Source organism: Bacteroides sp. 519 (genome assembly GCF_010500955.1).
Taxonomy (GTDB): domain Bacteria; phylum Bacteroidota; class Bacteroidia; order Bacteroidales; family Bacteroidaceae; genus Bacteroides.
This window is the reverse complement of sequence record NZ_QVMJ01000033.1, coordinates 1-43,250: the sequence shown is the minus strand read 5'-3', so window position 1 is coordinate 43,250 and position 43,250 is coordinate 1. Positions and strand designations below refer to the sequence as shown.

The 43,250-nt window shown below is 41.0% G+C and carries 20 protein-coding genes; 13 read left to right on the top strand and 7 right to left on the bottom strand.

The window, feature by feature from the left end; all coding sequences use genetic code 11:
- Nucleotides 1–190: 190 nt before the first annotated feature.
- Nucleotides 191–2,464, top strand: coding sequence for a glycoside hydrolase family 3 C-terminal domain-containing protein (locus tag D0T85_RS19590; RefSeq protein ID WP_163215205.1), 2,274 nt, complete (start codon nucleotides 191–193; stop codon nucleotides 2,462–2,464).
- 2 nt (nucleotides 2,465–2,466) lie between these two features.
- Nucleotides 2,467–4,809, top strand: a complete 2,343-nt coding sequence (locus D0T85_RS19585; RefSeq protein WP_163215204.1) for a glycoside hydrolase family 3 N-terminal domain-containing protein — start codon at nucleotides 2,467–2,469, stop codon at nucleotides 4,807–4,809.
- Between the two features lie 92 nt (nucleotides 4,810–4,901).
- Here D0T85_RS19585 and D0T85_RS19580 read toward each other — a convergent pair whose 3' ends face one another.
- The 4 genes from D0T85_RS19580 to D0T85_RS19565 all read right to left on the bottom strand — a co-directional run bounded on the left by D0T85_RS19580 (nucleotide 4,902) and on the right by D0T85_RS19565 (nucleotide 13,864).
- Nucleotides 4,902–7,412: a glutaminase domain-containing protein gene (locus D0T85_RS19580; protein ID WP_163215203.1), complete on the bottom strand. Its 2,511-nt coding sequence runs from the start codon at nucleotides 7,410–7,412 to the stop codon at nucleotides 4,902–4,904.
- A 135-nt stretch (nucleotides 7,413–7,547) separates the two neighbouring features.
- Complete coding sequence (locus D0T85_RS19575; RefSeq protein ID WP_239060769.1) at nucleotides 7,548–10,028, bottom strand: glutaminase family protein; 2,481 nt, start codon at nucleotides 10,026–10,028, stop codon at nucleotides 7,548–7,550.
- Nucleotides 10,029–10,072: 44 nt separating this feature from the next.
- Complete coding sequence (locus D0T85_RS19570) at nucleotides 10,073–11,506, bottom strand: glycoside hydrolase family 76 protein (protein WP_163215201.1); 1,434 nt, start codon at nucleotides 11,504–11,506, stop codon at nucleotides 10,073–10,075.
- An 84-nt stretch (nucleotides 11,507–11,590) separates the two neighbouring features.
- The gene (locus tag D0T85_RS19565) at nucleotides 11,591–13,864 is read right to left on the bottom strand and encodes a GH92 family glycosyl hydrolase (RefSeq protein ID WP_163215200.1); all 2,274 of its coding nucleotides are present in this window, start codon (nucleotides 13,862–13,864) and stop codon (nucleotides 11,591–11,593) included.
- A gap of 354 nt (nucleotides 13,865–14,218) precedes the next feature.
- On the opposite strand from D0T85_RS19565, the gene D0T85_RS19560 reads away from it, so the two are divergent.
- Together D0T85_RS19560 and D0T85_RS19555 are read left to right on the top strand one after the other, a co-directional pair.
- Nucleotides 14,219–16,723, top strand: a complete 2,505-nt coding sequence (locus D0T85_RS19560) for a DNA-binding transcriptional activator (RefSeq protein WP_163215199.1) — start codon at nucleotides 14,219–14,221, stop codon at nucleotides 16,721–16,723.
- Nucleotides 16,724–16,915: 192 nt separating this feature from the next.
- Entirely contained in the window at nucleotides 16,916–17,716 is an 801-nt protein-coding gene (locus D0T85_RS19555; RefSeq protein ID WP_163215198.1) for an Abi family protein, read from the top strand.
- Nucleotides 17,717–17,993: 277 nt separating this feature from the next.
- On the opposite strand, the gene D0T85_RS19550 is transcribed toward D0T85_RS19555, so the two are convergent.
- Complete coding sequence (locus tag D0T85_RS19550) at nucleotides 17,994–20,099, bottom strand: BT4734/BF3469 family protein (RefSeq protein WP_163215197.1); 2,106 nt, start codon at nucleotides 20,097–20,099, stop codon at nucleotides 17,994–17,996.
- A 377-nt stretch (nucleotides 20,100–20,476) separates the two neighbouring features.
- Nucleotides 20,477–20,911: a DUF6078 family protein gene (locus tag D0T85_RS19545; protein WP_163215196.1), complete on the bottom strand. Its 435-nt coding sequence runs from the start codon at nucleotides 20,909–20,911 to the stop codon at nucleotides 20,477–20,479.
- 735 nt (nucleotides 20,912–21,646) lie between these two features.
- Between D0T85_RS19545 and D0T85_RS19540 the strand changes: the two genes are divergently transcribed.
- The 6 genes from D0T85_RS19540 (at nucleotide 21,647) to D0T85_RS19515 (ending at nucleotide 31,231) form a co-directional block, all read left to right on the top strand.
- Nucleotides 21,647–22,810 (top strand): efflux RND transporter periplasmic adaptor subunit, encoded by a 1,164-nt coding sequence (locus tag D0T85_RS19540; protein WP_163215195.1) that lies wholly within the window; start codon nucleotides 21,647–21,649, stop codon nucleotides 22,808–22,810.
- A 74-nt stretch (nucleotides 22,811–22,884) separates the two neighbouring features.
- Nucleotides 22,885–25,980: an efflux RND transporter permease subunit gene (locus tag D0T85_RS19535; protein WP_163215194.1), complete on the top strand. Its 3,096-nt coding sequence runs from the start codon at nucleotides 22,885–22,887 to the stop codon at nucleotides 25,978–25,980.
- Nucleotides 25,981–26,074: 94 nt separating this feature from the next.
- Nucleotides 26,075–27,436, top strand: a complete 1,362-nt coding sequence (locus tag D0T85_RS19530; protein ID WP_163215193.1) for an efflux transporter outer membrane subunit — start codon at nucleotides 26,075–26,077, stop codon at nucleotides 27,434–27,436.
- Nucleotides 27,437–27,825: 389 nt separating this feature from the next.
- Entirely contained in the window at nucleotides 27,826–28,587 is a 762-nt protein-coding gene (locus D0T85_RS19525; RefSeq protein WP_163215192.1) for a LytTR family DNA-binding domain-containing protein, read from the top strand.
- 110 nt (nucleotides 28,588–28,697) lie between these two features.
- Nucleotides 28,698–30,107, top strand: coding sequence for a thioredoxin family protein (locus D0T85_RS19520; protein WP_163215191.1), 1,410 nt, complete (start codon nucleotides 28,698–28,700; stop codon nucleotides 30,105–30,107).
- Nucleotides 30,108–30,115: 8 nt separating this feature from the next.
- Nucleotides 30,116–31,231 carry a sensor histidine kinase gene (locus D0T85_RS19515; protein WP_163215190.1) on the top strand — a complete coding sequence of 372 codons (1,116 nt, stop codon included), beginning with the start codon at nucleotides 30,116–30,118 and terminating at the stop codon, nucleotides 31,229–31,231.
- A 22-nt stretch (nucleotides 31,232–31,253) separates the two neighbouring features.
- On the opposite strand, the gene D0T85_RS19510 is transcribed toward D0T85_RS19515, so the two are convergent.
- Nucleotides 31,254–35,291, bottom strand: a complete 4,038-nt coding sequence (locus D0T85_RS19510) for a hybrid sensor histidine kinase/response regulator transcription factor (protein WP_163215189.1) — start codon at nucleotides 35,289–35,291, stop codon at nucleotides 31,254–31,256.
- 215 nt (nucleotides 35,292–35,506) lie between these two features.
- Between D0T85_RS19510 and D0T85_RS19505 the strand changes: the two genes are divergently transcribed.
- Genes D0T85_RS19505 through D0T85_RS19495 form a run of 3 tightly spaced genes read left to right on the top strand, consistent with a single transcriptional unit; the run spans nucleotide 35,507 to nucleotide 43,103 of the window.
- Nucleotides 35,507–38,611 carry a TonB-dependent receptor gene (locus D0T85_RS19505; RefSeq protein WP_163215188.1) on the top strand — a complete coding sequence of 1,035 codons (3,105 nt, stop codon included), beginning with the start codon at nucleotides 35,507–35,509 and terminating at the stop codon, nucleotides 38,609–38,611.
- Nucleotides 38,612–38,624: 13 nt separating this feature from the next.
- A complete protein-coding gene (locus tag D0T85_RS19500) occupies nucleotides 38,625–40,370 on the top strand; it encodes a RagB/SusD family nutrient uptake outer membrane protein (RefSeq protein WP_163215187.1) in 1,746 nt (581 codons plus the stop codon).
- Nucleotides 40,371–40,394: 24 nt separating this feature from the next.
- The gene (locus D0T85_RS19495) at nucleotides 40,395–43,103 is read left to right on the top strand and encodes a sugar-binding domain-containing protein (RefSeq protein WP_163215186.1); all 2,709 of its coding nucleotides are present in this window, start codon (nucleotides 40,395–40,397) and stop codon (nucleotides 43,101–43,103) included.
- The last annotated feature ends 147 nt before the right edge of the window (nucleotides 43,104–43,250 follow it).

The window sequence follows — 43,250 nt, the reverse complement described above, 5'->3', positions numbered from 1 at the left end:
ATTGCAAAACCAGTAATAGGTCAATATCTTGATATTATAAACAATATTTCAAAGAACGTTAAAGAGTATTAATCGCTTGCAAAGTCAAATGACTTTAGCTTAGGAGGAGGTGCCCGAAGGGCGGAGGAGGAAAATAAATCCGCATTAATCCGCATTTCAAAAATAAAAACATCAAACACCAATAACCCAAATGAAAAACAAAACCATCCTCATAACCCTAACCTCTGCCCTGTTCCTTACATCCTGTGCAGAGAAAGTCCCTCAACTCGGGAAAGCCCCTGTCGACGATATAATCGCCGCCATGACTCTCGACGAAAAAGTAAAACTACTCATTGGCACCGGTATGGCTGGTCTTACTGGTGATAGCGCAGTAGTAGGCGAAACAAAATCACTCGTTCCCGGCGCTGCCGGAACCACCTATCCCATTCCCCGCCTCGGCATCCCTACAATTGTATTAGCCGATGGTCCTGCCGGATTACGGATCTCGCCCACTCGCGAAAACGACCCCAATACCTACTATTGCACTGCTTTTCCGGTGGGTACACTACTTGCCTCCACCTGGAACACCGAACTTGTAGAACAAGTAGGCCAGGCTATGGGCAACGAAGTGCTGGAATATGGTGCAGATGTATTACTGGCACCTGCCTTGAATATTCACCGTAATCCCCTTTGCGGACGTAATTTTGAGTATTATTCCGAAGATCCTGTAATCTCCGGTAAGATTGCCGCTGCCATGACCAAAGGTGTGCAAAGCAACGGAGTAGGCGTTTCGCTGAAACATTACGCTGCCAATAATCAGGAAACCAACCGTATGGGCAACGATAGCCGTGTAACTCCACGCGCTTTGCGCGAGATTTATCTCAAAGGCTTTGAAATCGCTGTAAAGGAGGCCGACCCGTGGACAATCATGTCATCGTATAATTTAATTAATGGGGTGTACGCCTCCGAAAGCCGTGATTTGCAAACCACCATCCTACGCGATGAATGGGGGTTCAAAGGCACTGTAATGACCGACTGGTTCGGCGGCAAGAATGCCCCCGCCCAGATGCATGCTGGTAACGACTTGCTAATGCCCGGTTATCCCCAACAAATGACGGACATTGTTGAAGCTGTACAAAACGGCACACTTTCCGAGGCAGATATCAACACAAACGTAAAACGTGTACTTGAACTTGTGTTGAAGTCGCCCCGTTTTAAAGGATACAAATATTCCAATAAACCCGACCTTGATGCCCATGCCGTTGTCACCCGGCAGTCGGCCAGCGAAGGTATGGTATTGTTGAAAAACGAAAACGAAGCACTTCCGCTTTCGGCTTCTGTGAGAAAGGTTGCCGCTTATGGTATCACCTCCTACGACTTTATAGCCGGCGGTACCGGTAGTGGCGATGTAAACGAGGCATACACCGTTTCGTTAGTTCAAGGACTCGAAAATGCAGGATACGCACTCAATGCCGCCCTCAAAGTACAATATGAAGAATATATAGAAGCCGAGAACGCCAAAAACGTCCCCGATCCAAACGATAAATACGCTATGTTCATGCCCAAAGTCCGCCCTGGTGAGTTTGTACCAACAGCTACCGAACTAAATAAACAGGCACAGAGTGCAGATGTAGCCCTGATTACCATCGGAAGAACATCGGGCGAGTTTCTTGACCGCAAACTAACAGGCGATTTTGAACTAACCAATGAAGAGCAAGAGTTGATTGCAACTGTATCGAAAGCATTTCAATCTCTTGGAAAGAAAGCAATTGTAATTCTTAACATCGGTGGGGTAATTGAAACAGCTTCATGGAAAAACACACCTGATGCCATTTTGCTGGCATGGCAAGCTGGTCAGGAAGGTGGCAACACAGTAGCCGATGCATTGAGCGGCAAGGTTAATCCTTCGGGCAAGTTAACAATGACTTTCCCTGTGAAGTTTATGGATGCTGCTTCTTCGGCAAACTTTCCGGTTGACTCTGTACGCAATATTGATTACACCATCTATGAAGAAGACATTTATGTAGGTTACCGCTACTTCGATACATATAAGAAAGATGTGTCTTACCCATTCGGTTATGGGCTGTCTTATACTACATTCGAATACAGCAATGCACAATTGAAAAACGCAGCCGACGTATTTACCGTTACCATAGATGTGAAGAACACAGGCAAAATCAGTGGGAAAGAAGTTGTTCAGCTTTATGCCTCGGCCCCGGCCGGTGCTTTAGGTAAACCTATGCAGGAATTAAAAGCTTTTGCCAAAACAAAAGAATTGAAACCGGGCGAAAGCGAAACAATAACACTTACTGTTGATTATACCGATCTGGCCTCCTATGACGAAAGTAAAAGTGCATGGGTAACAGACAGTGGTACGTATAAATTGCTGGTTGCTGCTTCTTCCAGAAACGTGAAAGCAACAGTAGATGCCGTAGTAGCCGAAGCGAAAGAAGTAAAAACAAATGATGTATTAAAACTAAAATAATCATGAGGAAATATTTTTTATCCCTTGTTGCTGTCACTTTGATGACAAACATCTGTGCACAGCAAAGTAATGTTCGTCCTGCCATTCCGCAGGATAAAAAGATGGAGCAAACGATTGAATCCCTTCTCAAGAAGATGACACTGGAAGAAAAGATCGGCCAGATGACTCAGTTAACCATCGACGTTGTTGGCAAAGGAATGAACATCTTTCATACTGTTATTCCATTCGAATTCAATGAGGCCCTTCTCGACACAGTGATTCACAAGTACAAAATCGGTTCCATTCTGAATGTTCCCGGTTCAACACCGCAAACACGCCAGGAATGGACAGATATAATTACCCGTTTACAAAAAGAAGCCATTGCCGAAACCGGTATTCCGTTGATATATGGCGTCGACCAGATTCATGGTACCACTTACACTGTTGGTGGAACACTGTTTCCACAAAACGTTAATCTTGGAGCAACCTTCAATCGTGCCCTGTCTGCCGAAACTGGTCGCATATCTGCTTACGAAACCAAAGCAGGAAACATTCCCTGGACATTTGCTCCTGTGCTCGATTTAGGTCGTGATGCCCGTTGGCCTCGTATGTGGGAAACCTTTAGCGAAGATGCTTACCTTACTTCCGAACTGGGGCGCGAAATGGTGATTGGCTTTCAGGGAGGCAACGGTACAACCATCGGCAAAGATTATGTAGCCGCCTGTTTGAAACATTATATGGGCTATAGTGTACCTGCTTCCGGTAAAGACCGCACACCATCCTACATCACCGAATATGATATGCGCGAAAAACATTTCGTACCACATCTCGAAGCCATCCGCGCCGGAGCACTTTCTGTTATGGTGAACTCTGCTGTGGATAACGGCATACCTTTTCATGCAAACTACAAATACCTGACTCAGTGGCTCAAAGAAGACCTCAACTGGGATGGCGTAATTGTAACCGACTGGGCAGACATTAACAATATCTATATGCGCGACCGTGTGGCAGCTACCAAAAAAGAAGCCATTAAAATGGCCATCAACGCTGGTATTGATATGTCGATGGATCCGTATTCATGGGACTTCTGTGTACTCCTCAAACAACTTGTTGAAGAAGGCGAAGTATCCATGACCCGTATAGACGATGCTGTTAGCCGTGTATTGCGCATGAAATTCCGCCTCGGATTATTCGATAAACCGTATTGGAACATTCAAGATTATCCTGATTTCGGAAGTGAAAAACATGCGCAAGCTGCTCTTGCTGCTGCCGAAGAATCTATTACTTTATTAAAGAATGACGAAAACATCCTTCCGTTAACACAAGGCAAAAAAATACTCATCACTGGTCCAAACGCCAATTCTATGCGCTCGCTTAACGGTGGATGGTCATACACATGGCAAGGCGACCGGGCAGATGAATTTGCTGCCGACCATAATACGATTCTTGAAGCCTTCCAAAACAAAGCCGGATCACAGCATATAGTGTACGAACCGGGAGTAACTTACAAAGCCCGTGGTTCTTATTGGGAAGAAAACACTCCCGAAATTGAGAAGGCTGTTGCAGCCGCTCGCAACGTTGATGTTATTGTTGCTTGTATCGGCGAGAACTCTTATTGCGAAACTCCGGGTAATCTGGACGATCTTACTTTATCTAAAAACCAACTTGATTTAGTGAAAGCATTGGCTACAACCGGCAAACCTATTATTCTGGTATTGAATGAAGGCCGACCACGTATAATCAATGAAATTGTACCCTTGGCAAAAGCTGTTGTGCATATCTATTTACCAGGTAATCATGGTGGCGATGCATTGGCTAAAGCAGTATATGGCGATGTAAATCCAAGCGGAAAGCTTCCTTATACTTATCCTCGTCATGCAAATTCGCTTATTACTTACGACTATAAACCAAGTCAGAGTCAGGACCGTATGCAAGGTGCGTATGATTACAATGCAGTTGTATCTGTACAATGGGCATTTGGTTACGGATTAAGTTATACTACATTTACATACAGCAATCTGAAAGTAAACAAATCTTCGTTTAGTGCTAATGACGAACTTACATTCACTGTTGATGTGAAGAACACCGGTTCGGTGGCTGGTAAAGAAAGCATATTGCTGTTTACCAGTGATTTGGTAGCTTCATCAACTCCGGATGTACGCCGCTTGCGTGCTTTCGATAAAGTTGATTTGAAACCGGGAGAAAGTAAGACTGTTACATTGAAAGTAAAAGGAAGTGACCTTGCATTTGTTGGTGCCGATGGTAAATGGACACTCGAAGCCGGAGATTTTGATGTACAGGTAGGAAATCAGCTGTTGAGGTTGAATTGCCCAGTGGGGCATAAGTGGGAGAATCCTAATAAGTAACTAAAAATCACGTCATTCTGAGCATAGCGAAGAATCTTCAGGACTACCGTAGCCCTACAGATTCTTCACTCCGTTCAGAATGACGTGCTTTTTTATTTGTCCTTCAACATCTCCATTAACATCTTCATATAATACCCACCCACTACCGAACGTGCTTTAAAGTTCATCATCTTTGCAGTATGTGTATCATGCCAGTCGCTGATTGGTACCCGCGAAGTTGTTTCATTGGCATACGTGTACATAGGTGCCAGAATACGGGCAAAAGTAGCATCGTCCGGAGCCAGACATGCTGTCCATAATACCCAATCGGATTTGGTGTATGTTTCACGCGAATCTAACGGAAGGCCATATTTGTTTTGTTTGGTCAGATAGAAGTTTATCTCTGTCTCGGCTATTTTAGCTGGGAAGATTTTCATGTTAAATACCTTGTCCCACACCATATTATACTTTTGGCTCCATGTTCCGCTACGGTCAAACGCAAGTTTATAATGATCGCCATCGTTTGCCATCTTTTCCCATTCTATAGCCAGTTTACGAGCAGTTTCAATATAATGTTGGGCAGTACTTTCTTTGCCAAGCATACGTGCCATTTCTCCATATCCGGCTATGGCAACAATTGCTTTGAGAGACAGGTTGGCATTGTGCGCCAAATGTCCGGCAAAGTCATCTGTACAAAGTTGGTTATCCGGATCGAGTCCTTTCTCTATCAGGTAGTTTGCCCAGGTAGATAAGGTTTCCCAGTGTTTTGCAGCATAGTTAGCATTGCCTTCGACCAATGAAACGGCTGTAGCAAGTATTACCATGTTTCCAGCTTCTTCTACCGGCATATCTTCACCATAAAGTTGTCCGTTAGCTATAGGATAAGTACCAAGGTCGTGTGCCGGATATGGTTTGTTCCATCTTCCGCTTTCGCTGTAATAAAAGATAGAAGTCATCATACCTTTTACCAACTCCGGATTGTAAATCAGGAATAGCGGGGCCGAAGGATACGAAAGGTCTACAGTATTGATACAGCCATTGCTATGATTTTCTTTGGAAAGGAATAATATATTTCCATCATCATCGGTAATAACTTTATGGGCTGTAATGGCATGACGATACACCAAAGCACATATCTCAGCATATTCCTTACCACCGGCTTTTTCTGCATCTGCCATCAATTGCTTGTCAAACTCCCGGCAACGGTTCATCAGGGAAGAGTAAGATGCCTGGTATTTCTCGAAAGCATCGAAAATACTTACCTTGCCGTTGTGTTTCCAATAGGCAGGCCGACGCTTATAAAAATATTCGAGTGCATAAATATCATCATAGCCCAACATCAGGAATCCGTTTTTGCCATTGCTGTCAACAGTGCCCAAGTTCTCGGTGTATGCCAATGCAGGCATTTCGTTTAAACTACGGCTGATATAGTTTTGCTGCACAGGCAGTAGATTACCTTTTTCAATAAAGGCTTGCTTCATATCATAGTAGTTACCAATGCTAAGATCTTTGGTTGGTTCTGTGGGAGCAGCCAGATAAGCGTATCCCCAGTCAATGCGTACACCGTCTCCCTTACGTACTGTATAAGGCTGGTCAATAGTACCTGCTTTTACATAACTCATTCCGTTGTGAGTTACCATTTCCGATTGCGTTGGTTGCGATGTTTCGTGAACAGCCAGTTGAGGGGTTGTTTCAAAATAGATCTGTACATCGTGCTTTTTCTTATCCAGCGCACGTACATGGTACGAAATATAATTTATTGGTGTGGAAATCAAATCAATGTCTTCCATTAATAACGGCGCTGTAAACACCAGGTCAAGTTCAACCGAACCGCATACAAATGTATAATATGTTTGAGTAGGAAGAACATTTACCGACTTTTGTACAGCAGTTGTTGTAAAGTTACCGGCTTTCTTCCGCTCACGATACAACCCAAAGTCTACATAAGCGCCTCCTGTTTTGTTATGGCAGTGGACAGCTATCACATTGGTTCCTTTACGGAGTTTCTTTTTAACCTCGGCCGATAGTTCAATTGTTACATCGGTATTCCAGGTATATCCGGTATCAACCAGTTTCTCTCCATTCAAATATAGTTCAAAATTATCATCGTGCGAATAACGAAGATACAGGGTTTCTTGTGCAATGTTATCGTTTATTTCGAAAGTGCGACGTATCCAAATATCTTTGGTATCCCAAACTGTACTTATGCGAGGCATATCGCTGGTACCGAAGGCAGCTTTTCCTTTCTTCCAACTGTTGTCGTTAAAACCTAACTTCTCCCATCCGGTTTGAGGTTGCTGCATGGTGTATGAAGTTTCCCAACGCTCTTCATCAGTCATAGGAATAATGGTTTCCAGATTCAATTTGTCTTTGCCCATGAAACGGTACACTTTTCCATCTACACGGATAGCACCCAGTAATGGGTGTTCGGCAGCAGTCCAATGTTCTGTATTGCCTTCGGTTAATGTGTTGTAAGGTGACCAAATGGAAAAGTAGGTATCCGAAGTTATAATGGGTACAGAGGGGGCTCGCAAGCTGATATCCCGGCTGGTCTTGAACAAATCGGTGGCTTGTGCAGAACCAAACAGGCTTATACTTAGTAGTATTAATAATAGTTTTCTCATTTAATTGTATTTATATTTTATGCGTTTTGAAACTTTGAACCGCAGAGTTACGCAAGTTACGCGGAGTTTTAAGTTTGCCTGCGGCATCGTAATAAAAACTCTGCGTTAATCTGCGTAACTCTGCGGTTCAAAATCTTATTTACCTAACTTTTTCTCCAACATCTTAATATAATATCCACCAACTACCGAACGGGCCTGGAATCCAACATGCGTTTTGTTGTCGGTATTATACCAGTCGCTCATTGGAACGCGGTCGGTTGTTTCGTTATAGAAATTATATATTGGAGTGATAAACTTCTTGAAAGTAGCATCATCATCAACAAGTGTAGCTGTCCATATAATCCAGTCGGATTTAGTATAGTTACGGCGACTGTCAAGCGGAAGGCCATATTGATTCTGTTTTGTCAGATAGTAAGCTATTTCCTTTTGTGCCACAGATTCAGGGAATACATTGTATTTCAACAACTTGTTCCATATCAGGTTATACTTCTGGCTCCATGTGCCCGGTTTATCAAATGTAAGGCGGTAATGATCGCCATCGTTGGCCATCTTCATCCATTCCTGAGCCATTTCTTTAGCCTTATTGGTATATTTTTCTGCAACATCTTTTTTACCCAACATATCAGCAAGGTAACCATAAGAAGCAATACCCATGATTGCTTTAACCGATAGGTTTATGTTGTGAGCAAAATGCCCGGCAAAGTCGTCGGTACATAACTGATTTTCAGGGTCTAGTCCTTTTTCAACCAAATAGTCGGTCCATATAGTAAGCACATCCCAATGTTTGGCAGCATAGTCGGCATTGCCTTCCATGGCTGCTATTGCTGCGGTAAGGGCCAACATATTTCCACCTTCCTCAACAGGCATATCACCACCATAAGTTTGTCCGTTAGCCAAAGGATAGGTACCTACATCATGAGCAGGGAAAGGTTTGTTCCATTTGCCACTTTCGCTATAATAGAATATGTGATTAAGCAATCCTTTTGCTAGTTCTGTATTATAATATAAGAATAATGGAGCAGAAGGATAAGTAACATCTACTGTACCGATAGAGCCGTTACTGAAATTTTCTTTCGATAACCATAACAGATCGCCATTAGGAGCCTGTACCAGTTTGTGTGCTGAAATGGCCTGACGATAAGCAAGTGCACATAACTCGGCGTATTCTTTGCCACCGGCAGCAAGTGCTTCTTTCATTAATTCGGCATCAAAGTCGGCACATTTTTTCATTATTGCACCATATTCGTTTACGGCTGCTGTAATCTGACTGGTGATTGTTTGATTACCGTTGCGGTTCCAATATGGACGCAGGTTATCTCCGAAATATTGTATCGAGTAAATATCATCATACGCCAACATTACATATCCTGTAGAATAATCGGCACCTACTTTACCCAAGTTGTGTGCAATAGACAACGCTTCGAGGTTTTCGGTCAAGTCGCCCTTAGCACTTGGACTATAGGTGTTACCAAGGCTACCATTCTGTAGAAATTGGTTTTGCACATCCGAAGCAATGCCGATAGCAGATGTAATATTGCTTTGTTTAGGAGCAGCGAAATAAACATATCCCCAGTCTATGCGGGTATTATCGCCCGATTTGCCAAGTATCTGTTGTGTTTTAGTACCCGATTTAAGCAAATGCAAATTGTTGTCGGCCACCATTTCACTCTGTATAGGTTGGTGTATTACATCCTGTGCCCATTGAGGAGAACCTTCGATATAAACAGCAACATCGTGTGTTTTACCATCGGTAGCTTTTACCTGATAAGTAATGTAATTAACAGGACGTGTCATGAGGTCGAGGTTGTCCATTAACAAAGGTGCTGTAAAAATTACATCCAGTTGAACACCACCGGCTTCGAAAGTATAGAATGTACGTGTGGGCAACACATTTACATTGGTTTGACGTGCTGTTTGGGTAAACTTCTGTTCATTATCTTTGCGCATCCAGATACCAAAATCAAGGTAGCTTTCGCCACCACCGTCATTACAATGTGCTGCAATAATATTTTTTCCCGGACGTATGTGCTTTTTAGCTTCATCGGGAATGCGTTGCATAACATCTGCCCGTGCAGAGTTTCCGGTGTTAATAATTTGATATCCGTTGATATAGATTTCTACACCATCATCGTGCGAATATTCAATAAAGAGGTCGCGGTTCAACACATCGGCATCAATGTTTACTTCACGGCGCACCCAGATATCAGGAGTTGTCCAGCTTGTAATAGCCTTTAATCTTCCTTCCGATCCGAACGAACCTTTTCCTTCCAACCACGATGAAGCATCGTAGTTTTCGGCTGTCCAATCAACATCCGGCTTTTGTGTTGTATAACGTGCGTTCCAGTTTTCTTTTTCATAAGTAGGTACAATCATTTGCATGGGTACCTGTTCTTCACCCATAAAACGATAGTTTTCACCATCTACCCGGATTACACCAATCATTTGTTGGTTTTGTCCGGTCCAGTGATGAATAGGGGCATCATAAAGATTGTCGGTAAATGACCATCCGCTTGTATAAGGGTCAATAGTAATAAGCGGATAGGCAGGTGCACGGAGATCAACTTCTACCGAAGGTTGATAGGCCATGTTTTCGGATGTACATCCTGCAAAGAGCATACATCCTGCCATCAAAGGAAGCAGTTTTTTGAACGATTGTTTTCTCATTTTGTTGTTGAGTTTATGATTAATTTTTCCATTTCATATCTTGCCAATACAGCATAACCTGCCGCAAAGGCAAACGTAAACATACCTTCTACGCTGTTTTTAGAGTTATCTTCATTCCATCCGCCCAGTAAATCTGTAGGAAGCAAACCTTCGTAAAGATAGTTATCGTATCCATAATCCAGGTTTTTCTGAAAACTTTCAATGCAAACCGAAGCATTTTTGTATGCTGGGTAAACATCTACGTATCCACGCATAAGCACACCGTTAAACCAATTGCGAAATCCGGAAATATCGTATGTATAGTACCCGGGTACGGTTTTTCCTGGTTTGGCAAAATAAGAGAAACTGGCTTCGGTTAGTTGTTGGGCATCTTCCAGATATTTGTTTTCGCCGATTACCCGGTAAAGATCGGCAGCACCCGATAACATTGTTCCGCTATTATACGTGATAGGCGGACCAACACTATTGCGCAAATCAATGTGTTTTTTATAAGTTACTCCATTTATTTCTTCGTAAGTAATGGTGCAATCCGGATCGCAACCGCCCATCATATCATCGTACACACCATTGGGAAGCAATAAATGCGTTTTCTGCCAATTGTATATCTTCTTTGCAAATTCCAGATAGTAGTCGCTCTTTTTTACAGTGGTTGTTTTACGACTTTTGTCCGTATCAATGTAGCGGTAGGTTATTTCATCGTTTTTATCTTTGTAAAGTTCGTGCAACCATACCAATGGGCTTACCATAGGACCGTTGCTACACGAGTGTTTGGTTACATAACCAGGCCCCCACGGAATACCACCATATTCGTTTCCGTTTTCATCAGGAACACAGTCCCATCCGTCGAGTACATATTCGGTAAGATATTCGGCTTCTGTAAGGTAAGCACGGTTATTGGTAAGTTTGTAGGCTTCCAGTAACTCGCGAGCCAGCCATTGCTGGTCATCGTATACGTTTTCTATACCCTCTACTTTGGCTGTACCTTTTGCTGCACCTCTGTTTACTCCATACACTGTCCATTCTTTGGTTTGTGTAAACGATACCAGGTTAAAGGTTCCCAGATAATAGGCCGCATGGGTATGCAGTTTCTCCAGTAATTGGGTATAACGTTCAAAATGTTGGTTGTAAAGATCGGCTTGCCCATTCTCTTTAAGGGCTTTCAATCCATGCAGAATGGCATTTACGGTTTCTATGGAGCTGGTATACATCCAAATGCTACCGGTTTCTTCGGAACGGGTTTTGGTATAGGGATTATAAAACCGTGCCATCTTCATGTTTTCCTGAAAATAAGCAGGTATAGCTTTATCTGTTAGTTCTATAGCCCGCATCATATTACGCACTGCCTGTTCGGTTGGCTGAGACGATTTATTATCCGAACATCCACACAGGCTTATTGCTGTTAATAAGCAACAGAGTATAATTGTTTTCATTACATTAATAATTTAAGGGGTTTCTATCCGCATGGAGCCCCCTCTCTCTTTTTAATGAGAGAGGAGAACCATACAGAAGAGTAGCTATTTACGCACAGAGAATGAATAAGGAGCATCTTCATTCCTGGTGCCTCTTTCTTTATTTGGAATGGAAGACATTTCAAACTCAATCACTCCTCCGTTTGACAGGATTTCATGCGTAAGATAGTTTTTTGTGTAAGACGTTCCGTTTACCTTCACGCCTTTAATATACCAGTTTTCTTTGTTGTTAGCAGGAGCCTTCAGGGTTAAGGTTTTCCCGTTTTCCAACTCTACAGTCATATTTTTAAATAAAGGGGTTCCCAAAACATACTCATCGGTTCCGGGACATACCGGATAGAATCCCATGGCAGAAAACACATACCATGCAGAAGTTTGTCCGTTATCTTCATCACCACAATATCCGTCGGGGTAAGGAGTGTATAACTTATCCATAACTTCACGAATCCGGTATTGGGCTTTCCAGGGTTCGCCCGAATAATTATAGAAATATATCATGTGTTGAATTGGCTGATTACCATGTGCATAGTTACCCATATTCATGATTTGCATCTCACGTATTTCATGAATAACGCTTCCATAATAACTCTCATCGAACAAAGGAGGTACATTGAATACCGAGTCCATCATTACATTAAACTCTTTTTGGCCGCCCATCAGGTTAATTAATCCTTGTGGGTCGTGGAATACCGACCATGAATAATGCCAGCTATTGCCTTCGGTAAAGGCATCGCCCCACTTCAACGGATTAAAAGGCGACTGGAATTTACCATCTGCATTTTTACCTCTCATCAATTTATGTTCGGCATCGTACAGGTTTTTGTAGTTCATTGCCCTTTTGGCATAAATATCTATTTCTTTTTTAGGTTTGCCAAGTGCTTGTCCCAGTTTATAGATGCACCAGTCGTCGTAAGCATACTCCAATGTACGGGCTGCATTCTCATTAATATCAACATCGTAAGGCACATAACCCAATTTATTGTAATAATCGTATCCCAAACGTCCGGTTGAACTTACAGTAGGGTGTACAGCATTTGCTCCGTGTTTCACAGCCTCCCACAATGTTTCAATGTCGTATCCGCGTAGCCCTTTTAACCAAGCATCGGCTACTACCGAGGCCGAGTTATTACCAACCATACAACCACGGTGGCCAGGACTGGCCCATTCGGGCAGGAATCCGCTTTCCTTATAAGTATTAACCAATCCTTCCTGCATTTTAACATTCATAGAAGGATATACCAGATTCAAAAATGGGAACAGACAACGGAAGGTATCCCAAAATCCGGTATCGGTAAACATGTATCCGGGTAATACCTCGCCATTATAAGGGCTGTAGTGCATTACTTTTCCGGCTGCATCAATCTCGTGAAAACTACGAGGGAATAATACCGAGCGATAAAGGCAGGAATAGAATGTACGCAAATTATCTATATTGTCATCTTGCACTTTGATTTTACCTAAAACTTTATTCCATTCATTCCTGCCTTTTTGAGCAACCTCATCAAAACAATCTTTACCTAATTCACCTAAATTTCTTTCTGCTTGTTCATAACTGATAAAAGAAGATGCTATACGCGCATGAACAAGTTCTCCTTTCTTTGTGCTGAAACCAATAATACCGCCGGCATGATCGGATTTGCTTTCTAAACTGTTTTCTGTAATAATCTGGTTGGCTACAGATGCTGTGTAAGTGAACTTCTTATCGAATACAATCACAAAATAGTTCTTGAAATTCTCGGGCACTCCACCCGAGTTTCTTGTAGTATAACCTATAATCTTGTTCTCTTCGGGTATTATTTTTATGTATGAGCCTTTGTCAAACGCATCAACTACCACATACGAGTTTTTGTTTTCGGGGAAAGTAAACCGGAACATAACTGCCCGTTCGGTAGGGGTTAATTCGGTAACAACATCATGATCGGCCAAGTATACTTTATAATAGTATGGTTTAGCAATTTCTGCTTTATGCGAAAACCAGCTTGCACGCTCGTCTTGATTAAACACAGCTTTACCAGTAACAGGCATAATGCTAAACTGGCCATAGTCGTTCATCCATGGGCTGGGCTGGTGTGTTTGCTTAAAACCACGTATTTTATCGGAATTGTATGTGTACGCCCATCCATTTCCCATTTCACCGGTTTGTGGTGTCCAGAAATTCATTCCCCAGGGACGGGCAATAGCCGGATATGTGTTTCCGGTTGAAAGCGAATGTTTAGATTGTGTTCCCACCAAAGGGTTTACATAATCAACTGGTTCTTCTGTTGCATATACAGCAAAGCTGAAAATACAGCATAAACAGAAAATTAAGTTTTTTCTCATTGGTACAAAAAGTTTTAAGTTAGATTAATTGAAATGTATTTGTGGTTTCCACTGGTAAAGATGTATTAATGGAGGTTAAACAATGGGTTATTTTGGGGTTAATTCCGGGTTATAGAGCTGTAGAAAGTTATTAACCACCTTATTTTAGGTTTTGAAACGCTAAGTTACGCGGAGTTACGCGGAGTTTTTATTTCGATGCCGCAGGAAACTAAAACTCCGCGTAACTTAGCGTAACTCAGCGTTTCAAAAAATCATCAACATAAATAAGATGTTGTTAAATCATTTTTTCCTTTGAAAAACTTTCGCAATCACTTCTGTATTCGTATTTTTGCATTTCTACTTTGTTATAAACATATGAAATCACATCCAATCATAATATTTATATATCTTTTCTATATTCCTTTACAGCTTTTTTCGCAAGGGCTTAAAATACAGGGAAACGACTATTTTATAGACAACAGATCTTCCTACAATGTATTTAGTGATGCAACACCGGTGTTCAAAGAAAGATTAACACTTAGTTTTCAGGTTGCACCTATGAGCATCAGCAATGCATTTAGTATTGGATATATTCTTCGCATAAAAAATGAAGAGGCCAACACTACCTATAATATATTGTATAATGACCAGGGACACGAAACACTGTTCAGACTAAACCATGAAGGTAGAGATGTACTTATCACTGCACTTATTAATAAGGAGAAGTTATACAAAAACCAATGGATAAACATGTCTTTGGATTTCGACCTGATTACAGATTCGGTTACATTTTCTATTAATGAAGATGTTTTTACTGCCGGCGGGTTATTATTGAAAGACAAATGGAAACCACAAATCTATTTTGGACGTAGCGAACATGTTATTGATGTACCAACCTTTTGTTTACGGAATCTGAAAATCGGTGATAACCAAAAAACATATTCCTTTCCGTTGAACGAGAACGAAGGAGATGTTGTTCATGATTCGCATAAAAAAGCAATGGGGCATGTCATTAATCCTATATGGCTTATAAATAATGCTTATTACTGGAAACTTTCGGATGTGGCTTTTTCATCACAAACAGTTGCCGGATCGAATATAAATACCGATACGCAGGAAATTTATTACCTCAATAAGGATTCCATTACCTTTTACAATGTCCGTACACAGGATACATACTCGCATAAATATGTAAGCGAATGTCCGGTGCATTTAAGGTTGGGTACTAATTTTATTGACAGGAAGAATAAGCGAATATATGTATACGAAGTCTCCGATTTATTGAGTGGAGATGTTACAATGGCTTATCTGGATTTAAACACGTACGATTGGGTAACGGTATCGAAACAGTTATTACCCATTCAATTGCATCATCATAGCAGCTATTTCGATGAACAAAACCGTCGTTACATTATTTTTGGCGGATTTGGTAACTTAATGTATAACAAACATTTCTACTCATTTAATCTGGAAACCAACAACTGGGAATTATTAACCTTTAGTGGAGATAACATAACTCCCCGCTATTTTGCTTCGCTGGGTAGTGTGGAAGGAGAAAACACACTTTATCTCTTTGGTGGCATGGGTAACGAATCGGGCGATCAAAGTGTTGGCCGGGTTTATTATTATGAATTATATAAGGTAGATTTGAATAAAATGGAAATAACCCGGTTGTGGAACATTCCATGGAAAAAAGAGAATATGGTTCCTGTACGGGGAATGGTTATGACAGATACTGATTCTTTTTACACATTATGCTATCCCGAACATTTCTCCAAATCCATGTTGAAGCTATATCGTTTCTCAACCAAAGATGGTAGTTATGAAATACTGGGCGACTCAATCCCTATTGTGTCGGAGAAGATTACCACACATGCCAATCTGTATCACAATAAGAGTACAAACGAGCTATACACCATTGTTCAGGAATTCGATTATGATGATACCGGTTCTACAGCAAAGATATACAGTCTTTCTTATCCTCCGGTTACAATGGAGGGGCTTTTGTTTTACCAGAAGAATGAGAAGAAATCTTTATACTGGATATTGTTAATAGCATTAGCAATAAGTGTACCTGCTGTAATATGGCGATATACAAGAAAAAAGAAGAAAGAAAACATAGAGGAAAAAGGAACTGCTCAACCGGAAGTTATTGAGAAAACCGAGGAAGTGGTACAACAAGAACATGCCAATGCCTTATATCTGTTTGGAAACTTTTCTATTCGCGACCGAAACAACCGAGACATAACGTATATGCTCAGTTCAAAACTAAAGCAAGCTTTTTTTATTATACTTCAATATAGTTTGGAAAACGGAATCACTACCCAGGAACTAAGTGAACTGTTATGGCCAAACAAACCAGAGGATAAAGTAAAAAACTCACGAGGCGTAACACTCAATAACTTGCGTAAAATACTTGGCGAACTGGATGGTATAAAACTGGTACACGAAAAAGGTTTTTACAAGATAATTTTAACAACAGAGTGTTATTGCGATTACCTGAAATGTTTAGAAATCATTGATTCGCCCGATTATAATGCACAAGAGTTAATTAGAATTGTATCCAGAGGTAAGTTTTTGAAATCTATTGATATTCCTTTGCTTGATAAATTTAAGGAATATATAGAGCGTAAACTGGAACCGGTTCTCATTGTGGATATGGAAAAATCGTTTTCGGCAACTAACTATCATGCTACCATTGCTTTGTGCGAAGCCATATTTAACATTGATCCGTTAAATGAAGAAGCGCTTCATTATATAACTGCTTCATTTATAAAATTAAAAATGAAGGATGAGGCAAAGAAAAGATACCTCTCTTTTGCTGCTGAGTATAAGGATACGCTGGGTACGGAGTATGTCAGGTTGTTTGAGGAGTTGTGAAAGATAAATATAATGTTTACTAATTTTATTGATAAGATAGAAAGCAATATTCAAATAAAAAACAAAGCCCGTCGAAACGGGCTTTTAGTCTTATCACTTAGTTACGTGCAACCTTAAAGTTGTAGAGGCTTGACTAAGTATTACATCACAAAGGTACAAAAAAAATTGGTTTTATCAAACTTCAAAACAAGAATGAGTTTAAATTATCTTAAAATAAAAAAATACATTTCTGCTCCACGCCTGCAAGTTTACGAAATTGTAAGTGCAAATAACACAAAGCGAGCACTTAAAACTTACCAGGCAAATATCCGGTTAGCACAAGCGTATTATCCACTTCTTACAATCGTAGAAGTAGTACTTCGCAATGCAATAAACGAAGAATTATCAACTCATTTTTCCGACCCGCATTGGCTTATCACCCAACGAACAGGGTTTATGATTGACCCCTCTCTTACACATATTGACAGACGTACCGGAGCTACAAGACAGAATCATTATCTTAAAAACAGTGTTCAAAAGTCAATAAATAAGATTGGAACCGGCTTTACTCAGGGGAAAATAATAGCCAATTTAGATTTTGGGTTTTGGACTGCTTTTTTTGATAATTATCATTATCGAATTTTAGCTGGAGTACCGATACAGATATTTTCTACATTACCTACGGGTACAAATAGAGGAATGATATTCGATAAACTTACAAGGATCCGGGAATTCCGAAACCGACTATATCATAATGAGGCTATTATTTTTAATAAAGATACGGCAGGCAATCCATTCTTTAGTTTGAGACTGGCTAAAACTGTTTATAAAGACATTCAGGATATCTTTGAATGGCTAAACCTCGATTTTATCCGTTGGACTAAGCGAATAAACAATGTGGACTTCGAATTAAAACGTATGGACTACGTGTATAATTTTTATCCTTTGAGGAAGTATTATTATTTTCGTATAAAATTAGCAATAAGTCATTACAAAAACAAATATCTGAAATAAAAAAGAATGAGCACTAAAAACAACCTTCAGAAATTAGTGCTCCTTTGATTATCTGGTACAGGTGGCGGTATTATGATCTATCGTGGAATATCCACGGTTACCCCTATATTTGTGCCATCTGACACAACTATAGGGCCTATGGGGCCTATGGGGATTCATAAACTCCCTCCCAGAAGTTTAAAAAACCGATTTTGCCGTCACACCAGCACAAAAGCCACTTACATACCTGATTAACAATTAATTAAAGCGTGCTGGCAAAGTGTGCTGGCAAATATAATTACAATTTGCCAGCACGCTCTACTACATGATACATTATCCCAAACCGGCTACGTTTGGATGGGATTTCGTGCTTACGTAACATTCTCCCAAACACATGTACCTTGCTGGACGACAAGGGAATACCACAACGTTTTTTCAAACGGCTCAATATTTCGGCAGGCGATAACCACTCGCCCTCGTCCTCGTTTTCGGCAACACGGAAGTAGCTATCAAAAAGCTGCTCCTCGGGCAATACCTGTTCAAAAGCACGGTTGTATTCAGTCATAATCTGCTCTTCCAACTGGTCGAACCAGTAACGCTCGCCGTTATCAATTTCGTGCATGGCCTGCGCATAAAGCTGGTTATAGTCTATGGGGCCGGTATTGATAACATCGGTTACTTCAATGCAGATAAAACGTCGGCTACCCGAAGGATCGGTTAATAAATCCATTTGGTTGCTGGTAGCAATAAACGATGCATAACGTTGCATTTCGAGTACGGCATTGGCATAAGGTTTACGCACATTTACCACCGGCTTTTGTAAGATATGTTTCAAAAAGCCTTGCTGCGTAGGACTAATCTGGTCGAATTCATCAATGTTAATCAACGCAAACCGATTGAGGTAAAGTTCAGCATCACGCTTGCGCGAAAAATCAATACTATCCGTATAATAGTTGCGCAGTTCGGGCGGAACAAGGTTGCGGCAAAAAGTAGATTTCCGGGTACCCTGTGCCCCTACAAGTAGAGGCGAAACGTTATTGGCAAACCGTTTGTCGGCATTGCCCCGCCAGTGTGCTACCATATTGAGGAACCAACGATGAAACAGTGCAGGCCAATGCGGGTTACTGCACGGAACAGTTTGTGCCAACAAACCAATACGGTCTTGCCCATCCCAGCGAGAAAGATTGTAAAGATAATCAGTCAGCGGATTGAATACAGGAACCCGGTTGGAATATATATAACGGTTTACATCCCTATCCCAAAGTGGAATACCTTCGTGCTGGGCATCGAGGGCAATACTGTTCAGAACACGTTTATCGATAGGCAAAAAACGAAAACGGAACGAATGCCGCTCACGATATTCTACTTCGCCCACCTGGGTATTATAACGAAAATCGTAACGACGCTTCATAAATTCATCCATCTGTAAAGCCAATTGCTGTTCTTTACTCATGCTGCATTGTTTGCCAAACCCCTTGCACTCCTGATAAACAGCCCGTACTATCCGGCGGATCACTTCACCTTTCATTCGGGTGTAGTAATGAAAAATGGTACGCTTAACTGCTTCTTCTTCGGGAATGCCCGAACGGAAACAGTTTTCGGCCAGGCAGGTAACTATAGGTTGTAAATCTTGCCCAACAGGATCTGCACCATTATTTTCGGCTTCGGTTAAATCAATATATGTTTTCTGAACAGCGGCCTCAAACAACATAATACAGGCCTCCTCGGTTTCGTATCCCGGAACAGCTCGTTCCAGAGGTATTTTTTCGGTCTGCATTACCTCCCGATGGCTCTGCTCATCGGGCATAGCAACTGGTTGCGCCAAGTAAAACTGAATAGAATCCGGACGGTATAATAGTTCGGGATCGAAAGACAAACGCGAATACTGTTCCAACGTTGGCTCTTTAAGTAAGATGTCGAAAGGGATTTGTGGCTGATAACACTTCACAGCCAGCCGATAGGCATGGGCATGAAAAGTTTCTGCCGCTTCGTGGGAAGTAGGAAGCGTATTATCGGGACGAGTAAATGTAGTCCATATTTTCACTGTCCGTCCGCTAGACCCCACAAATACCAACCGTGTTTGCGGCTGCTCCCATGCCAAGCGTTTTACAAGGGCTATTTCTGCCTTGCCCGATAGTGGTCCAACTGTTAATTCAACTATTCCATTGTATGCTTTCAACTGTTTCTGGTTATTCACTTTACGGAATTCGGCAGCAGGCAGTATCCGGGGTAGTTTATTTGCTTCGGTAATCTGCATACCGGGCAATATACTTTTCAGTTGTTCGCGAAAAGCCGAAACGGGTTGTGCTTTAGTTTCTGTCTGCACTTTTAGTACAAAAGTGTCGATATCCGATGTAGTTAATGCAAAGCCAGTGTTGCTATCTCGTTGTTGAGTAATCTTCATATTGTTCGTTTAGTATTAGTTTCATAAAATTTTTCGGCAGTGAAACTGTTGGTTTCCTATATATGAAACTACTTGTTTTCTACATAGAAAACCAACAGTTTCCTATATAGGAAACTAGTAGTTTCAAACCGTGAAACCAATGGTTTCATACTGAGAAACAGGTAGTTTCCTACCGTGAAACTTTTGGTTTCCAACCATGAAAACAAAAGCTTTGTTTGTCGAAACCTATCGTGTGCTGGCAAATTGTAACTATATTTGCCAGCACACTTTGCCAGCACGCTTTAACACATTGTTAATCAACAGAATAAATCCTTTTGTGCTGGTGTGACGGCAAAAAACAGAAAAACAACTTTATGGAGGGGATAAGTTTTCAATTCTTAAAACTCATACTCTTCAGTGTATTTTTCAAATTGGGGTTCTTTATTGATGCCATGATTACGAAATAGCTGTCGGATATATTCCTGCTCTTTGGGAAGTAATCCATGTTCGAGCCGGTAGATACGATAATAGGCCGTTTTTCCAAAGTGACTGAGAAGTTGTCGCCGCATAGAGTTTCCATCTTTGAAGGGTACATCATCCAACAAATGTTTGATACCCCAGGCTAGCCGTACTTTCCGGATATTTTTGAAAAAGGGACATTGGTCTGTTTTATCCGGAATGCACTTGGGGTTGATTATACTTACGATATCATATTGCGATGTACTGTTTTGTGCTACCAAATGGCGCAGGCATTGAGAACTGCGAACACATTGCTCATTAAAACAATGGGCATAATTGCGAGGCACCGATTCGTAGTTGAGGCTGTTTTTCATAAACTTGTAATTAATGTGTATCTATTTTAAGTTGTTGTGAGTGCGAAAATTATAAAACTTCATAACGGAACATATTTTCGCAGCCGCTATTTTCGCAGCCGCGGAGTTTAAAGCAAAAGTAGTACTCTATATTTAAAGTTACAAATTTATGGCTGATATATTACCCTATTGAAATAAAACACGGAGACACAGAAACACGGAGCTTTTCCTTGTGCTGAACACGGAGGCTTCGCTTTTGTCGTACGGATGCCGAATACATCTCAGGGAATCCCAAGGGGATTCAATTTGAATAACCCCCAGTGAAGCGAAGCGACTGGGGGTAGATAAATCACTCACTCGCATGGGAACCCGATAAGGGTTCAATTGGACATTCAACACCTTCGGCGTTGATGAGATTGAGTATATTCTCCACCCCCAGTCGCTTCGCTTCACTGGGGGTTATTCAAATTTTACCCAGGGGGTAATTGCTTGTGAACTCTTTTTGTTTCAACACAGCCTCTAACTAAACCAAACGAGTATGAATAATTCAGGCTAAATCAAACAACGAGAGATTCCATTAAATTCTCATCAAACAACAAACAATTCACCCTTCTAATATGTTAAATTAAGAGGTATCCTGAATTAGAATGGAAGGAGTTATCGCTTCGCTAGGAGTTAAAGAAGTTTTAAATGCTGAAGTATCTTCTATACTTGAGTATGAATAATGCAGGTTAAAAACAAAAAGAAATAAGACAAATGAAATCAATCTTTTCTAAGGGTGTTATTAAAATTAATATTAAGAATGTCATTCTTTTCCTTGTTGTCATTGCATTGTTGGTAGTTGTTTATCATTACCTTACAAGACCTCGGAAAACAGAACCGGAATTGCCTGTAGTTGTAGTTGAACCCGCAAAGGAAGATGATGTTGAAATATATGGCGAATATGTTGGACGTATCCGTGCACAGCAGTTTGTTGAAGTTCGTGCCCGTGTAGAAGGATACCTCGAAAGCATGCTTTTTGCAGAAGGTACATATGTAAAAAAGAACCAGACTCTTTTTGTAATTAATCAAGACCTTTATCGTGCAAAGGTAGAGCGGGCAAAAGCCCAATTGAAAAAAGATCAGGCGCAAGCATTAAAGACCAAACGTGATTTGGAACGTATAAAACCTTTGTACGAACTCAATGCTGCCAGCCTTCTGGATTTGGATAACGCCACTGCTGCATCCGAAAGTGCTCTTGCTTCTGTAGCCATGAGCCAAGCCGACTTGCAACAAGCCGAACTGGAATTGGGCTATACCGTGGTTCGTTCGCCTATTGCCGGTTACATCAGCGAAAGAAATGTAGACCTTGGTACACTTGTAGGACCGGGGGCTAAATCACTATTATCTACCATAGTTAAAAGTGATACTGTATTTGTTGATTTCAGTATGACCGCCCTCGATTATCTTAAAAGCCGGGAGCGTAATGTTACTATCGGTCAACAGGATGCAACCCGTTCATGGCAACCCAATGTAACCATTACACTGGCAGATAACAGCATCTATTCTTTCCGTGGTTTTGTGGATTTTGCTGATCCGCAGGTTGACCCTGAAACGGGTACATTTTCCGTTCGTGCCGAAATGCCTAACCCCGACCGCGCATTACTCCCCGGACAATTTACCAAAGTAAAAATGTTATTGGATGTTCGCGAAAATGCGGTAGTTGTACCCAGTAAAGCTGTTATAATAGAAAAAGGAGGAGCCCACATCTACATAATGAAAAAAGACTTTACTGTAGAGAAGCGATTCATTGAGTTAGGACCTGAATTTGAAAATTCCATGGTTGTAGAAAGAGGATTAGTAGCCGGAGAAGATATTGTTGTTGAAGGCTATCATAAATTAACGCCGGGAACAAAAGTACAGTTGAGAGTTGAGAATTGAGAGTTGAGAGTTACCATGCGGTAATTTACTCTTAACTCTCAACTCTCAATTCTCAACTCTCAACTAAATTAATTATGAACGTAAACTTTTTCATAGATAGACCCGTCTTTTCGGCTGTTATATCCATTCTGATAGTAATTGTCGGAGTTATTGGATTAACCATGTTGCCGATAGACCAATACCCCCAGATTACGCCACCGGTGGTAAGGGTAAGCGCATCTTATCCGGGTGCCAGTGCCGTTACCGTTTCGCAGGCAGTAGCCACCCCTATTGAGCAACAATTGAATGGAACTCCCGGAATGATTTATATGGAGTCTAACAGCTCTAACTCCGGAGGGTTTTCGGCAACAATAACATTTGATGTATCAACAGATGTAGAACTGGCAGCCGTTGATATTCAGAACAGGGTGAAACTGGCCGAGAATCAGCTTCCGGCCGAAGTAGTGCAGAACGGTATAACCGTTGAAAAGCAAGCCCCTAGTCAGTTATTGACACTTGCACTAACATCAAACGATCCCAAGTTTGACGAAATCTACCTTAGTAACTTTGCAACCATCAATGTACTCGACGTAATTCGCCGTATACCGGGAGTGGGACGTGTTTCTAATATCGGAAGTCGTTATTATGCCATGCAAATCTGGGTACAACCGGATAAGTTGGCAAGCTTTGGTATAACCGTACAGGATTTGCAAAATGCACTCAAAGACCAGAACCGGGAATCGGCTGCCGGCGTATTGGGGCAACAACCTGTTACTGGATTAGATATAACCATTCCCATTACCACGCAAGGCCGTTTATCGACCGTTAGCCAGTTCGAAGACATTGTTATCCGGGCCGATGCCGGAGGATCTGTTATTCGTTTGAAAGACGTTGCCCGTGTTTCGCTCGAAGCATCTTCTTACAATACCGAAAGCGGTTTGAATGGAGAGAATGCTGCCATTTTGGGAATCTATATGCTTCCCGGAGCCAATGCCATTGAAGTAGCCGGAGCAGTTAAAGAAGCAATAAAAGAAATTAGTAAGAACTTTCCGGAAGGAATGAGCTATCTGATTCCTTTTGATATGACAACGTATATCTCCGAATCTATCAGTGAAGTATATAAAACCCTGTTCGAAGCATTATTTCTGGTAGTACTCGTTGTTTTCCTTTCTCTTCAAAGTTGGCGTGCCACACTGATTCCTGTGATTGCAGTTCCCATATCACTTATTGGAACGTTCGGTTTCATGTTGATATTTGGTTTCTCACTCAATCTTTTAACATTGTTGGGGCTGGTTCTTGCCATTGGTATTGTGGTAGACGATGCTATTGTGGTGGTAGAAAACGTAGAGCGAATAATGGAAGAAGAAAAACTTGATGCCTACAATGCTACCAAGAAAGCTATGAAAGGCTTAAGTAGTGCATTAATTGCAACCTCTTTGGTGCTGGCAGCTGTATTTGTTCCGGTAAGCTTTTTAGGAGGTATAACCGGGCAATTGTACCGTCAGTTTACCGTTACGATTGTGGTTTCCGTACTCATATCAACAGTAGTTGCCCTTACTTTAAGTCCGGTAATGTGCTCACTGATTCTTAAACACAACGGTAAAAAGAAGAATATTGTATTCAGGAAGATAAATATATGGCTCAACAAAGGCAATAAGAAATATGTAGGATATGTAAATAAGTCCTTATTTAATCCCCGGAGAGTTTTTACCATATTTGGGTTGATAATTGTTTTCATCTTTTTCTTAAACAAGATGATACCAACCAGCTTCTTGCCTACTGAAGATCAGGGCTATTTCCGGGTGGAATTAGAGTTGCCCGAAGGTGCCACGCTGGAAAGAACACGTATTGTTACCGAACGTGCCATTGATTATCTGATGAAGAATCCGGATATAGCTTATGTTCAAAATGTAACTGGTTCCAGTCCGCGGGTAGGAAGCAGTCAGGCCCGTAGTGATTTAACCGTTATATTGAAACCATGGGATAAGCGTAAAACCAGTAACATGGAAAAAATAATGGCAGATGTACGGGCAGAGTTCAGCAAATATCCGGAAAGCAAAGTATATCTTTCCACCCCTCCGGTAATACCGGGATTGGGTACTTCCGGCGGATTTGAATTGCAGTTGGAAGCCAGAGGAGATGCTACCTTTGATGATCTGGTGGCAGCTGCCGATACATTATTATATTATGCTTCGCAACGGAAAGAACTAGCCGGACTCTCTTCATCATTACAACCGGAAATTCCACAATTGTACTTTGATGTAGATAGAGACAGGGCCAAGCTACTGGGAGTCCCTATGGCCGATATCTTTTCAACAATGAAAGCATATACCGGTTCTGTATATGTGAATGACTTTAATATGTTTAACCGTATATATAAAGTTTATATTCAGGCCGAAGCCCCTTACCGGGAACATAAAGATAATATCAATCTCTTCTTTGTAAGAGGTTCTGGTGGATCGATGATACCGTTAACTTCTCTTGGAACGGCTGCATATACAACCGGCCCGGGAAGTATAAAACGATTTAATATGTTTACTTCTGCCGTAGTACGTGGAGAATCAGCTCAGGGATATAGTTCCGGTCAGGGAATGGAGGTTATGGAAGAGATTGCCCACAATCATTTACCCGAAAATATCGGCATTGAATGGAGTGGATTGTCCTATCAGGAAAAGAAGGCCGGCGGACAAACCGGACTGGTTCTTGCCTTGGTTTTTCTTTTTGTGTTCCTCTTTCTGGCAGCACAGTATGAAAGCTGGCTGATACCTGTTTCGGTACTTCTTTCTTTGCCCATAGCCGTGTTGGGAGCCTATCTTGGGGTATGGGTATGCGGATTGGAAAATGATATTTATTTCCAGATTGGTTTGGTTATGCTTGTTGGACTGGCTGCTAAAAACGCCATTCTGATAGTTGAATTCGCCAAAGATGAGGCCGATAAAGGCAAAGATTTGATAAAATCGGCAATACATGCTGCCCAATTGAGATTCCGACCCATATTAATGACATCTTTAGCTTTTATTCTGGGAATGTTACCTATGGTTATTGCCAGTGGACCGGGATCGGCAAGCAGACAAGCCATTGGTACCGGTGTATTCTTCGGAATGATATTCGCAACCCTATTTGGTATAATTCTGGTGCCTTTCTTCTTTGTGATGATTTATAAAACAAAGAGTAAGTTTAGAAAAAAGTAAAAACGCAGATTAACGCAGATTTACGCAGATTATTAATAAAAAAGAATCTGCGTAAATCTGCGCTAATCTGCGTTTAAAAAATAACAATAAAATTATGAAACACATATATATATTGCTGCTGTTAATAATAACTTTCGTTTCCTCCTGTAAAGTTGGTAAAAGCTACGTAAAGCCGGAAATGGATTTACCCGACAGTTTGATGTCGGCACAAACTCATTTGAGTATTGCCGATAGGGAATGGTGGGAATTATACACCGACGGTCCTTTAAGAAACCTTATTGAAAAAACATTAGTTTACAACAAAGATCTTCGTATAGCCGCTGCCAGAGTAAAGGAAATGGCTGCACAAAGAAGAATAAGTAAAGCCAATTTATTTCCTCAGGTCAATGCAAATATATCCGGCGACCGTGAGTTTGAGAATGACGGTGGAGACAACTCTACCCAAAGCAATACTTTTGAAGGAAAATTATTGCTCTCGTGGGAATTGGATTTATGGGGAAACCTACGTTGGGCTAAAGATGCAGCCATAGCAGATTTTCTGCAATCTGTTGAAGCACAACGTGCATTACGTATGACGATTGTTGCGCAGGTAGCCCAGGCTTATTATGAATTGGTTGCTTTGGATAATGAACTTGTTATTGTGCGCCAAACATTGAAAGCCCGTGAGGAAGGTGTACGAATTGCAAGGTTACGCTTTGAGGGTGGACTTACCAGCGAAACGCCTTATCAGCAGGCGTGTTTGGAAGTTGCCCGCACTGCCACGCTTGTTCCTGATTTGGAAAGACAGATATCTTTGAAAGAAAATGAAATAGCTTTTCTTGCCGGAGAGTTTCCAACACATGTAGAGCGTACGCAATTACTGCAAGAATTCAATTATACCATGATGCTACCCGTTGGTATGCCTTCCGACTTAATGGAACGCCGTCCGGACATCCGGCAATCTGAACAGGCGCTAATAGCTGCAAACGCTCAGGTAGGGGTGGCCTATACCAATATGTTTCCGCGGTTAACTTTAACGGGACATTATGGACTGGAAAGCAGTGAATTGTCTTCATTCCTCAAATCACCTTATGCTTTTATTGAAGGTGCAATTGTTGCCCCAATATTCTCGGCCGGTAAAAACAGGGCCAGATGGAAAGCACAGAAAGCAGCTTACGAACAGGCTTATTATAGGTATGAGAAAACTGTATTGAATGCTTTTCGTGAAGTGCAGGATGCAATTGTTGAATACAACAAAGTACGCGAGATGTGCGATTTACAGGCACGGTTGGAAAAGTCGGCAAAAAGCCATGAGGAACTTGTTCAGGTACAATATATAAATGGAGTTATTAACTATTTGGATGTATTGGATGCTCAACGTGTTTACTTTGATGCCCAGATTGATTTGAGTAATTCAATCCGGGATGAATTGATAACTGTTGTACAAATTTATAAGGCGTTAGGGGGAGGGTGGTGAAATCAAGAAGAAGCGAGTTTGCAAAAATGATCTAACCTGCATTATTCATGCTTTATCAATTTGGTTCAAATTAGATTGGAATTGAAATAAAACACGGAGGCACAGAAACACGGAGCTTTTCGAAAATGCCCGTAGGGCATTCATATCAATAGAATAATAATAAGTTTTAATCTTCAACCCGGTACGGGTTGCATCGTATCTACCATGCAACCCGTACCGGGTTGTGAAGAGTATTATCATTGCCTTTCTATTGATATGAATGCCCTACGGGCATTTTCGGTAAGCTCCATGTTTCTGTGACTCTGTGTTTTAATTTTAGTTCAACACAGCCTCTAACTAAACCAAACGAGTATGAATAATTCAGGCAAAAAGATTACTTTTGCAAGTAAATGAATACATTTACAGCAATACTAATTGATGATGAACAAGCTGCTCATTATGCAATGCAGGTTCTTTTAAAGAAATATAATTCACTTATAAAAATTATCGGGCAGGCATACAATGGCAAGCAGGCTGTTGAATTAATCAATAGCCTGAATCCGAATTTAATATTTCTGGATATTCAGATGCCAGATATGAATGGTTTTGAAGTACTGAAACATCTTACTTATCAACCTTATATAATTTTCTGTACGGCTTATGATCAATATGCAATCGAAGCTTTTAAACAAAACTCCATAGACTATCTGCTTAAGCCCATTGATGAAGAACGCTTTGAACAATGTATCACCAAAATAGAACGGTTTATATCTCATCCTAACAAGATTGATCTGACTAAACTTATAGAGTTAAGCAATCTTCTGAATCCACCCAAGAAAGCCACAGCAATACCCATAAATATTAAATCGAAAATCATTCTGGTACAATGCGAAAAGATTGTTTACTGTATGGCTACCGACGGATATGTTTCGCTTATCACCGATGATGGAAAAGAATATATTTCCGATCTTACCTTGAAACAACTTGAAGATCGTTTGCCCAATGAGTTTATACGTGTGCAGAAATCTTATATTGTAAATAAACAGAAGATCGTTGAAATACACCGTTATTTCAATAACCGGCTGATATTGGTTATGGAGGATTCAGCACATACTAAGATAACCACTGGAACCAGCTATATTGATGTTATAAGAAATGAATTGCAATTATAATACCTTTTGAATTTGCAGGTTTATCCCGTGATTATTCAGGTACATAGAAAATTAGTTTCCCTTTAGGAATCGCTTTCTTTTCTTTGCCTTATAATTATAACCGAATAATCATGAAAAAGTATTTCCTGTTTACAGCCTGCTTGTTGAGTATGTTACTAGTGCAGGCACAGCCTTCAAAATTAATCATAAAGCTAGAAACCGAAGCCGATGAACTACGTTATTGGCCACTAAACGGTGAGCATTTGCCATATTATAATCTTGCTACCCAACTAAAGATTAATTCCGGAAATGCAACTGAAATTAATTTCCCTGACAAAGGAAGCATTTATACGATATTGGCAGGAAACCAAAATTTCAAGGTATATACTTCTGCAAGTAGCATAGATACCGTTTATGTTTGCAAAGACACACTGTTGTTTCGGGGAGATAATAAACAATACAATGAATATCTCATTGAAGCACAGAAATCTGATACATATTGCCGAAATTACTCCCGAACCAGAAATCACGAACTCCGTGATATAAACCAATTAACCGCCTACAATGAGATAATAAAACAACGAAAACAGAATGACAATCTGCTTTTATCCGGCTCATTTACAAAGGATTTTATTGATCAGCAACGATTATGCACAAATTTAAGATACAATGCATTGTTTTTAAAGAAGATAATGTCACTCTATAAATCTCCTGAGTTAACCAACGAGTGGTTTGAAACACTAAAAAGCATGGATTTTGAGTTGACGAACGAATTATCCCGTCAGTCGGAGTGGTTTAATGAATTACTTAAAGACTATGTTTGCATTCAGAATTTTGTTTTAAATGATATCAAACCACAGGAAGTTATGAATACATTTAACACTTTCTTGTTCAACAACTATTGTAATACGCTTAGTGGTAAAAACCTGGAATATGCTTTAGCCAGTTTAATATACGATGATGTATTTCAAGAAGAATACAGTAAAGAAATTCCCGCTCTCTATAAACAATTTGCAGCTCGTTTTCCACACAGTACATATAATGAGATATTGGAACCCAGAGTGAGGAAAACTGCTGATATATATAACCAAACCACAACAAATAATAAGATTACCGTTTTAAATTATGAAACTGAGCCCGGAAGTTTTCAGGAGATAATAAAGCCTTTCCATGGTAAAATAATCTATATTGATATATGGGCAACTACCTGTGCCCCCTGCCTTAAGATGTTTCCGAATACAGTCAATCTAAAGAAAAAACTTGCCGGAAGTAATGAGATTGTATACCTTTATATATCTTTGGATCAGGACAGGAATCATGAAAAATGGTATAATATGATTCATTATTATAATCTGGAAGGCTATCATTACCGGGTGAATCGGAACACATCAAAGATAATCTATAATTCGTTGGGAGATAAGAATGGAATGTTGATGATACCCCGTTATGTTATTGTAGATAAAGAAGGAAATATTGCATATACAGATGCAGCAGCTCCTGATGAGCCCGATAGTATAATACAACAAATAAACAACTTGTAACTAACACTATGAATGCATATTTTGAAGCATTGAAAGTCTTTCTTCTTGTTTTTGCTCTGATATATACTCTGGCATATTTTCCGGGCGTTCCCCAAATAGGAAGATGGAAATTACAGAATATTATATTTCTGTTATCTGTTCTTTTAATCTATATTCTATCAAGCTTTCCACCCAATGATGGTTTGTACTGGAGTTTCGTTTTGATATTTGGTATATTTAATGTCTATCTGTTCATTTCCCGAAAATCTAGGAAGGTAGGACAGATATGGAATGTAATAATAGATTTTTGGGTCTTCGCAATAACTTTATTTCTGGCTTCGAGTATATATGCACTTGTTGAGGATTTACCAATAAAAAATATTATTCATGAAAGGTTTGAAGATGGAAGTTACTCTTTCAGTCCGGGCTATTTACCCGAGATGATTCAGGCAAGTATTGCTCTTGCCTTATTGGTAGTCAATTTTAAGTATATTCATAAATATCTGCTGAACAAATGGGAAGAACGAAGAAACCGGAAATTCAGTAAGCTACAATCACAGAAGAAAATGATTGAGATTCAGTTTGATGCTTTGCAAGCAAAAGTAAACCCACATTTTCTATACAATTCATTAAACTCAATAGCAGGACTGGCTATGGTAGATGGAGATAAAACCCGCCAGATGGCTCTGGCATTATCGCGTTTCTTTCGTTATAGTATGAACCGCGAACAGGAAATAATGATTTCGGTAAAAGAAGAGGCCGAAATGATTGAAACATATTTAGAAATAGAAAAAATCAGGTTTGGAGATAAACTGAATTATGTAATCAATATATTTCCTGATACCCAGAATTTCAAAATACCAAGAATGCTACTTCAACCCATAGTAGAAAATAGTATTAAGCATGGCATGAACGGAAACCTGGATATCCTGAATATTGATGTCTCATTTTTTATGTTTGGTGATAATCTTACTATTTCAGTAAAAGATAATGGAACGCCTTTTCCAGAAGATTTTATTCCAGGTTATGGAATAAAAAGTGTATATGAAAAACTGGATTTATTGTTCCCTGATAGATATATTGTTGAAATAATCCGGTTTCCTGATAAAGAATTCAGGGTTATTATCTCATTATCGGAAAGATGAAAGAGGCGTGTAGTTGTGTTTATTACTCTCCCTTACTATTCTTTTCCCGATACGCCTTTGGCGGCATACCATAACGTTGTGAAAACAACTTGTAGAAACTTCCCCGGTTATTGAAGCCCGACTGATAGATTACTTCATCAACCGAGATATTTGTTTTAATAAGCAGACCTTCGGCTATTTTTAGTTTATAATCTCGTATCAGGCTTCCCGGACCACTTTTATAAACGCCATCTATTTTTCTGTATAGCTGTCGCACACTTACATTCAACAAGGCAGCAAGCTCTTCGGTAGTGAATGATGGGTTTTTAATGTTTTCGTCAATCACCCTTAACGCTCGTTCGTAGAATTCTTTGTCTTCGCGATGTACAATCTGTCCTTCGGTAATCTCGAAGGCACTTAAGGCCGAATTATAATACTCTTTTGTTTCCTCTTCCCGTTTTAATAACCGTCTGACGGCCTTTTTAAGGTACTGAACATCAAAAGGTTTTGAAATATACATGTCAACTCCTGCATCAAGACCCTCTAGTTGATCTTCGGTATATGTTTTGCCCGATAACATAATAACCGGAATATGTGAGGTTGCCAAAGACTCCTTCAGCCTACGTACAAGGCCAAAGCTATCCTGTGCAGGCATTATTACATCGGTTATTAATAGGTTAATTTTGGTTTTAGAAAGAATTTCTTCTATTTCAACCGGATTGTTTACAGGGATAACATTGTACTGGTCTTTCAGTATTTCGCAAACAAACCACAATATTTCTACCTCATCGTCTACCACAAGAATGGTAGGCCGCGACTTCACAATATCCGGTTGAGGTGGTAAAGTTTGCTTCTTCTCTGGTATTTGTAAAGGAATACCAGATATAATCCTGGAGGTTTCGGAAGCCTTTTCGGTGAGTTCGTGCATGGGGAGTTTAACTGTAAAGCGGGTGGTTTGTCCGGGTATGCTTTCAACATCCATATCTCCACCAAGTAGTTTTACAGTACTGTGACAGATTGAAAGTCCTAATCCGTTGCGCGAAAAAAGTCGGCTGTTATGCCTGCTTTCCAGATTATCCAACACATAATACCGATCGAATATAAAAGGTATATCCTCTGGCCTGAATCCTTTTCCTGTATTCGATACCGTTGTAACAAGCATCTGATTATCAACAGAAATGTCTACACTGATATTGCCCCCATCGGGTGTATATTTAAATGCATTCGATACCAGGTTTGTTAATATGTTCATATAACATTTGGTATCGGTTTGCCACATCAGCCTCTTCTCTATGCTTACTACATAATTTGTTTGTTTACTATCGGCCAATAACCGGAAAGACGATAGTATATTACCAGCAAACTCTTCTATGGCAACCTTTTCAATAACAACCTGAGTATGACCGGTGTCTATTCTGCGGAACTCTATTAGTTCCTGTATCAACCCGTTTAGCCTTTCGGCATTCCGACGTATGAGTAATGCATAATCATAGACTGGCGACGATTCTTCGACTGAAGAAAGTATATGGTCGCACGGACCATAGATAAGAGTAAGTGGGGTACTGAACTCATGTGTTATATTGGTAAAGAAGCGCAGTTTCGATTCGTATATTTCTTCTGTTTTCTTCTGTTCCATCTTTTCGAATACCCGCTGTTGTTTACTTTTGACTCGTCGGTTATAAGATACGATGAGAAAACATCCTAGCGAACCTAACACCATAACATAAATAATGTAAGCCAAGGTAGACATGTACCACGGCGGAAGTATACGTATATATTGGGTATATACAGGTTGTTCCTCGAAAATGTTGTTGACAGAGTAACGTACTTTTAGTAAATACTCTCCCGGAGCCATATTGGTGAATGTAACACTGTTCGATGTTCCATTATCAATCCATTTATCACTATGGCCGCTCAACAGATATTGATAAGTGTATTTATGTCCGTTTACATAATCGGGGGCAACAAACGATACGGTGAAGAAATTCTGGTTATGCGATAATTCTATAACTTCCTTTTGATCTTTTGTTTTAATATAATCTGCTATGGCTACTTCATTACCATAAATACTAAGAGAATTGAAATAAAAATTAGGAGTAAAAGCAGGCATTTCTATTTCGTTGGTACGTATGGATACAAATCCGTCGATACCGCCAAAAAACATTATTCCTGTACGGGGACACTTGTAATATGCAATATCGCTGAATTCCAACACACGTAAATCATTGGGGTTTGTATAATTAGTGAAAACATTTGTTCGCGGGTCGAACCGTGACAATCCTCTGTTGGTGCTCAACCAAAGGCAACCTTGTAAATCTTCTGTTATTCCGTGTATGGTATTGTTAGGAAGTCCCGACTCGGTATTATAATTGGTATATTCCAGTTTTTCTCTTCCCACATGGATTATCCGGCAAAGTCCGAAGCTGGTACCAAGCCATAACCTTTCATGGCTATCGCGGTACACAACTAATATATCATTAACCAATTGATTTTCACTATTCTCTAACAAGTAAGCTGCTTTTTCTTCTGTTTTCAGATTGAATCTAACCAAACCATCACCCCGGCTTCCTATCCATAAAATAGAATCGTTTTCTATTTCCGTATCATAAATTACGTTCTCTGTTTGGAAAAATCTGAATTGCTCAACGCTTTTTATGCACGGAACCTCATTTGTAACAGTCAGCTTTACACGGTGTAACCCTTCGCCCGAAGTCAATACCCACAACGTATTTGCATCTTGCTCAATAACCGAATTGAGGAAATGCAAAGCCTTGCTTCCGGGTGGTTGTTGCAGTTTGTGTATACGCTTATCAGCATACGAATAATAGTTGAGCCCTGGCCCACCGCTCACAATCCACAACAAATTATGTTTGCTTTCAACAAGGCTGAAGATAGAATTATTTGCCAAACTAGAGTTTTGTATATGGAAATGATTCATTTCTTTACCCGGAAGAGGCTCATCGGGATTGTAATTGGGAAAACAAAAAAGTCCGTCGCCTTTGGTTCCGATCCATAAATTTTTATCCGCATCCAGCATTACCGATCGTACCGGAACTTTTGTTTGAGGGTAGAACTCGTACAACATAGAAGAACGCAATGTATAATCCTCTTCCGAGTAGATGTATACTCCATATCCATCGGTTCCTACCAGTACAATTTGCTGCACCGGATCGTAAGCCAACGAAAAAACACCATAATTAAGCGTGGTACGTTCAATATACGGTGGCTTCCGGGCTTCCGGATCACGCCTTATTACCTTAAGTCCATCATTAATAAAAGCAAAGAATATATCATTACCAGCTATTACAGCATCTCTGAGGCTTTCGTTGGGAGGTACTTCCGAAGCTATATTTATCACAAACTCTTTTACTCCAGTATTAATGTCGAGGGTATAGAGGTCGAATCTGGTATCAACAAATACCACATCTGTACCTTTCTCGAATGCCCACCTTATGGGTACTTCATGTTCATAATCCATCAACCGGTAGGTGCCGGTAATAATGCCGTTTTCTTTGATTATTTTGTAGCGCATGGCCTGTTCCCGGCTTCTGAACACCCAGATAATATCATCTTTACATACTGTAAAACTCCATACCCGGTTAGTTTTTATTCCCGGAGTATGAATGTTGTGGAATGTACCATCCGATTTATTATATACGGCTATTGAATCGTTTTCGGATAGAACAAAGAAAGTTCCGTCCGGACTTTTGGCTTGCCAAAATGAAACTCGCATATCCGGATAATTTTGGAATGTACCGGATTGGGAATTGAATAAACACAATCCCTGATTGGTTTTCAGCCAAAGCATGCCAGGTTCTGTTTCTGTAATATGCCTTATTACGTTTCCCGGCAACGAGTTAGGATTGCTGGTTGGCATATAACTTTTTACCGACAATCCGTCGTAGCGGTTAAGTCCATCGTAAGTAGCATACCACATAAATCCATAGCTATCCATTGCAACAAATCGTACAGCACTCGAGGTTAGTCCATTCTGAAAAGATATCTGTTGTATATTGTATGCATGTGCTGTATGAAAACAGATAGCAAGGATTGAGATTAGTAGGGCCGAAATATTTTTCATGCAAGTATCAGGATTGAGTTTATGCAAATATAGTGTTTTATAATAAACCATGATTAATGAGCGCTACAGGGCATTATGCGTATATCTGCCATAATAGTCCGTATTTCTGCCAAACCTTTTTTCCGACTATTCTTACCGGAATCCGTAAAAACAGTCATTGTGACTTATCTATATTTGCAGAAACGAATCAATTAATATGTATGAAAAGAAACACAATGAAAAACAGATTTAAACGGTTCCTTACATTAAGTATGATAGCCGCTTTATTTCTAACTACAAATGTAGTAAACGCACAAACCAATCAGCAGACAAAAATTACTGTTACCGGTACCGTTACGGCAAGCGGCGAATCGGTTATTGGTGCTGCTGTAAAAGTAAAAAACACATCAAACGGAACTATTACCAATATTGATGGAGTATATTCAATTATGGCAAATAGCAATGATGTGCTTGTGTTCTCGTCGGTAGGTTATACACCTCAGGAAGTAGCCATAAACGGACGAAGTAAAATCGACATTGTTTTGGCTGAAGATGTTGTAAGCCTCGACGCTGTTGTAGTTGTTGGTTATGGTACCCGTAAAAAGTCCGATCTAACTGGTGCTGTGAACGTTGTAGGCGAAAACACCATTCGCCAAACACCGGCTACCAACATTGCCATGGCATTGCAAGGTGCCGGAGCCGGAGTGAATATTCAACGGAGCGGTGGTTCGTCACATCCCGGGCACACACCCGAAATCCGTATTCGTGGAGCACGCTCTATTGCTGCCGGAAACGACCCGTTACTGGTGGTTGATGGAATTCCTTATGATCTGGGGCAAATGAATAACATTGCGCCGGATGATATAACATCGGTAACAGTATTGAAAGATGCTTCCTCTACTGCCATTTACGGATCGCGCGGAGCAAATGGAGTTATCCTTGTTACCACAAAGCGCGGTAGCGAATCGGCCAAGGCAACCGTTAGTTATAGCGGATATATTGGAATAAGTAAGCCGTTGGATTTTTACGATGTAATGAACTCTGACGATTACATGACCTTACGCAAATGGGCTACTTACAACCGTTACAAGAATTCCGACGGATACACAGGTGTAGATGATCCCCGCGTTATTGATAAAATATTTGAAGGCGGTATGGACGGCGAGTACGAAGGTTGGCAAAATGGCGTTAGTACCGACTGGCAGAAGGAGCTGTACAAGAACGATCCCATTACCACCAATCACCAGTTGAGTATTGTAGGTGGATCGAAGAATACACAGTATGCCGCATCGTTGGGCTACTATCAGGCCACTGGTGTGTACGATCTTCAGGGTGTTGACCGTGTAACCGGAAAACTATCGTTAGACCACACCGTAAACAATTGGCTAAAAGTAGGTATCAACTCACTAAACACCTATTATATAAGTAGAGGTGAGGATTTGAATCCGATGAGTGACGCTTTACGTCTCAGTCCGTTACTCACTCCATACTTAGCCGATGGTTCGATTCGCGAAAAGGTACAGACTAACGATTTGATGAGCAACCCATTGATGGACCTGCGCCCCGGTGCAGTACAAGATGACCGCAAACGCCTGTCAACCTTTACAACCGGTTATCTGGAAATTGACTTCACCCACGGATTCAAGTATCGCATGAATGCAGGAGCACAAATATCCTACACTAACCTGCGTCGTTACTACCAGCAGGGAACCAGCAAGCGGAAAAACTCAAGCAACTATGCATACAACAAGTCCGAAACGATTATAGACTGGACACTGGAACACTTGTTAACTTATGACAAGAGCATAGGCAAACACAACTTCAACGTAACAGGTATGTTCAGTGCCGAAGAACGCGAATTATCCGAGTTTAACCAGAACTATGATAATGTACCCACCAACGATGTAGGCTACTACAATCCCGGCACAGGTGAGAATCACAAAGGTGGTGGTGAATTCAATAAATGGAGTCTGCTTTCGTATATGGGCCGTTTGAACTACGATTTCAACCAGCGTTATTATGTTACTGCTACGCTGCGTGCCGACGGATCTTCACGCTTGGCCAAAGGTAACAAATGGCAGTACTTCCCATCGGCAGCTCTGGCATGGAACATCGGTAACGAGGCATTTATGGAACCTACAAAAGATATCCTTTCGCAGTTGAAGCTACGTGTAAGCTATGGCGAAGTAGGTAATACCAATGTAGACCCCTATGATACTATGGGTAGCATGGAATCTAAAAAATACATTTTCGGTACCAACGGCGTAATGGGTTACTACCCCAATGCAGCATCCAACAGCGAACTGAAATGGGAACGTACCGCCAGCTATAACTTCGGTTTGGATATGGGCTTCCTTAATAACCGTATCACCGCATCTATTGAAGCGTACAAACAATTCTCCAACAATCTGATGATGGAATTTACTCCACCCGCCACCAGTGGTGTGAGCAAGAAGATTCCTTATAATGTAGGAAAAACCGAAAACGTTGGATTCGAATTTAATACCCGCGTATATGTGTTTGATGGCGATGGAAAGGATAAGTTTAAGTGGACAAGCGACCTCAATATCTATCTGAACCGCAACAAGGTAGTGAAGTTAACCGAAGGCGTGGATAAACTGATCTCCGACAACCTCTTTGTTGGTCATCCGCTCGGGTCGTTCTACGAATACGTAAACCAAGGCATCTGGCAGGATACTCCCGAAGATCGCGAGCTTGCATTGAGTTATGGGTTGAAAGTAGAAGGCGATGATTCTGTTATCGGTACCATCAAGGTAGCTGATATCAGCGGACCAGACGGTGTACCCGATGGTGTTATCAACGACCACGACCGCAAGGTTATCGGCAGCCATCAGGCAAACTTTGAAGGAGGCTGGACAAACACACTGGCATGGAAAAACTTCGACTTCACGCTCGTTATGAACTTCCGTCAGGGCGGATATCTGCGAAGTAAGCTGTATCACGACGGAACAAATACACTTGCCGGCGGACAATATAACAATATTAAGATTGATTACTGGACACCAGAAAACACCGATGCACGCTGGCCGGCACCAAATAACCGCGTACAAAGCATTCCTTACAGAGGAACTCTTACACTGTTTGACGCATCGTACCTGAAAATACGTACCGTTACTTTAGGTTATACACTACCCGAATCGGCACTCAAGTATATTGGGCTCAACCATGTGCGTGTGTATGCCACAGCAACCAACCCGTTCACCTTCTTCTCCGAATATGTGAACAAGTACAACGGGATTGACCCTGAAACAAATCGTGAAATGAACACCGGCGTGCCTCCATCCTGGCAAATGTTATTCGGCTTAAATGTTACATTCTAAACTAAATACCACAATGAAAAAGATAATCTATATACTTGCATGCCTTCCGCTGTTATTTGTATCGGCATGCTCCGGTTTTCTTGATGAAGAAAATCACTCAAAGATGACACCCGAATCATTCAGCACCCCACAAGGTTTCGAACTTGGACTGTACGGTCTGTACGGTGGAATGCGTAATTTCTATGGCAAAGACAAAGCCGTACACATGCTCACCGTAACCGGAACCGACGAGTTCTACAGCCGTAACTCCGGTGATATTTACAACCTGGGTAATTACACCCAGAACTACAAGCCCAACTCGGAATACGTAGGTATTTTCTGGACTGATTCGTACACTCTCATCAATACCTGTAACGGCCTTGTGCACTTTGGGGAAGACATGACAGGTATTACCGAAGCCAAGAAAAATAACATGTTGTCCGAAGCCCGTTTCTTTCGTGCCATGTTATACTTCCGTCTTGTGCAGTTCTTTGGCGATGTAACACTTAACAAAACCTACAACGAAAGTGTTGTAAAATCGGCCAAGCGCGACCCAATGGCTGATGTGTACGACTTCATTATTGAAGATCTTGAATATGCTACTACTGCCGGATACCTGCCCGAAGCTCCAAAGAATACCGATCCGGGACGTGTAACCCGTGCATTGGCACGCCATCTGTTGGCTAAAGTATATCTTACCCGTGCATGGAGCAGTGCTGCCAAAGGCGATGATTTTCAGAAAGCATTCAATATCTCCTCACTGCTTATTAAAGATGCCGATGGTATTGGTATAAAACTGGAATCAAAGTATGCCGATGTACACAAACCAGGCAACGAAAACGGACAGGAAGTACTTTTCAACGTACAAATGACCAATGACCCGATTTATGGTGTACCCGAAAAGGATGATGGTATGAACCGCTTTGCACACTATTTTGTAGCCGGATACTTTAACTTCAACGGCAGTGGAAACGTGCAGACTATTGAAGACGGACGTGTGTACGCGCGTTATCATGGAACAAACTGGCTATACAACGAAGCATTTGGTGATATAGATAAAGATTCGCGCTACTACGGTTCGTTCCAAACCAAATGGAATGCTCCGGTTGATTTCAGCAATAAGAAACAGGAATTCTGGGTAGGCGATGAAAAATACAGTGTTATACGTAGTGGCAAGAAAGGTGAACTGGCAGGATTTTTGCCGGGTAAACCCATGACGAAAGAGGAAATAGAGTCGGAAAACTATTACATTCTGACTCCGGAAAACTACACCGACCCCAACTTCCCCACTATGACCAAGTTTGTTGATCCTAACCGTGCTGCTCTTTCGTTCGACTCGCAACGATCAATCATAGTTTACCGTTTGGCCGAAACATACCTTATTGCTGCCGAAGCAGCTCATAAGCTAGGTAACAATTCGGTAACCGATGGTGCAGCATTCTATATAAACGAACTACGTAAACGCGCAGCCTCTTCGGCTGAATATGTTGCCGATCTGATGATAACCGACAGCGATGTAACCATTGACTACATTCTGGACGAGCGCACCCGTGAACTTTGTGGCGAACAACTGCGCTGGTGGGACCTTGTACGTACCCAAAAACTAGTTGAACGTGTACGTAAGTATGGTTACTTCACAAATAAATGGACCAACCATACATTACCAAAAGATAATATTCAGGATTTCCATGTATTGCGGCCGATACCACAAAAGCAAATAGAATCAGTTATAGTAGGCGATCCTTATCCACAACAACCAAATGGTTGGGATAAATTGTAAGTATAAACATCACTAATCAAGAATATGAAAAGTTTTCAACGGTACTTAGTTTTCAGTTTTTTAATTTTAGCATCTTGCGCCTCTGCCTCTTCACAGGGGCGCGAGTATCTTTTTTCCTTAAAATCCCAAGCGGGACATGGTGGTGATTCTCAATGGTTGATGAAAAAATCGGGCGAGGTAACCAACAAGTCGGAAGATGTTTCGCGTGTTGGATATAGTGCAAAAGGATGGGCAGAAGCCATTGTGCCCGGAACAGTGCTTAACTCGTTGGTAGCTCAGGGAGTTTATCCTGAACCCTATTTCGGGTTGAATAACAAAATAACCAGTAATAAAATTCCCGACTTGAGTACTGCGGGACACGATTTCTATACATATTGGTTTCGTACCGAGTTCGATGGACCGCAACGTGAAAATCACGAACGTTTATGGATGCAGGTAGACGGAGTAAACTACCGTGCCGAGTTCTGGCTTAATGGCAAGATGGTTTGTAACATAGCCGGAATGTTCCGTCAGGAGTTTATCGATGTAACCGATTATATTAATTCGGGCAATAAAAACGTACTAGCAGTTAAAGTATATCCGATAGACGAACCGGGCGGTCCGCGTCAAGGTGTTTCTAAATCGTGGGGAGCAGCAGGTGAATTCCGCAACGGAGGCAATGGAGAGATTGGAAAAAACACAACTATGCTTATGACCGTTGGTTGGGATTTTACTTATCTTGATGGTATTCGCGACCGCAATACTGGTATATGGAAAGATATTAGTTTCTTTAAAACAGGAGAAGTGCAACTGAATCACCCATTTGTTAAAAGTGATTTGAGAAAACCTGATTATAACCACTCACAACAAACAGTAAGTGTAGAGTTACACAACCCTGGTTTCAGAACACAAAAGGTAAAGATAAAAGGTGAAATAGTAGGTGAAGGAATTTGCTTTGAGAAAGATGTAGAGGTGTTGCGAGGGTTAACCGAAGTTGTGGAGTTTAATGCTACTGACTTTCCCCAGTTGGCTATTGATAACCCACGGCTTTGGTGGCCCATTAACAAAGGACCGCAAGAACTTTACACACTTTCTTTAAAAGCAGAAGTACGCGGAGTTGTTTCGGATTCTATTGTAACCCGCTTTGGTATACGCGAAATAACATCGCACACAAACACTCCCGATAAGTCGCGTACCTTCAAAGTAAACGGAAAAGACATCTTCATAAAAGGAACCAACTGGCTGCCCGAAAACATGTTACGTACAACCAACGAACGTACGTATGCTGAGCTTCGTTATTCGGCACAATCGGGTGTTAACCTGATTCGTTTCTGGGGTGGCGGTATCACCGAGTCCGACTATTTCTTCGATTTGTGCGACGAACTTGGTATCATGATTTGGAAAGAATTCTGGATGACGGGCGACACCAAGCATCCTATCGACAAAGGGTTACACCTGCAAAATGCAGAATCAACCGTTAAACGTGTTCGTAATCATCCTTCGCTGGCTTACTACGTATGCTCAAACGAATCGACAGAGATGACCGGCCTTGAAGAATTGCTGAACAAGATAGATGGAACACGTGGCTACCAGATGCAATCGGAGTGTTGCGGTATTCACGATGGCAGTCCTTATAAAACGGTTAATCCAATGCGGCATTACGAAAACACTGCTTCCGAACGGGGTAGTCGTGTAGATGGTTTCAATCCGGAATACGGTGCTCCTTGTTTGCCCACCGTTGAGTGTCTGCGCGAAATGATGCCCGAAAAAGATCTTTGGCCAATTAACACAGAGGTGTGGGACTACAGCGATGGTAACGGATTCCATCAAATGTCATCTCTTTATGTTGATTTAGTGAATGAGTATGGAAAATCGGAAAGTATTGATGAGTTCGCTATGAAAGGGCAGTTTGTGGGTGCTATGAGCTACAAAAGCATCTGGGAAGTATGGAACTACAACAAGCTGAATTATGGCGATCGTTATACTTCCGGGTTCCTTTTCTGGTACCACAACTCTCCTATTCGTCAGGTATGTGGTCGTATGTGGGATTGGTCGCTCGAACCTACGGCAGCACTTTATGCTGCGGCAAATGCCTGCGAGCCTCTACATCCGCAATACGATTATTTAAAGAACACAGTATCAGTAATTAATGATTATTACAAAGCTTTTTCTGGTTATAAAGTTACGGCAGAAGTGTATGATATCAACTCCAAACAAGTTTGGAAGAATCAGGCAATAGTTAATCTTCCCGAAGATGGAGCAGTAAATGATGTGATCAAAATTGATTTTCCTAAAGATATTTCGCCTGTACATTTCATCAAACTTCGTCTTTTCGACGATAAAGGAAAAGAAGTAGGAAGTAACTTCTACTGGCGTTCAAATAGCGTATATGGTGGTATGAAGTCTATGACAGGTCCGGCTACAGCTGGTTTTGAAAGTATAAAAAATCTGGCACCAACTAAGGTAGCAATGAAGTATAAAACCCGTACAATTGAAGATAGGCATTATATTGATATTGAACTGAAGAATACAGGACGTTCAATAGCCTTCTTTACACAATTGCAATGGTTGGATGCCACCGGAAAACCAGTACGTCCTTCATATTATACAGATAACTTTTTTAGTATGATGCCGGGCGAAAGTCGCAAGATTACAATTGAAACGGATAAGAAAAATCTGCCTGCGGATAATTATTCGTTGATTTTGAAGGGCTTCAATGTTAATAAGGTAAAAAGTCGTATTTTAGTGAACTGAAGCGGCAACGCGCTGCAGCGAGATTCGCCACGAAGTGGCAGCTCAATTCAGCCCCAGGCATCGCCCAGTCATGTTCGGAAGATTTGTATATTTCCCTTTATTGCTTATTTGGGGTTATCCAAATTTTATCCTTTCAGAACTATCGTT

What these genes read in the sequence shown, in the direction of transcription:
- D0T85_RS19515 (WP_163215190.1), top strand. Translation starts at nt 30,116, where the DNA reads ATGAATGCATATTTTGAAGCATTGAAAGTCTTTCTTCTTGTTTTTGCT.
- D0T85_RS19535 (WP_163215194.1), top strand. Translation starts at nt 22,885, where the DNA reads ATGAACGTAAACTTTTTCATAGATAGACCCGTCTTTTCGGCTGTTATA.
- D0T85_RS19565 (WP_163215200.1), bottom strand. Translation starts at nt 13,864, where the DNA reads ATGAGAAAAAACTTAATTTTCTGTTTATGCTGTATTTTCAGCTTTGCT.
- D0T85_RS19545 (WP_163215196.1), bottom strand. Translation starts at nt 20,911, where the DNA reads ATGAAAAACAGCCTCAACTACGAATCGGTGCCTCGCAATTATGCCCAT.
- D0T85_RS19585 (WP_163215204.1), top strand. Translation starts at nt 2,467, where the DNA reads ATGAGGAAATATTTTTTATCCCTTGTTGCTGTCACTTTGATGACAAAC.
- D0T85_RS19575 (WP_239060769.1), bottom strand. Translation starts at nt 10,028, where the DNA reads ATGCTCTTTGCAGGATGTACATCCGAAAACATGGCCTATCAACCTTCG.
- D0T85_RS19580 (WP_163215203.1), bottom strand. Translation starts at nt 7,412, where the DNA reads ATGAGAAAACTATTATTAATACTACTAAGTATAAGCCTGTTTGGTTCT.
- D0T85_RS19540 (WP_163215195.1), top strand. Translation starts at nt 21,647, where the DNA reads ATGAAATCAATCTTTTCTAAGGGTGTTATTAAAATTAATATTAAGAAT.
- D0T85_RS19570 (WP_163215201.1), bottom strand. Translation starts at nt 11,506, where the DNA reads ATGAAAACAATTATACTCTGTTGCTTATTAACAGCAATAAGCCTGTGT.
- D0T85_RS19560 (WP_163215199.1), top strand. Translation starts at nt 14,219, where the DNA reads ATGAAATCACATCCAATCATAATATTTATATATCTTTTCTATATTCCT.
- D0T85_RS19500 (WP_163215187.1), top strand. Translation starts at nt 38,625, where the DNA reads ATGAAAAAGATAATCTATATACTTGCATGCCTTCCGCTGTTATTTGTA.
- D0T85_RS19510 (WP_163215189.1), bottom strand. Translation starts at nt 35,291, where the DNA reads ATGAAAAATATTTCGGCCCTACTAATCTCAATCCTTGCTATCTGTTTT.
- D0T85_RS19555 (WP_163215198.1), top strand. Translation starts at nt 16,916, where the DNA reads ATGAGTTTAAATTATCTTAAAATAAAAAAATACATTTCTGCTCCACGC.
- D0T85_RS19530 (WP_163215193.1), top strand. Translation starts at nt 26,075, where the DNA reads ATGAAACACATATATATATTGCTGCTGTTAATAATAACTTTCGTTTCC.
- D0T85_RS19550 (WP_163215197.1), bottom strand. Translation starts at nt 20,099, where the DNA reads ATGAAGATTACTCAACAACGAGATAGCAACACTGGCTTTGCATTAACT.
- D0T85_RS19520 (WP_163215191.1), top strand. Translation starts at nt 28,698, where the DNA reads ATGAAAAAGTATTTCCTGTTTACAGCCTGCTTGTTGAGTATGTTACTA.
- D0T85_RS19525 (WP_163215192.1), top strand. Translation starts at nt 27,826, where the DNA reads ATGAATACATTTACAGCAATACTAATTGATGATGAACAAGCTGCTCAT.
- D0T85_RS19505 (WP_163215188.1), top strand. Translation starts at nt 35,507, where the DNA reads ATGAAAAACAGATTTAAACGGTTCCTTACATTAAGTATGATAGCCGCT.
- D0T85_RS19590 (WP_163215205.1), top strand. Translation starts at nt 191, where the DNA reads ATGAAAAACAAAACCATCCTCATAACCCTAACCTCTGCCCTGTTCCTT.
- D0T85_RS19495 (WP_163215186.1), top strand. Translation starts at nt 40,395, where the DNA reads ATGAAAAGTTTTCAACGGTACTTAGTTTTCAGTTTTTTAATTTTAGCA.